49 protein-coding genes, 1 tRNA gene and 1 pseudogene (2 of these 51 cut by a window edge) are annotated in these 56950 nt (G+C 60.4%); 18 read left to right on the top strand and 33 right to left on the bottom strand.

Going from position 1 to position 56950, the window contains the following annotated elements; genetic code table 11:
- Nucleotides 1–945, top strand: partial view of a Gfo/Idh/MocA family protein gene (locus FDG13_RS19945; protein ID WP_180132402.1) — the 3' portion only. The gene continues 48 nt to the left of window position 1, outside the view; 945 of the gene's 993 nt are visible here — the last part of the coding sequence; its start codon lies beyond the left edge, outside the window; it ends in the stop codon at nt 943–945.
- A 35-nt stretch (nt 946–980) separates the two neighbouring features.
- Entirely contained in the window at nt 981–1985 is a 1005-nt protein-coding gene (gene yiaK, locus FDG13_RS19940; protein WP_180132401.1) for a 3-dehydro-L-gulonate 2-dehydrogenase, read from the top strand.
- Between the two features lie 282 nt (nt 1986–2267).
- Here the strand turns inward: yiaK and FDG13_RS19935 are convergent, their stop codons facing one another.
- The 14 genes from FDG13_RS19935 to FDG13_RS19870 all read right to left on the bottom strand — a co-directional run bounded on the left by FDG13_RS19935 (nt 2268) and on the right by FDG13_RS19870 (nt 17131).
- Nucleotides 2268–3548 carry a TRAP transporter large permease subunit gene (locus FDG13_RS19935; RefSeq protein WP_180132400.1) on the bottom strand — a complete coding sequence of 427 codons (1281 nt, stop codon included), beginning with the start codon at nt 3546–3548 and terminating at the stop codon, nt 2268–2270.
- Complete coding sequence (locus FDG13_RS19930; protein WP_255435336.1) at nt 3545–4159, bottom strand: TRAP transporter small permease; 615 nt, start codon at nt 4157–4159, stop codon at nt 3545–3547. The genes FDG13_RS19935 and FDG13_RS19930 overlap by 4 nt, the downstream gene beginning before the upstream one ends.
- 22 nt (nt 4160–4181) lie before the next feature.
- The gene (locus tag FDG13_RS19925) at nt 4182–5204 is read right to left on the bottom strand and encodes a DctP family TRAP transporter solute-binding subunit (RefSeq protein ID WP_180132399.1); all 1023 of its coding nucleotides are present in this window, start codon (nt 5202–5204) and stop codon (nt 4182–4184) included.
- Nucleotides 5205–5414: 210 nt separating this feature from the next.
- Nucleotides 5415–6014 carry a response regulator transcription factor gene (locus tag FDG13_RS19920; RefSeq protein WP_180132398.1) on the bottom strand — a complete coding sequence of 200 codons (600 nt, stop codon included), beginning with the start codon at nt 6012–6014 and terminating at the stop codon, nt 5415–5417.
- Between the two features lie 115 nt (nt 6015–6129).
- Nucleotides 6130–9675 (bottom strand): response regulator, encoded by a 3546-nt coding sequence (locus FDG13_RS19915; protein ID WP_180132397.1) that lies wholly within the window; start codon nt 9673–9675, stop codon nt 6130–6132.
- 102 nt (nt 9676–9777) lie between these two features.
- A tRNA-Lys gene (locus tag FDG13_RS19910) sits at nt 9778–9853 on the bottom strand.
- Nucleotides 9854–9946: 93 nt separating this feature from the next.
- Complete coding sequence (locus FDG13_RS19905) at nt 9947–10924, bottom strand: GMP reductase (protein WP_078364002.1); 978 nt, start codon at nt 10922–10924, stop codon at nt 9947–9949.
- Between the two features lie 130 nt (nt 10925–11054).
- Nucleotides 11055–11795: a hypothetical protein gene (locus FDG13_RS19900; protein WP_255435335.1), complete on the bottom strand. Its 741-nt coding sequence runs from the start codon at nt 11793–11795 to the stop codon at nt 11055–11057.
- Nucleotides 11796–11851: 56 nt separating this feature from the next.
- The gene (locus FDG13_RS19895; RefSeq protein WP_255435334.1) at nt 11852–12631 is read right to left on the bottom strand and encodes an inositol monophosphatase family protein; all 780 of its coding nucleotides are present in this window, start codon (nt 12629–12631) and stop codon (nt 11852–11854) included.
- Nucleotides 12628–13149: a 2'-5' RNA ligase family protein gene (locus FDG13_RS19890; RefSeq protein ID WP_180132396.1), complete on the bottom strand. Its 522-nt coding sequence runs from the start codon at nt 13147–13149 to the stop codon at nt 12628–12630. Before FDG13_RS19890 ends, FDG13_RS19895 begins: the two co-directional genes overlap by 4 nt.
- A gap of 11 nt (nt 13150–13160) precedes the next feature.
- The gene (locus FDG13_RS19885) at nt 13161–13988 is read right to left on the bottom strand and encodes an ABC transporter permease (protein WP_180132395.1); all 828 of its coding nucleotides are present in this window, start codon (nt 13986–13988) and stop codon (nt 13161–13163) included.
- The gene (locus tag FDG13_RS19880) at nt 13985–14830 is read right to left on the bottom strand and encodes an ABC transporter permease (RefSeq protein ID WP_180132394.1); all 846 of its coding nucleotides are present in this window, start codon (nt 14828–14830) and stop codon (nt 13985–13987) included. Before FDG13_RS19880 ends, FDG13_RS19885 begins: the two co-directional genes overlap by 4 nt.
- A gap of 13 nt (nt 14831–14843) precedes the next feature.
- The gene (locus FDG13_RS19875; RefSeq protein ID WP_180132393.1) at nt 14844–15995 is read right to left on the bottom strand and encodes an extracellular solute-binding protein; all 1152 of its coding nucleotides are present in this window, start codon (nt 15993–15995) and stop codon (nt 14844–14846) included.
- Nucleotides 15996–16030: 35 nt separating this feature from the next.
- A complete protein-coding gene (locus FDG13_RS19870; protein ID WP_180132392.1) occupies nt 16031–17131 on the bottom strand; it encodes an ABC transporter ATP-binding protein in 1101 nt (366 codons plus the stop codon).
- 99 nt (nt 17132–17230) lie between these two features.
- Between FDG13_RS19870 and FDG13_RS19865 the strand changes: the two genes are divergently transcribed.
- Nucleotides 17231–19654 (top strand): UvrD-helicase domain-containing protein, encoded by a 2424-nt coding sequence (locus tag FDG13_RS19865; protein WP_180132391.1) that lies wholly within the window; start codon nt 17231–17233, stop codon nt 19652–19654.
- A 61-nt stretch (nt 19655–19715) separates the two neighbouring features.
- Here the strand turns inward: FDG13_RS19865 and FDG13_RS19860 are convergent, their stop codons facing one another.
- The 3 genes from FDG13_RS19860 to FDG13_RS19850 are packed head-to-tail and all read right to left on the bottom strand — an operon-like array spanning nt 19716 to nt 21823.
- On the bottom strand, nt 19716–20504 hold the full coding sequence (locus FDG13_RS19860; protein WP_180132390.1) for a BPSS1780 family membrane protein: 789 nt from the start codon (nt 20502–20504) through the stop codon (nt 19716–19718).
- Nucleotides 20501–21496 (bottom strand): homoserine kinase, encoded by a 996-nt coding sequence (locus tag FDG13_RS19855; RefSeq protein ID WP_180132389.1) that lies wholly within the window; start codon nt 21494–21496, stop codon nt 20501–20503. The genes FDG13_RS19860 and FDG13_RS19855 overlap by 4 nt, the downstream gene beginning before the upstream one ends.
- Nucleotides 21497–21499: 3 nt before the next feature.
- Complete coding sequence (locus tag FDG13_RS19850) at nt 21500–21823, bottom strand: hypothetical protein (RefSeq protein WP_180132388.1); 324 nt, start codon at nt 21821–21823, stop codon at nt 21500–21502.
- A gap of 53 nt (nt 21824–21876) precedes the next feature.
- On the opposite strand from FDG13_RS19850, the gene polA reads away from it, so the two are divergent.
- The 3 genes from polA (at nt 21877) to FDG13_RS19835 (ending at nt 27280) form a co-directional block, all read left to right on the top strand.
- On the top strand, nt 21877–24696 hold the full coding sequence (polA, locus tag FDG13_RS19845) for a DNA polymerase I (RefSeq protein WP_180132387.1): 2820 nt from the start codon (nt 21877–21879) through the stop codon (nt 24694–24696).
- A 26-nt stretch (nt 24697–24722) separates the two neighbouring features.
- Entirely contained in the window at nt 24723–25394 is a 672-nt protein-coding gene (locus tag FDG13_RS19840; protein ID WP_180132386.1) for a hypothetical protein, read from the top strand.
- Nucleotides 25395–25534: 140 nt separating this feature from the next.
- Nucleotides 25535–27280, top strand: coding sequence for a methyl-accepting chemotaxis protein (locus FDG13_RS19835; RefSeq protein WP_180132385.1), 1746 nt, complete (start codon nt 25535–25537; stop codon nt 27278–27280).
- Nucleotides 27281–27301: 21 nt separating this feature from the next.
- Here FDG13_RS19835 and FDG13_RS19830 read toward each other — a convergent pair whose 3' ends face one another.
- The 3 genes from FDG13_RS19830 to FDG13_RS19820 all read right to left on the bottom strand — a co-directional run bounded on the left by FDG13_RS19830 (nt 27302) and on the right by FDG13_RS19820 (nt 30936).
- Nucleotides 27302–28600, bottom strand: a complete 1299-nt coding sequence (locus tag FDG13_RS19830) for a dihydrolipoamide acetyltransferase family protein (protein ID WP_180132384.1) — start codon at nt 28598–28600, stop codon at nt 27302–27304.
- A gap of 3 nt (nt 28601–28603) precedes the next feature.
- A complete protein-coding gene (locus FDG13_RS19825) occupies nt 28604–29608 on the bottom strand; it encodes an alpha-ketoacid dehydrogenase subunit beta (protein WP_218942830.1) in 1005 nt (334 codons plus the stop codon).
- An 86-nt stretch (nt 29609–29694) separates the two neighbouring features.
- Nucleotides 29695–30936: a 3-methyl-2-oxobutanoate dehydrogenase (2-methylpropanoyl-transferring) subunit alpha gene (locus tag FDG13_RS19820; protein ID WP_180132383.1), complete on the bottom strand. Its 1242-nt coding sequence runs from the start codon at nt 30934–30936 to the stop codon at nt 29695–29697.
- A gap of 221 nt (nt 30937–31157) precedes the next feature.
- Between FDG13_RS19820 and FDG13_RS19815 the strand changes: the two genes are divergently transcribed.
- From FDG13_RS19815 to FDG13_RS19805, 3 genes are all read left to right on the top strand, one after another.
- On the top strand, nt 31158–32069 hold the full coding sequence (locus tag FDG13_RS19815) for a dienelactone hydrolase family protein (protein ID WP_180132382.1): 912 nt from the start codon (nt 31158–31160) through the stop codon (nt 32067–32069).
- 175 nt (nt 32070–32244) lie between these two features.
- The gene (locus FDG13_RS19810; RefSeq protein ID WP_180132381.1) at nt 32245–32598 is read left to right on the top strand and encodes a PadR family transcriptional regulator; all 354 of its coding nucleotides are present in this window, start codon (nt 32245–32247) and stop codon (nt 32596–32598) included.
- Nucleotides 32595–33425: a DUF1700 domain-containing protein gene (locus tag FDG13_RS19805; RefSeq protein ID WP_180132380.1), complete on the top strand. Its 831-nt coding sequence runs from the start codon at nt 32595–32597 to the stop codon at nt 33423–33425. Before FDG13_RS19810 ends, FDG13_RS19805 begins: the two co-directional genes overlap by 4 nt.
- A gap of 139 nt (nt 33426–33564) precedes the next feature.
- Here the strand turns inward: FDG13_RS19805 and FDG13_RS19800 are convergent, their stop codons facing one another.
- Nucleotides 33565–33792 carry a high-potential iron-sulfur protein gene (locus tag FDG13_RS19800; protein ID WP_242473388.1) on the bottom strand — a complete coding sequence of 76 codons (228 nt, stop codon included), beginning with the start codon at nt 33790–33792 and terminating at the stop codon, nt 33565–33567.
- 400 nt (nt 33793–34192) lie between these two features.
- Between FDG13_RS19800 and FDG13_RS19795 the strand changes: the two genes are divergently transcribed.
- A complete protein-coding gene (locus FDG13_RS19795; protein WP_180132379.1) occupies nt 34193–35269 on the top strand; it encodes a VCBS repeat-containing protein in 1077 nt (358 codons plus the stop codon).
- A gap of 86 nt (nt 35270–35355) precedes the next feature.
- On the opposite strand, the gene FDG13_RS19790 is transcribed toward FDG13_RS19795, so the two are convergent.
- Together FDG13_RS19790 and FDG13_RS19785 are read right to left on the bottom strand one after the other, a co-directional pair.
- On the bottom strand, nt 35356–36279 hold the full coding sequence (locus FDG13_RS19790) for a LysR family transcriptional regulator (RefSeq protein ID WP_370528261.1): 924 nt from the start codon (nt 36277–36279) through the stop codon (nt 35356–35358).
- 31 nt (nt 36280–36310) lie between these two features.
- A complete protein-coding gene (locus tag FDG13_RS19785; protein WP_180132377.1) occupies nt 36311–37972 on the bottom strand; it encodes a CorA family divalent cation transporter in 1662 nt (553 codons plus the stop codon).
- 109 nt (nt 37973–38081) lie between these two features.
- Between FDG13_RS19785 and lysA the strand changes: the two genes are divergently transcribed.
- From lysA to FDG13_RS19770, 3 genes are all read left to right on the top strand, one after another.
- A complete protein-coding gene (lysA, locus tag FDG13_RS19780) occupies nt 38082–39332 on the top strand; it encodes a diaminopimelate decarboxylase (RefSeq protein WP_180132376.1) in 1251 nt (416 codons plus the stop codon).
- 71 nt (nt 39333–39403) lie between these two features.
- Entirely contained in the window at nt 39404–39673 is a 270-nt protein-coding gene (locus FDG13_RS19775) for an AbrB/MazE/SpoVT family DNA-binding domain-containing protein (RefSeq protein WP_180132375.1), read from the top strand.
- Nucleotides 39673–40068, top strand: a complete 396-nt coding sequence (locus tag FDG13_RS19770) for a type II toxin-antitoxin system VapC family toxin (RefSeq protein ID WP_180132374.1) — start codon at nt 39673–39675, stop codon at nt 40066–40068. Before FDG13_RS19775 ends, FDG13_RS19770 begins: the two co-directional genes overlap by 1 nt.
- A gap of 322 nt (nt 40069–40390) precedes the next feature.
- Here the strand turns inward: FDG13_RS19770 and FDG13_RS19765 are convergent, their stop codons facing one another.
- The 8 genes and pseudogenes from FDG13_RS19765 to FDG13_RS19735 form a co-directional block, all read right to left on the bottom strand.
- Nucleotides 40391–41980, bottom strand: a complete 1590-nt coding sequence (locus tag FDG13_RS19765) for a methyl-accepting chemotaxis protein (protein WP_180132373.1) — start codon at nt 41978–41980, stop codon at nt 40391–40393.
- 101 nt (nt 41981–42081) lie between these two features.
- Nucleotides 42082–42345, bottom strand: a pseudogene (locus tag FDG13_RS21235) (integrase core domain-containing protein); the annotation flags it as partial.
- Nucleotides 42346–42486: 141 nt separating this feature from the next.
- Entirely contained in the window at nt 42487–43071 is a 585-nt protein-coding gene (locus FDG13_RS19760) for a YqiA/YcfP family alpha/beta fold hydrolase (protein WP_180132372.1), read from the bottom strand.
- Nucleotides 43072–43085: 14 nt separating this feature from the next.
- Nucleotides 43086–43943, bottom strand: coding sequence for a sulfurtransferase (locus tag FDG13_RS19755; RefSeq protein ID WP_180132371.1), 858 nt, complete (start codon nt 43941–43943; stop codon nt 43086–43088).
- 57 nt (nt 43944–44000) lie between these two features.
- Complete coding sequence (locus FDG13_RS19750; protein WP_180132370.1) at nt 44001–44888, bottom strand: DMT family transporter; 888 nt, start codon at nt 44886–44888, stop codon at nt 44001–44003.
- Between the two features lie 69 nt (nt 44889–44957).
- Nucleotides 44958–46091, bottom strand: a complete 1134-nt coding sequence (locus FDG13_RS19745; protein WP_180132369.1) for an aromatic ring-hydroxylating dioxygenase subunit alpha — start codon at nt 46089–46091, stop codon at nt 44958–44960.
- Between the two features lie 126 nt (nt 46092–46217).
- On the bottom strand, nt 46218–47936 hold the full coding sequence (locus FDG13_RS19740) for a GGDEF domain-containing protein (RefSeq protein ID WP_180132368.1): 1719 nt from the start codon (nt 47934–47936) through the stop codon (nt 46218–46220).
- Nucleotides 47933–48988, bottom strand: a complete 1056-nt coding sequence (locus tag FDG13_RS19735; RefSeq protein ID WP_370528260.1) for an extracellular solute-binding protein — start codon at nt 48986–48988, stop codon at nt 47933–47935. The genes FDG13_RS19740 and FDG13_RS19735 overlap by 4 nt, the downstream gene beginning before the upstream one ends.
- A 133-nt stretch (nt 48989–49121) precedes the next feature.
- Between FDG13_RS19735 and xseB the strand changes: the two genes are divergently transcribed.
- From xseB to FDG13_RS19715, 4 genes are all read left to right on the top strand, one after another.
- Nucleotides 49122–49364 (top strand): exodeoxyribonuclease VII small subunit, encoded by a 243-nt coding sequence (xseB, locus tag FDG13_RS19730; RefSeq protein WP_180132367.1) that lies wholly within the window; start codon nt 49122–49124, stop codon nt 49362–49364.
- Nucleotides 49361–50362: a polyprenyl synthetase family protein gene (locus tag FDG13_RS19725; protein WP_180132366.1), complete on the top strand. Its 1002-nt coding sequence runs from the start codon at nt 49361–49363 to the stop codon at nt 50360–50362. Before xseB ends, FDG13_RS19725 begins: the two co-directional genes overlap by 4 nt.
- Before the next feature lie 80 nt (nt 50363–50442).
- Nucleotides 50443–52314, top strand: a complete 1872-nt coding sequence (gene dxs / locus FDG13_RS19720; protein ID WP_370528259.1) for a 1-deoxy-D-xylulose-5-phosphate synthase — start codon at nt 50443–50445, stop codon at nt 52312–52314.
- A gap of 139 nt (nt 52315–52453) precedes the next feature.
- On the top strand, nt 52454–53536 hold the full coding sequence (locus FDG13_RS19715; RefSeq protein ID WP_180132365.1) for a TRAP transporter substrate-binding protein: 1083 nt from the start codon (nt 52454–52456) through the stop codon (nt 53534–53536).
- A gap of 100 nt (nt 53537–53636) precedes the next feature.
- On the opposite strand, the gene FDG13_RS19710 is transcribed toward FDG13_RS19715, so the two are convergent.
- Both FDG13_RS19710 and FDG13_RS19705 read right to left on the bottom strand, forming a co-directional pair.
- Nucleotides 53637–55427, bottom strand: coding sequence for a TRAP transporter large permease subunit (locus tag FDG13_RS19710; protein WP_180132364.1), 1791 nt, complete (start codon nt 55425–55427; stop codon nt 53637–53639).
- Between the two features lie 16 nt (nt 55428–55443).
- Nucleotides 55444–56052 (bottom strand): TRAP transporter small permease subunit, encoded by a 609-nt coding sequence (locus FDG13_RS19705; protein ID WP_180132363.1) that lies wholly within the window; start codon nt 56050–56052, stop codon nt 55444–55446.
- A gap of 447 nt (nt 56053–56499) precedes the next feature.
- Here FDG13_RS19705 and FDG13_RS19700 point away from each other — a divergent pair, with 447 nt between their 5' ends.
- Nucleotides 56500–56950, top strand: partial view of a PAS domain S-box protein gene (locus tag FDG13_RS19700; protein ID WP_180132362.1) — the 5' end (the start) only. 4607 nt of this gene lie beyond the right edge of the window; 451 of the gene's 5058 nt are visible here — the first part of the coding sequence; it begins with the start codon at nt 56500–56502; its stop codon lies beyond the right edge, outside the window.

Below are 56950 nucleotides of genomic sequence, written 5' to 3'. Positions count from 1 at the left end.
GTGAAAAGTGGGCCAGGGTTCTACAAGTCTGACAACAGTGCGCTGGTGGCCGTGACCAGCAGACAGCTCAAACATGCGCAGTCCTTCGCCGAACGTCATGGTGTCCCCAAGGTCTACGTCAGCAGTGAAGAGCTGGTCGCCGATCCCGAGATCGACGCGGTCTACATCGCCACCCCACCGTCGTCACACAAAGCGCTGTCGCTGCTGGTCGCCAAGGCGGGCAAACATGTGTACGTCGAGAAACCGATGGCCTTGCGTTTTGAGGAATGCCGCGACATTGTCGAGGCCTGCCAGCAACAGGGCGTCCGCTTGTTCGTCGCGTTTTACCGCCGGGCCATGCCGCGTTTTCTCCAGGTCAAGGCCTGGATCGACAGCGGCGCCATCGGTGCCGTGCGCCTGGTGCGCGCGGTGCAACATCAGCCCCCTGCGCCAGAAGACCTGTCACCGGCCACGCTGCCCTGGCGCCTGCGGCCCGAGGTGGCTGGTGGCGGCAAGTTTCTTGACATGGGTATCCACGAACTGGACCTGTTCGATTTCCTGTTCGGCGCGATCGAGGAAGTGCACGGCATCGCCAGCAACCAGGCGGGTTTGTATGAGGTGGAGGACACCGTCACCGCCACCTGGCGGCATGCCAGCGGTGTGCAGGGCGTGGGCTCGTGGTGCTACGTTGGCACTGCCAACGAAGATGCCATCCAGATCATCGGCTCCAAGGGCAGCATCAGTTTTGAATTCTTTTCTGACAAACCCCTCAAGCTGGTCAATGGTGACGGTGAGCAGCTGTTGGAGATACCCAATCCACCGCATGTGCAGCAGCCCTTCATCCAGAGCATGGTGGACGATCTCAATGGGGTGGCGCCGTGCCCCGGCAGTGTGGACAGCGCGGTTCGCTCCACTTGGGTGGCAGATAAAATATTGGAAAACTACCGCAGGCAAAAGGGTTACTGAATGCCTTTGCCCGCTCAAATCGATTGGAATAGACGATGCCCCGCATTTCCTTTGAAGACCTGAAAGCACAGTTCAAACGCGTTCTGATGAAAAAGGGCTGTGACGAAGCCACCGCCGACCTGTCGGCGCAGTTGATGACCGAATCGAGCTGTGACGGTGTGTATTCGCATGGTGTGAACCGCTTCCCGCGTGTGGTGGAGTACATTGACAAGGGGTACATTGACCTCAAGGCCAAGCCCACCAAAGTCGACGGTATGGGGGCCTTCGAGCGTTGGAACGGTAACCTTGGCCTGGGCAATGTGAATGCCAAAATGGCGATGGATCGGGCCATTGAGCTGGCACGTGCCAACGGCATAGGCTGCGTCGCCATGGCGAACACTAACCACTGGCTGCGCGGTGGCAGTTATGGCTGGCAAGCCGCTGATGCTGGCTGTATTGGCATCTGCTGGACCAATACCCAGCCCAATATGCCAGCGTGGGGCGCGCGTGATCGGCGCATTGGCAACAACCCATTCATCATGGCGGTGCCGCGACAAGGGGGGCATGTGGTGGTGGACATTGCGATGGCGCAGTTTTCCTACGGTCAGATGGAAAACAAGGCCTTGCGCAACGAGTTGTTGCCGGTGCCGGGTGGCTACAACGAGCAGGGCCAATTGTCATGTGATCCCAGCGAGATCTTGACAAGCTGGCGCGTTTTGCCGATTGGTTATTGGAAAGGCTCGGCGCTGTCAATCGTGCTGGATTTGGTCGCCACGGTGCTTTCTGGCGGGCGTTCGGTGACCAGTGTTGGCCAACTCAGCAATGACGAGTATGGTCTGTCGCAGATGTTTATCGCCTTGGATGCCAATAACATTGCTGGTGAAGACTACCTGAAGTCTGCCGTCGAAGAGGTTCTCGACAATTTGCATGCTTCTGAACGTGTCGACCCCAACCAGGCTGTGTTGTATCCCGGTGAAAACTCCCTGGCCATCCGCCATGCCAACTTGGCCAACGGCATCCCTGTTGATGACGGTGTCTGGGCCAAGATCCAATCGCTCTGAGTCACCGACATTGATGTGTCAACAGGCGATTGTGTTCGTCGCTTGTTGACCTGTTCTCGTTTGGCCAAGGGCCTGGGCCCTGAAACGCGGATCGGCCTTGGACTGGGCCAAGCAGCGTCTTGTAAATCACCCCTCGAAAGTTAAAAAAGCCTGCACGGCAGACGGCAGGCTTTTTAATGAATGCGACCAGGTGAAACGTGGCGCAGATTGCACAGGCGCAACGCGGATCCCACAAACCTGGTCAAGGTCTGAGCACTGCGTTGGCCAATGCGCCCGCGCTGTTTAACGCGACAAGAAGGCCAATGGGACCAGAACCAAATCTGGGAAAAGAACGAGCAGGAAGATCACGCTCACTTCTGCCAACAGGAAGGGCCACATACCGACCACAACCTTTCCCACAGGAATTTTTCCCACACCGCAGACGGCGGTCAGCGATGTACCAACTGGCGGCGTAATCAACCCAATGGCATTGGCCATGACAAAAATCACGCCGAAGTAGACGGGATTGATGCCCACCTGTTTGACGACAGGCATCAGCACCGGCGCCAGAATCAGGATGGTTGGTGTCATGTCCATCGAGGTGCCAATGATCAGTGTGACAACGACGATTGCAAACATGAAAAGTTTGGGTGAGTCGAGGACTGGGCCAAGCAGCTCCACCAATTGACCCGGCAAATCAGCAACCGTGATCAGCCATGCCGTCACCATCGCACCACCCACCAGGAACATCACCACCGCTGTCATTTTTCCTGCGCTCAGGAAGAGTTTGTAGAGGTCCTTGAACTTGAGCTCGCGGTAAACAAACATCCCGACAAACAGGGCATAGACTGCTGCGACCACGGCCGCTTCGGTCGGTGTGAAAACACCCATTTTCAGGCCGACGATGATGATCACCGGCAGGAACAGCGCCCAGATGCCTTCAACAAAAGTCTTGCGAATTTCTGCCGCTGGTGGGCGCTTCTGGGTTTTCAGCTTGTCATGGCGCGACACCCACCACCAAGCAAAGATGATCGAGATCCCCATCAAAACACCCGGGACAATGCCCGCCAAAAACAGCTTGGTGATCGAGACCTGTGCAGCAACGCCAAAAATAACGAAGGGAATACTAGGCGGAATGATGGGCGCAATGATGCCGCCGCAGGCGATCAGCCCGGCGCAACGACCTTCGTCGTACTTGGCTTCGCGCATCATTGGCAGCAACAATGCGGCCAGTGCCGTGGTATCCGCCACAGCTGATCCGGAGAGACTGGCCATGATGATTGCCGCGAAGACTGCTACGTAACCCAGGCCACCTTGGATATGCCCGACGAGTGCCAGCGCCATGTTGACGATCCGACGCGACAGGCCACCGGCATTCATGAATTCACCAGCCAGCATGAAAAACGGGGCGGCCAACAAAACGAAGTTGTCAGCCCCGTTGATCAGATTCTGAGCAATCAGCTGCGCGTCAAAGATATCCATGTACCACATCAGTGCGGTACCGGACAACAGCAAAGTGAATGCGATCGGCACACCCAGCAGCATAAAACCGATCAGGCAGCCGAGAAAAATGGCCAAGGTCATTTGTCACTCCCAGCAATGTTTTGGCTATCGCCATGGGTGTTGATCTGATCGAGTGAGCTGTTCCCCATCATCAGGTCCTGCGTGCTGGCCTGACCGATCAGCACAACATAAATATTGCGGACCAAATAAGCGCCGATCCCGACACTGGCGACGATCCCCGCAGCATATTGCACGGCAACAGGCATTCCAGTGGCTGGAAATTCGGTACCCATGTTGATCACTGCCTGCTGCCAGCTGCCAACCAGAATCAAACCGCAGACCCCAAGCACCAGCAGGCTGGTGATAACGACACAGAACTTTTGCGCGTTGGGTGACAAACGTTTCGTCAGGGTGTCGATGCCCAAGTGTGCATGTTCTTTCATGGCCACGACCGCGCCCAGAAAGGTCAACCAGACAAACATGATGCGCGACAGCTCCTCGGAGACTGAAATTCCCGAGTTGAACCCATAACGCAGAACGACGTTGCCAAACACCAAAACCAACATCACCGCCAGAAACGCCACGATCAAACTGTTGAACAGTTTGATCAGGTAAATCTCCAATATTTTCATAATTTTTGCCTTGCCACTTGCCAGCTGATACACAACAGCGCCGGGTTGGTCAATGACCATCCCGGCGCAACTAGTCGTAGGACTACTTCAGGTTCTTGGTTCTATCGAGTTCAGCGTAGAAGGCCTTGACCAGCGCCGGGTCAAGCTGGGCAGCGTACTTGTCGGTGACTGGTTTGACCGCGTCCTTCATGCGCTGCAGCTCGGCTGGCGCAATCTCGTTGAGCAGCATGCCGTGTTCGATCAGCACCTTGCGCGACTTATCGGTCATGGCGCGTGCAGCCTTGCGCTGGACGTTGCGTGCCTCCACCATGGCTTCTTGAAAGATGCTCTTTTCATCAGCCGACAGCGTGTCCCAGAACTTCTTGCTGGCCATGATCATCTGTGGGTTGTAGATGTGGCGATCAGCGCTGAAATACTTCTGCACTTCGTAGAACTTGCTCGAATCGACCGAGGTTTCCGGGTTTTCCTGACCATCGACGGTCTTCATTTCGAGCGCTGTGTAGAGCTCCGGGAAGGGCATCGCCACCGCATTGGCACCCAAGGTATTGAGCATGTCGACGTAAAGCGGGTTGGAGATCGTGCGGATCTTCAGACCTTTGATGTCTTCGAGCTTGTTGATCGGTCGTTTGCTGTTGCTGATGCTGCGGTAGCCTTGTTCCATGAAACCCAGGCCCACCCAACCCTTGGCCGGCATGTAGTCCATCAGTTTCTGACCAAACGGGCCGTCAAGCACCGCATCAGCTTGTGCAACGTTGGCAAACGAGAAGGGGAAGTCGAGAACGACAAACTCCTTGATCGTGCCAACAATCTGTGCGGGTGACATGGCCGACAGCTCGATGGTGCCGCCTTGCATGGCTGATGCGACCTGCTGTTCACCACCGAGCGTGCCGTTCGGGAAAACCTTGATCTTGATCTTGCCGCCGCTCTTTTTGTCGACGACCTCAACAAACTTTTGCACGCCCAAGCCTTGCGGATGGTCGATCGCGTTGACGATCGGAAACTTCAGGCTGCGTTCCTTGATGTCAGCCGCCTGACCGGCACTGGCGGCAAAGACCAGAGCGGTTACCAGGGCGATGGGGCTCAGAATCCTCTTGAATACTTGCATTTGTCTTCCTTGTTGAACTGCGATGATTGAGCGTTTGATCGTTGAAGCAACGCGCTGCTTCATCGATTCAAACGAAGAAATTGTGTTTCACTCAGTAGGTCACGAAAAGAGTAGATCTACTCAGACACCGGTGGTGTGCCAAACGCGTCAGGCATGGCATGGGCGTGTGGCCACCGGATGGCGCAGGCCATCACGGGACCAGGTCACAACTCAGAGAAAAAGTCTGACCAGTTCAATGGCGGAGGTGACGTCGAGCTTCTCCATCAGCCGAGCGCGGTGGTTTTCCACCGTCCGTACACTGATCTGGAGGTCTTCTGCAATCTTCGGGCTCGATCTGCCGGTAATCACCAGTTCAGCGATCTGGCGCTCTTTGGGGGTGAGGGATGACAGCCGTGTTTCCCGCATGGCTCTGAGCTTGTCTTCTTCATACAGCTGACGGCTGCGAGCCAGCGCACTCTGCACCTTCTCGACCAGCAGCGCACCATCAACGGGTTTCTCAAGAAAATCAACAGCACCCTTTTTGATGGCCTCCACCGCGCAGTGAACTTCTGGGTAGCCAGATACAAGGATGATCGGCAAATGGCTGCCTTTTTCCAGCAACTGGCGCTGCACTTCAAGCCCGTCGATCCCAGGCATGCGCAGATCACAAATCAGACATTCGTGGGGGCCCGCGTGATAGGCATCGAGAAAGGTTTGTGCCGACGTGAATGTCCGGATGTCTGCTTCGATGTCGGCCAGAAACTCCCGAAACATCCAGAGTGCAATGTCATCATCATCAATGACATAAACGATTGGGCACACCGTCCGCATCAAGCCACTTCCAAATTGTTCATATCTCTGTCGCTGATACGGATCGCCGATTCACCCACTGTTTTTGGCATTCTAAGTGCTTGTTTATGGCCCACTAGATGGCCGTCTGACCGTGTCAGGCGGAGTGTTGTGTGAGCTCCTTGAGGCGCTGTAACAGTGCCGCAAAATCGGCTGCAAACGCCGAAATATCCGCCCCCAGATGGGGGGTGTCGCTGCTGTCCCCGTTCTCGCTCAGTGCGCTTTGCAGGGCAACAGCGCGCTGTGTCAGGCCCTCAACACCCAGCGCCCCCAGCATCGACTTGGCGTTGTGGATGACACCAAGCATGGTCTCTCGGTCCCCGGCTAGTAGCGCCTGTTCCAAAGTCTGCAACATGCCAGCGCGTTCGGCAACAAAGCGGACAACAAGCTTGGCGTACAGATCGCGCCGCCCCATCATGTGTGACACCGCCTCGGTGACGTTGATGCCCGGAATCAGGGCCACGGCAGCGAGCATGGTCTCAACATCGTTGCCGGGGACGTTCCGCACAGGCGCTGCCTGTTGCGCCAGGACGTGCGTCGGTTTGGGCGGTTGGGGCGCCACAGGCAGGTGGCGCAGAAGGATCGGGAACATCTGGTTGGGGTCAATCGGTTTGGCGATGTAGTCGCTCATGCCCGCCGCCAGACAGCGTTCGCGGTCCCCGCCAAGGGCGTTGGCCGTCAACGCGATGATCGGCAAGTTGGCAAAACGAGGATCTTTTTTGATCAGGTCTGCCGCATCAAAACCGTTCATGACCGGCATATTGATGTCCATCAGCACCAGGTCGAAGGCCTGTTCCTGCAACAGACGTATGCCGTGTGAGCCGTCACGGGCCATGCTGACGCGGGCGCCGACCAGATCCAGAAGGCCGTGCACCACCTCCTGGTTGATCGGGTTGTCTTCCACCAAAAGGATATGGCGTCCGTACAGACCTTCCCAGCGCACGGGCAAGCCAGATACAGGCGCTTTGCTGGCATGTTCGGGATGCACCCGTCTGGTGACAGTATCCAGCAGCTCGGAGGGTGTCACAGGTTTGCTCATCACCGCTGCAAAAAGTGAACGATCAACGTGGTCCGGCAAACCTTGCACGTTGCTGGCCATCAACACCAGGCGCGGCCTGCGTCCACGCAAAGGCAGCTGCTGGATGTCCTCGGCCAGCTGCTGCCCATTGACTTCAGGCATTCGCCAGTCAATGAAAACAATGTCGTAGGGACGATCCTCGGCGTCGACCTTGGCAAGCTGTGTGATGGCTTGCTGGGCCTGGCTGGTCTCGTCGACAAGAATGCCCAGTGAACACAACAGCTTGACCAACTGGCCACGCGCCTGGGTGTTGTCATCCACCACCAGCGCATACCTGCAGCCTTCTACCGATGTGGGGCGGGCCGTCACGCCAAACTGCGCACTCACGGTCAGACAGATCTCCAATGCAAACACGCTGCCGCAGCCGGTCTGTGACCGGACGCTGACCTTGGCGTCCATCAGTTCTGCGAGATTTTTGCTGATCGCCAGGCCCAGCCCCGTGCCCTCGAAACCCTGGCGAGCTGAACCATGGAGTTGCTGGAAAGGCGAAAACAGCAGGGACAGTTGTTCTTCGGTGATCCCGATGCCCGTGTCTTCTACCTCAAAACGCAGGGTGATCTGTGCGCCATTCCGGTTGAGCGCGGCAACACGCAGAACCACATCACCATCCCCAGTGAACTTCACGGCGTTGTTGGCAAAGTTGATCAGGATTTGACCGATGCGCATTGCATCACCCACCAACATGTCGGGCAGGCCAGGCTCGATGGCGATGATCAACTCCAGGCCCTTGGCGTCAGCGCGCTCCCAGACCAGGTCAGCCACATGGGAGAGCAAACCTTCGAGTGAAAACTCGGTGTGGTGAATCGGCAGTTTCCCCGCCTCGAACCTGGAGAGATCCAGAATGTCATTCACGATCGCGAGCAGATGTTGCCCAGATGACCGAATGCGTTCAATGTAATGGGCAACACGCTGTGAGGTATTCACATGCGCAGCGAGATGACTCATGCCCAGAATGGCGTTCAACGGGGTGCGAATCTCGTGGCTCATGTTCGCCAGGAACTCGGCCTTGGCGCGGCCTGCTGCCTCGGCCATGTCGCGGGCAGCGGCCAGTTGTTCGGTGCGCACCACCACCTTGTCCTCCAGCGTGCGTGTCATCTCCTCAAGCTCCCGCTGTGTGCGGATCTGCTCGGTGATGTTCAGCGCCACGGTGCCAACGGCAACCACCGTCTTGTCGTCATCCCCCCGCACGGGGAAACACACCACGCTGTAGGTGGTTTCACCGTCATCCCCGGACGGCCTCGTCTGGTTCAGGCGAAACGCCTGGCCGCTGCGAACCACCTCACGGTGTTCGGCTTCGCGTCTGCGCGCCTCTTCGGGCGGAAACAGTTCGGCATCGGTTTTGCCGAGAACATGGCCGGGCGGGGCGTTGAAGGCCGATTCAAAGACCGGGTTGGCCATCAGGTAGCGGCCTGAAGCACTCTTCATATGGATCTCGGCCGGAATGTTGTCACGGAAGGCTGCCAGCTGTTGCTGACTGCGTGCCAGAGAAAACCGCGAGCGCAAGTCCAGCCACGTCAACGCGGCAATCAGGACAACCCCCAAACCAATCAGCGCCACCAGCGTGTTGAGTGCAAAGTGGTACGAGCGAAAGGCCTCGTCCATCTCCTCCTCAATCACGATGCCCATCTGCGTGTCGGGCAACCAGGAGGCCGCACCCACAACCCGCCGTCCGCGAAAGTCGATGTAGTTCTCGATCAGGCTGGTCTGCAGCGAATCGTGTTCCAGCAAACGTGCCACCACCTGCGTGTAGGCGCTGTTGCTGCCGGGTTGATCGGCAACCTCAGTGTCCTCCTGCATGACGCGTGCAGACAGGCCGAACAAGCTCCAGCCGGGTTCCGCGCCAATGGGCTGGGGCAGACTTTTTTCAAAACGGACCGGCGACAGGATTTGACCGTCATCATCCACAACATAGGCATCACCGGTCAACCCGGAGCGGCCCGCGTGTAACAACCGATAAAGGCGTGGAAAGGGGTTTTCATGCAAACACAGGAAGGCGAGGTTGGTTATGCCCTCGTTGATGCGTGAGCAAGACAGCTGGTAGGCAACATCGTTGGGGTTGTCGATCACCAGGCCTGCAACCGGGTGATGCGCTGAAATAGGCCGCGTCATGGCGGCACCGGTCAACTCGGCCAAGCGCAACGCCTCTTGTGTCGACGGCAGCGTCGATTGGCCAATGTACTGCCGATTTCCTGAGGCAATCACGTGAAGCCCGTCTGCCGAGATCAACTGGTAGTCTTCGAAACCACGGCTCTGATAACGTGGTGTGATCCAGCTTTTAAGTTCATCGTGGGTTACCCGTTCACTGGGGCCACCCAGCAGACGTTTGGTGAGCTCCTTGAAGCGAGGTTCGTCGGCAATCGTTTGTACACGGGCGGCTGAGTCCTGCTGCTGCAAAGCTAGAACCCGCTCCATTGTCTTGAGGTTGCTGATGATGTGGTCAGCGAGGCTGCGCCGGTACTCGTTGCCGATCACGTTGAGTACCGCAGTACCCGCAGCAATCAGCACGACGATGGCAACCAGGGCCTGTAACACCCGGACTCGCAAGTCCTTGCGCGAGGTACTCATGGGACAGGTTCTCTACTCACATGGGGGCCCCAAATGTCGTGTGATTTGCTGCAGGCAATAAAAAAGCACTTAGTTGTGACGCTAAGTGCTTTTCATTGTGTTTGGTGGGAACTGAGAGATTCGAACTCTCGACCTACGGATTAAGAGTCCGCTGCTCTACCAGCTGAGCTAAATTCCCGTTCGGGTTGCGGTTAACACCGCTGTCGAAGCCCTAGATTATATAGGCAAATTTCACGTTTTTTTTCTGCCCGCCGGGGCAGAGCTTGCCTGGCTACATCAGCAGGTGTTCACCCGCGTTGTCGCCACCCAGGGTCACGTAGTTCACCTTGCGGATGTCCATCAGCTTTTTGCCACCGGCGTAGCTGATCGAGCTTTGCACGTCCTGCTCCATCTCGATCAGGGTGTTGGCCAGTTTGCCTTTGATCGGCTCCAGGATGCGTTTGCCTTCCACGTGTTTGTATTCACCCTTGTTGAAGTCGCTGGCCGAGCCGTAATACTCTTTGTAGAGCCTGCCGTCCACTTCCACCGTCTGGCCCGGGCTTTCTTCGTGGCCGGCAAACAGCGAGCCGATCATCACCATGGTGGCGCCAAAACGCACACTCTTGGCAATGTCGCCATGGTCGCGGATGCCGCCGTCGGCAATGATCGGTTTGGTGGCGACACGGGCACACCATTTAAGGGCGCTGAGTTGCCAGCCGCCAGTGCCAAAACCGGTTTTGAGTTTGGTGATGCAGACCTTGCCTGGGCCGATGCCGACCTTGGTGGCGTCGGCGCCCCAGTTTTCCAGGTCAATCACAGCCTCGGGCGTGGCCACGTTACCGGCAATGATGAAGGTGCTCGGGATCTTCTCGCGCAGGTAGGCGATCATGTTCTTCACACTGTCGGCATGGCCGTGGGCGATGTCGATGGTGATGTATTCGGGCGTTAGGCCCTGGGCCACGAGTTGGTCCACGGTGTCATAGTCGGGTTTTTTCACACCGAGCGAGATCGAGGCGTACAGACCACGCGCCTTCATGTCTTTGACAAAAGCGACGTTGTCCAGGTCAAAGCGGTGCATCACATAAAAGTAGCCGTTTTGCGCCAGCCAGATACAAATCGGCTCACTCACCACGGTTTTCATGTTGGCGGGCACCACCGGGATGCGAAAGCGCCGTGGGCCAAAGTCCACCCCGGCGTCGCATTCAGAACGGCTCTCCACCCGGCATTTGCGGGGCAGCAGCAAGATGTTGTCGTAGTCGAAAATTTCCATGGTCAAGCGTCTTTCTCTAAAGGTTGAAAACAAGAGCGCTTGGATTGCGACCGGTTGGTGCTGGCAGCGGCGCGAGGGCCGAGCGGGCACAAAAAACCGGGCTGCAATTGCTTGGGCCCGGTGTCTGATTCTACCGTGTTTGGCCGCCTGGCTCGTTTGTCTCTTCTTTTGGGCAGCGCGAACCGGCCGCTGCCAGTACCTGGCCCTGGGCGTCCTGGACCCAGCCCAGCAGTTGCAACCGTTTCGGCTGGGTGCCCTCGGGCAGGCTCATGGCGCGGAATTCTTCCAAACGGATGTATTCCTGATTTGATAGTGTTTCACCCTTTTCCCATAAGGGCTGGAGTGCATTTCTGACCAGATTCCTTGGCAGCGGTGAACCCTCGGCGCCGCTGGGCAGGTTTTCCACCAGAAGCACCCAGCCCGACAGCGGCCAGGCCAACGTGTTGTTGGCTGGCAGGGTGAGCGTCACCGACATACCCACATAGTTGTTGACCGCAGGCCCATGCGCCAAACGCAGTGTGATCCCCGGCCAGTTGGCAACTGATGTGGTGTGTTGGCTTTGGGTGGCGGGGCGGGGCTGTTGTTGTGAGGCCAGCCGTGCCTGGGCATCGCTGCTGGCCGCTGCGGCCAGTGCGGCGTCTTCACCCTGGCTGCCGGGCACGATCCAGTCCAGCACCAGGGCCTTGGGCGGGGCCGCGGGTGTGCTGGGGTCGCGCCAGCAAGTGTCGCAGTCGGCGTTGATAAAACGCTCGAACAAGGTGGTGGGCGCGGGCTGGTCGTCGCTGCTGCAGGCCGACTGGCCATGGGCCAAGGTTGCAGCCAGCAGCAGGGGCAGGATCGGCGCCGCAAAGCGCCATACGTTTTGGGTCATGCCCCTTTGTACATGGGGCGGCAAAGCTGTGCGGGGTTGACGGGTTTTGTGGGGGCTCAGGCCAGCGAAATCTGGGTGAGGGCGCTGAAGCTGTCTGCCAGCAGCGCATTGCTGGCGAGCACCGCATTGCCCTGGCGCAGACCGTCATTGGCCCAGAACGGGTTGATGCGGCCACCGGCCTCGGTCACCAGCAGCAGGCCTGCTGCCACGTCCCAGGCGTTGATGTGTTGTTCGGCATAACACTCGATGCGGCCTGCACTGACATAGGCCAACCCCAGCGCACCCGAGCCCGCCCGACGCACCGCGCAGCCGGTGTGCATCGTTCGGCTCACCAGGTTGAGGTAAGCGTCCACCGGTTTGCGGCTGGACCAGCCGATCTCAGCACTGGCCATGTTCAGTGCTGAGATGTTGCTGACCTGCAGGCGTCGGCCATTGAGCCAAGCGCCCTGGCCGCGTCCGGCCAGAAACAGTTCGTCACGCATCGGGTCGTAGATGGCACCCGCCTCTAGCTGACCTTGCACCATCACCCCCAGAGAAATACAAAAATGCGCGATGTTGCGGGCAAAGTTGGCGGTGCCGTCAATCGGGTCAACAATCCACAGGCGCTCGACGTCGGTCAAGCCGCCGCCTTCTTCACCCAGCACACCGTCCTGTGGAAAACGTTGTGTGATCTGTTCACGCACAAACTGCTCAACTGCGAGATCGGTTTCGGTCAGGTAATCCTGCTGGCCCTTGAGGCTGTAGGCGGGTCGGTCGGGCTCCAGAAAAGCGTCACGTATCAGCGGGCCTGCGGACAGGGCCAGCTCTTTCACTGCTTGCATCAAGGGGGTGGTCATGCGGGGCTCAAAGAGTGGCTCTCAAGAATACACCACTGGTCGATGGGCACATTTTTGGACGAACGGCACAGCGCCAGTTGGTCAAACACCAGCTCTTGCCCCTCAAACTGCTCTGCTAGCGGCTCCAACAAGCCTGCGATCTGCGGCTGCGGCTCGCCATACGCCAGGCTCACATGCGGAAATGGTGATAGCCCCGATGCTGTGCGGGTGATGGCCTGCGTGGCCTGCTGCATCAGGCCAAAAGCCGGGCTCAGTGCCAGGCGCAGGTAGAGGCAGCGGAAAAAATGTTCGCTGCTCTCCACCCCATCCACACGCCAGCGCAGCGGCGCCTGGCATGCCGCCAGCCGCTCCAGCAGGTGGCTCAGGGGCGCCAGATCGGTGCTGATGTCACCCTGGATCGTGACGTGGGGTGCAAACACCGGGCCGCCCAGGTGACCTGACAACAGCGCTATGCTGTTATGGAGCCGCGCAGTGTCGGCAGTGCTTGGCAACAGCCAGATGGAGTACTCATTTGTCATGGCAACACCTACTATTTACCCACGCTGGCCAACACATCGGCTTTGAGGAAACGCTCCACAAACAACATGAACAGGGTGGGCGGAATCAGCAACAACAGCGCGGTGATCGAGGCGATCTGGTAATTGCCTTCCATCGCGGCATTGAGCATGGTCAGCGGCAGGGTCTGGATGTTGGGCACCCCGACAAAAAAGGTGCCTGAAAACTCGTCGAGTGAAATCAGGAACACAAATATCGCACTGGCCATCAGCCCCGGTGCCGCCAGTGGCAGCGACACGGTCAAAAAGGCGCGCAGGGGTGAGGCCCCCAGATTGCGCGCGGCCTCCACCTGCTCCTGGCCAATCGCGGCAAAGGCGGCGGACGCAATCCAGATCGCCAGCACCAGCCCCTGGATCGCATGCACCAGCATCACGCCCCAAATCGTGCCGGTGAGCCCGAGGCCGTAAAACATGCGCGCAATGTTCAGGTGCACCGCCACGGTCGGGAAGGCCTGCGGCAACAGAAAAAACAGCAAGAACAGACTGCGCAGCGGCAAGTGGCGTTTGGACAGGGCGTAGCCCGCCGGAATGGCCACAGCCAGGCTGAGCACCACCGTCAGCAGCGCGATGACCAGGCTGGTGGACAGGGCGCGCATGGCCCCCGCCTCGGGTCGAAACACCTTGTCCCAGAAGGCGAAACCCCAGCGCACCGGCAACTTGGCCGGGTAGTACCAGGCCTCGGTCACGGTCCAGATTAGCATGTTGAGCAACGGCCCAAAAATGGCGACAGCCAGCAGGCCAATCAACAGGCCGCGCAGCAAGGTGCCCAGAAAGGTAGGAAAACGGAAGTGGGTCAAAGTCATTTGGGTGGCCTGCCGTCGCGCAGCCCTTGGCGCAGGTAAAACCAGGCGGCGACACCGCTCATGGCAAAAGAAACAAACCCCAGCGCGTTGGCCACGCCGTAGTCACCATAGGAGTTGACGCGCCAGGCCATGTCCACCGTCAACATCGTGGGCGAACCCGCAATCACCATCATCGGCACCGACAGTGCCGACAACATGGTGACAAACGACAGGATCAACGCCACCCAGACCGTGGCCTGCACCTGTGGCAACACAATCTCGAACAGCGCCCGCAGCCGCCCGGCGCCCAGACCCCGGGCCGATTCGATCATCGAGCGGTCCATCGCGGCCATGGCGCCACCAATCAGCAGCGTGGCAAACGGCAGCTGTTTCCAGACAAAGGTGATCACCACACCGCGCCAGTCCAGCAGGCTCACCGCGTTCAGCGGGTCCACCAGGCCAAGCGACATCAATGTGTTGTTGAGCATGCCGTTTTTGGCCAGAAAGGTGCGCATCAATTGCGCTGCCACCACAAACGGGATGAACAGCGGCCAGCGGTAGATCCAGCCCAAGACCGCCACCGCACGCGGGTTCTCACCCAGCGTCAGGTAACCGGCAATGGCAATCGACAGGATGCCCACCAGCGCGGTGGACAACACGGTGACACCCGCCGTCAGGACAATATCACCGCCATACAGGGCAAAAGCCTTGCTGAAGTTGCCCAGGTCCCAGCCGCCGGTGAGCTCGTTGTGGAAAGCGTAGGTCAGCGACATCCCGAGCGGGTAAACAAACAGCAGGCCCACCATCAGCACGGCCGGTGCCAAAAGAGCCAGCATGGCCAGTGAGGAGGCGGGGCGCTGCATACGGGGCATCACCTCAGTTTTGAACCTGGACTTCGTACTGCTCTCGCATATCTTTGAAGAACGGTGCCAGCGGGAACGGTTTGCTGAACTTGGCCAGATCGCTCGGGGTCACGTCGACAAACAGCTGGTTCCAGGTTTTGGCATCCAGCGAGGACTTGACCACATTGGCGTCGATGCCCGGGTACCAGTTGAAGCGTTTCACAATGCCCTCGGCCTGCACAGCCGGGCTGGTGGCCAGGGCGATGAACTTCTTCGCCAGTTCCACATTTTTGGCCTTGGCCGGAATGGCGTAGTAGTAAGGCTGGCCAGGCATGCCGGGTGAGAGCAGTTTGAGCTTCAGGTTGGGCGCCAGGCGGCCTTCGGCTTGCCAGGTGTGGAACATGTCAACCCAGACCGGGCCCATGGCGATTTCGCCGCGGTTGAGCATGTCCAGCGTGCCGGCGTTGCCGGGGGTGAACACCACCTGCTGGTTAAAGGCTTTCAGGTCGGCAAAGGCCTTTTTCCAGCCAGCCTGGGCTTTGGCGTCGTAGGGGCCTTGTTGCACCACATCGGGGTTGCCACCGTAGGCATACATCCAGCCCACCACAAACGCTACACCCGACATGCCGCCTTTGAGGCCGTTGTAACCAAAACTCTTGGGGCTCTTGGCCACAAAGGCCCGCAGCTCGTCGTAAGAGGCGGGCGGGTTCTTGATCAGGTCGGGGTTGTAGGCCAGGGCGGTCTGGCTCTCGAACATCGGCATCACGTAGCCGTCCACATTCACGCCCAGCGCCTGTTTGGCGCTTTGGCTCACGGCGTATTTGCCGGTGCTGATGCTGTCACGGTATTTCAGCAGCAGGCCGGCTTGCACCATTTCACCGGTTTTTTGCTGGTTCGGCACGATCACGTCGGTGTCCCAGGTGGCCAGACCGGCGGCCTTTTGTGCCTGCAGTTTTTCGAGCATCTTTTGTGAACCGGCGTCATCCGGGCCGGTGCCGACCACGCTGACCTTGACCCCAGGGTTCTGCTTTTCAAACAGCGGGCCGAGGTAGTCGGTGACGTAATCCACCATGTTTTGTGAGCCACCACTGATCACGTTGAGGGTGACCTGGGCCTGTGCCGACAGACTCAGCGAGCCCAGGGCGAGGGTGATGGACAAAGAAAGGGCGCGTTTGAATGGCTTCATAAAAGTCCTGATGAGTTGCAAAAAAGGAGAGGGGTTCAGTGCTGTGCCAGCGGCTGGCGAGAAGATTCGCGCGGGTACACATGCAGGGCGTCAGCGGGCACATGCACCGCCACCGTTTGGTTGTGGGCCACACTCTGGTGGTGGTCGATGAAAAACGGCCCGCAGTGTGTCTGGATCTCGCATCGGTAGCCGCCGCCCAGGTAACTCACCTGGGTTACCCGGCCGGGCAGTTGCAGGCTGTCCTGCGCAGGTTCACCTGGCATCTGCAGGCGGGCGGCCTCACTGCGAAAGTGCACCTGAGCCGGGCCGCTGCTCGGCAGCGCTGCCTGGCAGCGGATGTTGGCGCCGGGCAGGCCGGGCACACTCAGATGCACCCCCGCGTGCGAGACCTCGGCCTCACAGTGGATGATGTTTTCTGCCCCCATGAACGAGGCCACGTAAGGTGTTTTGGGGTGCTGAAAGACCTCTTCGGGTGTGCCAATCTGGGCAATCTGACCCTGGTCCAGGATCACCACCTGATCCGCCATCACCATGGCTTCTTCGCGGTCGTGGGTCACCAGCACGGCGGTGACGCCCAGCTGGCGCTGGATCGCGCGGATTTCGTGGCGCATTTGCAGCCGAATGCGTGCGTCCAGGTTGGACAGCGGTTCGTCCAGCAGCAAAATCTGCGGCTCCACCGCCAGTGCCCGCCCCAGAGCCACGCGCTGGCGCTGGCCGCCGGAGAGTTCGGTCACCGGGCGCTCGGCATACCCTTGCAGGCCCAGCATGTCGAGCAGGCTGCTGATGCGGCGCGCGATGTCGGCACGCGGCATCTTGCGCAGCTTCAGTCCGTAACCCATGTTCTGGGCCACGTTCATGTGCGACCACAGCGCGTAAGACTGGAACACCATCGCCATGTCGCGCCGCTCGGGCGGTTCGTGGGCGATGTCGCGGCCGTTGACACTGATGCTGCCCGCACTGGACGGTGTAAAACCCGACAGCGTGCGCAGCAGGGTGGTTTTGCCACAACCTGACGGCCCCAGCAGCGCCACAAAGCTGCCCCGGGTGATCGACAGGTCAATGCCTTTGAGCACCTCGTTGGCGCCATAGGCCACACGTAGCCCGTGCACGGAGATATGGGGTTCGGACAATGACATGGAATTTTTGTAAATGTTTTGGCTGACACAACGACAGCCGACAACTATCGCTGGGCAATATGAAAAAACGGTGACAGCCGCGCTTCCTACAATCGGGCCATGTTTGCTTCCCCACCTTCTGAGCCCGTTTCCACCTCGTCCCTGTTGCACAACCTGAACCCGGAACAGCTGGCCGCCGTCACCCTGCCGGCCGAGCACGCGCTGATCCTGGCCGGGGCCGGTTCCGGCAAAACCCGGGTGCTGACCACCCGCATTGCCTGGCTGTTGCAAACCGGCCAGGTGTCACCCGGCGGCATTCTGGCGGTGACCTTCACCAACAAGGCCGCCAAGGAAATGATGACGCGCCTGGGCGCGATGCTGCCTGTCAATGTGCGCGGCATGTGGATAGGCACCTTTCACGGCCTGTGCAACCGGTTTTTGCGTGCGCATTACAAACTGGCCAACCTGCCGCAGGCGTTTCAGATCCTGGACACCCAAGACCAGTTGTCGAGCATCAAGCGCCTGTACAAACAGTTCAACATCGATGACGAGCGTTTTCCGGCCAAACAGATGCAGTGGTTCATCGGTGGCTGCAAGGAAGATGGCCTGCGCCCCAGTGCCGTGGTGGCGCGTGACGATGAAACCCGCAAAAAGATCGAGATCTACCAGCTCTACGAAGACCAATGCCAGCGTGAAGGGGTGGTTGATTTTGGTGAGCTGATGCTGCGCTCTTATGAGCTGCTGCGCGACAACGATCCGATTCGCGAGCATTACCAGCGGCGTTTCCGTCACATCCTGATCGACGAGTTTCAGGACACCAACAAGCTGCAATACGCCTGGGTCAAGATGCTGGCCGGCACCGGTGCCCACAGCAGTGTCGACGGCGCTTTTCAGCCGACCGGCTGTGTGCTGGCGGTGGGTGATGATGACCAGAGCATCTACGCCTTTCGCGGCGCACGGGTCGGCAACATGGCCGACTTCGTGCGCGAATTTGGTGTGCAGCACCAGATCAAGTTGGAGGAAAACTACCGCAGCGGCAGCAACATCCTCGATAGCGCCAACGCCCTGATCAGCCACAACAGCAAACGCCTGGGCAAAAACCTGCGCACCGCGCAAGGTCCGGGTGAACCGGTGCGGGTGTATGAGGCCACCAGCGACTTTGCCGAAGCGCAGTGGATGGTCGACGAGATGAAGCAACTGGTGCGCGAGGACCATGAGCGCAAAGAGATTGCGGTGCTGTACCGCTCCAATGCCCAGAGCCGAGTGATTGAGACCGCGCTGTTCAACGCCGGTATGCCCTACAAGGTTTATGGCGGCCTGCGCTTTTTTGAGCGGGCCGAAATCAAAAACGCGTTGGCTTACCTGCGCCTGTTGGAAAACCCGCGCGACGACACCAGCTTCATGCGCGCGGTGAACTTCCCGCCGCGTGGCATTGGCGCCCGCAGTTTGGAGCAACTGCAAGACCTGGCCCGCGCCAGTGGCTGCGCCCTGAGCGACGCCGTCAGCGGCCTGGGCGGCAAGGCTGGCACCAACATCGGTGCGTTTCTGGCCGGTATCGACGTGTTGCGGGAACAAACCCAGGGCACCAGCCTGCGCGAAACCATCGTCGCCACGCTGGAGCACAGTGGCCTGCTGACCCACTACAAGGCCGACCGCGAAGGCGCTGACCGGCTGGAGAATCTGGCCGAACTGGTCAACGCCGCTGAGAGTTTTGTCAGCATCGAAGGTTTTGGCCGTGACGCCGTCGCTTTGCCGGTGGATGAACTCGGCCAGGCCTTGACCCAGTCCCCCGCCTCGCAAGGCCTGGACCTGAACCAGCCGCTGCTCGACATGCCCGCGCCTGATGCGGAAACCGGCGAAACCCTGTCACCGCTGGCCGCCTTTCTGACCCACGCCGCGCTGGAAGCCGGTGACAACCAGGCGCAGGCTGGGCAAGATGCTATTCAATTGATGACGGTGCACGCCAGCAAAGGCCTCGAATTTGACGCGGTGTTCATCACCGGCATGGAAGAGGGCCTGTTTCCACACGAAAACTCAATGAACGACCGCGACGGCCTGGAGGAAGAGCGCCGCCTGATGTATGTGGCCATCACCCGCGCGCGCAAACGCCTGTACCTGAGCCATTCCCAGACCCGCATGCTGCATGGCCAGACGCGATACAACCTCAAGAGCCGATTTTTTGAGGAACTGCCCGAAGAAGCCCTGAAATGGATCACGCCCAAACAATCCGGCTTTGCTGGGGGCGGCAGCGGTTTTGGTGGGGGTGCTTCATATTCAGGAGCTGCTAGCCCTTATTCTGAGAGGGCTAGAGGCCAATTTGGCAATGACTACTCCAAATACAGCGCACCTGTGCCGCCGCAGCGCCCGGAGGCTTCCGGCCACAGTTTCAAGGTTGGCCAGAAACTGTTTCACGCCAAGTTTGGTGAAGGCACGGTGACCGCGCTCGAAGGCAGCGGTGACGACGCCCGCGCCCAGATCAACTTCCCGCGCCACGGTGTGAAATGGCTGGCACTCAGTGTGGCCAAGCTGACGCCGTTGCCGTGAGCATGAAAAAACCGACTGCATTCTTGCGAATGTCAGTCGGTTTTGAAGTTGAGCCAGCTGCTCACTCTTGGTTGGGTGGCGCCTCGGTCGGTGCCTCAAAACTGTCCTGGTAGGTGAAAAACAGCGAGGTGAAAAACATCGCGGCCACCAGCAGCAGGCCGGGGAACAACATCACATTGGCCAGGCCGGGGCTGTTGAAGAGGTTGGCGCTGGTGATCAGCAGCAGCACCACACCCACCATCACCGCCATCCACAGCAGCGCAAACACCGTCAGCGCCCAGAAGTTGCGCAGACAGGCGACGATGCTGAAAAACATGGCTTTCAAAACGGGCAAACCCTGCCAGTACACCAGGGCCGGGGCATGCCAGAACAGCAGGGATAGCGGCAGGTGCAGGCCGATGAAGGTCCACATCGCAGCCTGAAAAGTCCCGCTGCCCATCATCTCGGCCGTGGGTGCTTGCCCACCCAGGTACATGCGGGCAAAACCGCCGCCGTCCACCAGGTAAGAGGCGCCGATGGCGCACAAGAAGCCGCCCGCGTAGATGGCGCCCAGTGTCAGCATGGCGCGCAATTTGACCGGTCCGCTGCGAAAGCCGATGAGCAAAATCAGCGGCATCGGGAACTTGCCCAGGGTGGCTTCGCTGGTGGCGGCCATCAGCCCGAGTGTGATCGCGGGCAACAGGGTCATGGCCAGCGGCAGGCCAATCAGCGGCACCATGGTGGCCACCGACATCAGGGCCAGAAACATGAAAAACAGCCCGGCCAGCGCCAGCGGCTGTTTAAAAAAGGTGCGCATACCCAGCTTGACCCAGGCGGCACCCTGGCGGGCGGGGACCAGTTGTAACTTCATGCCAGGCCTGCCAGTTGTTCAAACGTCATCGCGTGCTGGCAGCGTGCCTGCAGCACCCGCTCAAAATGGCTCGGGTCGTGGGCTTGTAACAGGCTGGCCGCGCGCGGCAGGTAAAAGTCCCACAGGCGCGACACCCAGAAACGCAGCGCACCGGCGCGCAACATCGCGGGCAGCAGCTCGCGTTCGGCCGCCTGCAAGGGGCGCACGGCGCTGTAGGCTGATATCAAGGCTTGAGCGCGCGGGGCATGGTGGGCGCCGGTTGGCAGGTCAACACACCAGTCATTGAGGCACACCGCCAGGTCAAACACCCAGCTGTCGATGCCCGCAAAATAGAAGTCGAAAAAGCCGCTGAGCTGTGGTTGGCCACTCACCGTGTCAAACATCACGTTGTCGCGGAACAGGTCGGCGTGGATGGGCCCGCGTGGCAGCGCGGCGTAACTGGCGCTGGCCGCCACCGTGTTCTGGTAGGCCAGCTCGGACTGCAACAGGTTTTGCTGGCTGCCCTGGATGTAAGGCAGCACCACCGGCACCACCTCGTTCCACCAGGCCAGGCCGCGCAGGTTGGGCTGGGTCAGCTCAAAGTCAGACCCGGCCAGATGCAGGCGCGCCAGCGTGGCGCCGACCTGGGCGCAGTGGGCCTCGGTGGGGGCCAGTTCACTTTTGCCGTGTAACTTGTCCACCACCGCAGCGGGTTTGCCTTTGACATCAAACACCAGCTCACCCTGTGCATTGGCATGGGGCTCGGGCACCAGGATGCCGCGCTGCGCCAGGTGTTTCATCAGCCGCAGGTAAAACGGCAGTTGCTCAAAACTCAGGCGCTCAAACAGCGTGAGCACATAGTCGTGCACCTGGCCTGCGCGTTCGGTGGAGGCGAAATAGTTGGTGTTTTCAATGCCGCCTGAACAGGCTTTCAGGCTGTTGAGTTCCCCCAAGCCCAGTGTACGCAGCAGCTCGCGTGCCTCGTGCTCAGAGACTTCCGTGTAAACCGCCATGTTTTAAAACCCCAGGACTTTCCAGGTGCGCTCGCCGCTCTTGGGCTCCACCTGGTAGGCCGGCATGCCATTTTTGGGCTGCACGTCGATGCTCTTGGTCTCGCTGCCGATGCGCACCTCGTCGATGCGGGTGGCGGTGTCTTCTACCACGATGTGCTGGGTGGTCTGCTCGGTGGGCTCTTTGGCCGCAACGGGTGCCGGGCTGGCCTGGGGTGTGGACGGGCTGGCCGCTGTTTGCGCCTGGCTCGCACCGGCAAGCAGGAACAGGGGCAGAGCGCAGGCCAGGGCGCGGGCAGAAAACAGGCTGAAGGAGGGTGTTGCGTGCATCATTTGATTGTAGTTGTGCCGTTATACCCCGGTGTCGCAGGCAAAATGCCGCCATGAACACTGCTCCCCCTCAAACTTTGCTGCTGGTTGACGGCTCCAGCTACATCTATCGTGCTTTTTTTGCGGGCGGGGAGGCCATGAGCGTGACCCTGCCCGACGGCAGCGTCCAGAAGACCGGGGCGATCCGCATCATGATCAACATGCTGCAAAGCCTGCGCAAAGAGGTGCCCGCCGCCTACGCCGCCTGTATTTTTGACGCCAAAGGCCCCACTTTCCGTGATGAGTTGTACCCGCAGTACAAGGCCAACCGTTCGCCCATGCCCGATGACCTGCGCAGCCAGATTGAGCCGATCCACGAGGTGGTGCGCCTGATGGGCTGGAAAGTGCTGGCGGTGCCCGGTGTTGAGGCCGATGACGTGATTGGCACACTCGCCGCTGCCGCCTCCGCCCAGGGTATGGAAGTCATCGTCAGCAGTGGAGACAAAGACCTGGCGCAACTGGTCAACGAACACATCACCATCATCGACACCATGAATGGCCGGCGCCGTGATGTGGCCGGAGTCACCGCCGAATTTGGTGTGCCGCCGCACCTGATGCGCGACTACCAGACCCTGGTGGGTGACACCGTGGACAACGTGCCCGGTGTGCCCAAGGTCGGCCCCAAAACCGCTGCCAAATGGCTCAACGAATATGGCTCACTGGAGGCCATTGTGGCCAATGCCGACAACATCAAAGGTGCGGTGGGTGAGAACCTGAAGAAGTCGCTGGATTGGTTACCCACCGGGCGCCAACTCGTCACGATCAAAACCGACTGCGACCTGAACGGCTGGCTGCCTGGCTTACCTGCTATGGATGAAATAGCTACTGGCTCAATGGATACGGGGGCTCTGGCCATTTTTTATGAAAAATTCGGGTTCAAAGGCCTGGCCCGGTCGCTGGGCGCAAGCAGCGAGGCACCGGCCCAGTCGGGCGCGACTGCCGAAGCAGGCCCGGCCACCCAACCGGGCCGCGAGCGGGATCTGTTTGACGAGCCCGATGCCGAATCCGCTCCGACTGTGGCAAAAACCGGCAGCCTGCGTTGCGACACCATCCTCACCTGGGCGGCTTTTGACACCTGGCTAGCCCGATTGCAGGCAGCTGAGCTGGTCGCCATCGACACCGAAACCACCTCGCTTGACGAGATGCGTGCGCGCATTGTGGGCATCAGTCTCAGCATCACCCCAGGTGAGGCGGCTTACATCCCGTTGGCCCATGTCTACCCGGACGCCCCAGCCCAGCTGCCGCTCGATGAGGTGCTGGCCAAACTGAAACCCTGGCTCGAAGATGCCAGCCGGGCCAAGCTGGGCCAGCACATCAAATACGACCGTCATGTGTTTGCCAACCACGGCATCGAGGTGCGGGGTTATGCACACGACACCATGCTGCAAAGTTATGTGCTCGAAGTCCACAAGCCTCATGGCCTGAGCAGCCTGGCCGAACGCCATCTGGGCCGCCAGGGCATCAGTTTTGAAGACCTGTGTGGCAAAGGTGCCAACCAGATCTGTTTTGACCAGGTGGACGTGGCCAAAGCCGCCGAGTATTCATGTGAAGACGCCGACATGACGCTGGAAGTGCATCAGGTGTTGTGGCCGCAGTTGGCGCGCGATGAGAAACTGCGTTTTATCTACGAGCTGGAGATCAAAAGCAGCGAGGCGCTTTACCGCATCGAGCGCAACGGTGTGTTGATTGACGCGCCCACGCTGGCGGCGCAAAGCCACGAGTTGGGTCAGCGCATTGTGCAGTTGGAAGCCGAGGCCTATGAGATTGCAGGCCAGCCCTTCAACTTGTCCAGCCCCAAGCAGTTGGGCGAAATCTTCTTTGACAAGCTGGGCATGCCGGTGGTGAAAAAAACCGCGACCGGCGCGCGCAGCACCGACGAAGAGGTGCTCGAAAAACTGGCCGAAGACTACCCGCTGCCCGCCAAGCTGCTGGAGCACCGGGGCCTGGCCAAACTCAAAGGCACCTACACCGACAAACTGGCCCAACTGGCGCTGCCCAGTGATGGCCGGGTGCACACCCATTACGCACAAGCCGTGGCGGTCACCGGGCGCCTGTCCAGCAACGACCCGAATCTGCAAAACATCCCGATCCGCACCCCGGAAGGTCGCCGTGTGCGTGAGGCCTTTGTGGCGCCTGCTGGCAGCTTGATTGCCAGCGCCGATTACAGCCAGATCGAGTTGCGCATCATGGCCCACCTGAGCGGTGACGCGGCGCTGTTGCTGGCCTTTCATGACGGCATGGACGTGCACCGCGCTACCGCCGCAGAAATTTTTAACATCGACACCGCCCAGGTCAGCAGTGAACAACGGCGTTATGCCAAGGTGATCAACTTCGGCCTGATCTACGGCATGAGCGCCTACGGCCTGGCCAAGGCCCTGAGCATTGACAACACTGCCGCCAAGAACTACATCGCGCGTTATTTTGAGCGTTACCCCGGTGTGAAGCTTTACATGGACCAGACCCGAGAACTGGCCAAACGCCAGGGTTATGTGGAGACCGTGTTTGGCCGCAGGTTGCAGCTCTCAGGGATTCAAACCGCCAAAGGTGCCTTGCTGGCGGGTCTGGAGCGTGCCGCCATCAACGCGCCGATGCAGGGCACCGCCGCCGACTTGATCAAACTCAGCATGATCAAGGTACAAGAGGTCATTGATGCGCAGAAACTTCGTACCAAGATGATCATGCAGGTGCATGATGAACTGGTGTTTGAGGTGCCCGAGGCCGAGGTCGACTGGGTGCGCCATGAGGTGCCCAAACTCATGGCCGGTGTGGCGCAGCTCAAGGTGCCGCTGCTGGCCGAGGTGGGTGTCGGGTTGAATTGGGACAAGGCGCATTGACGTGGTGAAGCTAGGAATCTGACCTCATGGAACCGATAACAATTTTTGTGCTTGCAGCGGGGATTCTGAGCACCTTGCTGGTGTACGTGGCCATGAAGGTGAGCCATTTTGGTGAAAGCAAGGTGCTTGGTGATGAGCTGCTGAAGGTCAAGACCGACGCCGAGAACAACAAAAAGAAGCTGGCGGGTTATACCCAGTATGCAGAGCATCTGGAGGCCGCACGCCAGAGCGCCGCAGACCGTCTCAAGGCCTCGCCTGTGCGTGTGCTGCGTGAGTACAGCCATGTGGCGGCCTTGTCCAAGTCCAAACACAACCTGAAGTCTGAGGCCACCGTCATTGTTAAATACGCGGTAGAGTTTTCTCTGGGTTTGGACACCGGTCCCAATGGTCTTGTGGTGGCGCCTGCATCCAACGGGGTCAGTGTGACCCTCAAACCCCCGAGCCCGGTGGGTGACCCCAAGATCACAACGATGTCGCACCAAGTGATCAGCGCCCACGAGTTGCCCGATCGGCAATTGGCGCTGGCCGACATCCAGTCGCAGTTTCTGCCGCTGGCTTACGGCCATGCGCAATCTCTGTGTGCCGAAGAGGCGGTGCGCGCCTTGTGCACCTTAAAAGCCGAAGTCGCCTTGCGTGATGCGCTGGGCCAGCAGCCCGGTGTGCGCCATCTGCCGGCCTTTTTCTGCAGCTACAAATAAGCGGCTTGTCTCAGCCTGGCAACGCCCAGGCTTTACCTGTGTGTGGTCGCCAGCGCACAATCACCAGACGAAATGCAGTGGCTGGGCCAGACTTGGGCGCTTGATCACCTTCTGCGACTGGTTTCACAACAGGAGACAACATGGGTGCCTTTTTGAACAACATGCCAGTTGGAAAACGCCTGGCAGCGGCTTTTGCGCTGGTGTTGGCGCTGTCGGTGGTCATCATCCTGGTCAGTTTGTCGCGGCTCAATGCGGTGGCTGAGGCCACCCAGCAAATGCTGGCCAACCCGATCAAAACCGAACGCATCGTGAGTGATTGGTACCGCAACATCCACACCGGTATTCGCCGAACCTCGGCCATTGCCTACAGCAGTGAACCAAGCATGGCGGAGTTTTTCGCCGAAGACCAGGCCCAGTCCTCCAAGAGTTCTGGGGTGCTCCAGAAAGCCTTGGATGAGCTGATGGACACGGACAAGGAAAAAGCGCTTTACGCCGCCATTCGCGCGCAGCGCCAAGTTTATGTTGACGCACGCGACGCCATTCTCAGCTTGAAGAAGGAAGGGAAAACGGAAGAATCCAAGCAGGTGCTGAATGACACCTTCGTCCCGGCCGGCAAAGGTTACCAGGCCAAGATCGAGGAAATGCTGGCTTTGCAGCGCCAGGAGATTGATGCGCTGGGCCAAGCCATCCAAGACAATTACATTGCCAGCCGCAACCTGATGGTGGCGCTGGAACTGATCAGTGTGTTGCTCAGCGTCATCGTGGTCTGGTTGCTGTCGGGCAGCATCACGCGGCCTTTGTTGCAGGCCAACACCATCGCACGCCAGGTGGCCGGGGGTGATCTCAGCACCCGCATCGACAGCCAGCGCCGTGATGAGCTGGGGCAGCTGCTGGGCAGTTTGCGCGACATGCAGGCCAGCCTGGTGAAGGTCGTCACCAATGTGCGCCAGGGCTCCGAATCGGTGGCTACCGCCAGCTCCGAGATCGCCCAGGGCAACCACGATCTCTCCAGCCGCACCGAGTCCCAAGCCAGTGCTTTGGAAGAAACAGCAGCGTCTATGGAAGAACTGTCCTCCACCGTCAAACAAAACGCAGACAACGCGCGCCAGGCCAACCAGTTGGCCCTGAGTGCCTCGACAGTCGCGGTGCAAGGCGGTGAGGTGGTTGCCCAGGTGGTTGACACCATGAAAGGCATCAACGAAGCCTCAAGAAAGATCAGCGACATCATCTCGGTGATTGACGGTATCGCCTTCCAGACCAATATCCTCGCTTTGAACGCTGCTGTCGAAGCCGCCCGCGCTGGTGAACAAGGCCGTGGTTTTGCGGTGGTGGCCAGTGAAGTGCGTAGCCTGGCAGGCCGTTCAGCCGAAGCCGCCAAGGAGATCAAAACCTTGATCAACAACAGCGTCGAGCGGGTTGAACAAGGCACTGCCCTGGTCGATCAAGCGGGCACCACGATGACCGAGGTGGTCAACTCCATCAAACGCGTGACTGACATCATGGGTGAGATCAGCGCCGCCAGCAACGAACAAAGCCAGGGTGTCAGCCAAGTCGGTGAGGCCGTCACACAGATGGACCAGGCCACCCAGCAAAACGCGGCACTGGTGGAAGAAATGGCCGCCGCCGCGTCCAGCCTCAAGTCACAAGCACAAGACTTGGTGCAGGTGGTGGCGGTGTTCAAATTGGGCGCCGAAGACCACGGTGTGTTGTCGGCACCCGCGCAGGTGCGCGCCAGCAGCCCCAGCCCGACGCCCTTCAAAAGGCCGGAGCGCCGCCAGGCGGGTGTCTCCAAGGGGGCAGCAGCCAGGGCGCCGGTACCCGCCAAACCCCCAGCCCCCAAGGCAGCCAGCAGCAGCGGTGGCGAAGGCGACTGGGAAAGTTTCTGACCCAGCGCCCCTGGCCTGTTGTCAATCGACAAACAGCGTCGCCGGGCACTCCAGAAAGCTGCGCACCCGCTGGATAAAGCGGGCGGCATTCATGCCGTCCACCACCCGGTGGTCGAATGAGCTCGACAGATTCATCATCTTGCGCGCCACCACCGCGCCGCCCAGAATCATCGGCCGCTCAACGATGCGGTTGGTGCCCACAATCGCCACCTCGGGGTGGTTGATGATCGGTGTGCTGACAATGCCGCCCAGTGCGCCCAGACTGGTGAGCGTCAGGGTCGAGCCGGTTAACTCCTCACGTGTGGCTTTGCCACTGCGGGCCGCTTGCGCCAGACGGCTGATCTCGGCGGCACAAGCCCACAGGTCCAGCGCCTCGGCATGCTGAATCACCGGCACCATCAAGCCGCCATCACTTTGCGTCGCCAGCCCCAGATGCAGGGCTGCGTATTGGGTGAGGATCCCAGCGTCATCGTCATACCTTGCATTCACCTCGGGAAACTCACGCACAGCCAGCACCAGGGCACGCACCAGCAAGGGCAGCAGCGTCAGGTGGCCACGGGTGGCGGCGTGTTGCTGGTTGAGTTGTGCGCGCAGGTGCTCCAGCTCGGTCACGTCGATTTCTTCGACATAGGTGAAGTGCGGAATGCGGCGTTTGGCCTCTTGCATCTTTTGTGCGATTTTGCGTCGCAGGCCAATGACGGGGATGGTTTTGATGGCCTCTAGAGGCGTGTAGCCCTTATTCTGTCTGGGTGGATCACTACTTTTGTTGGAGCATGTGGCCGGTTGCTCCAGGTCCGCATGGGTGATGCGCCCGGCGTCGTGGCTGGGCTTGATCTGCGCCAGGTCCAGCCCCAGCTCAACCGCCCGGCGCCGCACGGCCGGTGCGGCCAGCGGGCGGGAGGCGGTGGGGTTGCCCTCAGCCCGGCCCTCTCCCTGAGGGAGAGGGGGCGACTCTGGCTGGGTGTTACTCCCTCTCCCTGTGGGAGAGGGTTGGGGCGAGGGATCGGCGGTGGTCGGATTCTTTGTGGCGCTGCTTGCTTCAATAGGCATAGCTACCTGCCCTTGATCTACCTGGGTTGCAGCCGATTTGATATGAATAATGGGCGTGCCCACCGCCACCACCTGACCCACCTCGGCGTCAAGCGAGATGACGGTGCCATGCACATGCGAGGGGATCTCCACCGTGGCTTTGTCGGTCATCACGTCGGCCAGGATCTGGTCCTCGGTCACTTGGTCACCCACGGCCACGCGCCAGGCCACCAGTTCCACCTCGGCAATGCCTTCGCCGATGTCGGGCATCTTGATGTTTTGAATCGTCATGGCTTAGGCCTCCATCACACGTTGGAAGGCCGCCGCCAGACGCGCCGGGCCAGGAAAGTAGGCCCACTCCTGAGCATGCGGGTAGGGGGTGTCCCAGCCGGTGACACGCTCGATGGGCGCCTCCAGGTGGTAGAAACAATGCTCCTGGATCAGGGCGGAGAGTTCGGCGCCCAGGCCGTTGGTGCGGGTGGCTTCGTGCACGATGACACAGCGGCCGGTTTTTTTGACCGATGCCACCAGGGTGTCCAGATCGAGCGGCCACAGGCTGCGCAGGTCGATGATTTCGGCATCCACACCGCTTTCACGTGCGGCGGCTTCCGCTACATAGACCATAGTGCCATAAGCAATCACGGTGAGGGCTAAACCCGGTTTATACACAGAAGCGCTGTCCAGCGGCACGGTGTAATAACCGTCGGGCACCTGGCCCAGCGGGTGTTTGCTCCAGGGCACCACGGGCTGGTCGTGGTGGCCATCGAACGGGCCGTTGTACAGGCGTTTGGGCTCCAGAAAAATGACCGGGTCGTCGTTTTCAATCGCCGCAATCAGCAGGCCTTTGGCGTCATACGGGTTGGACGGCATCACCGTGCGCAGGCCACACACCTGGGTGAACATCGCCTCGGGGCTTTGGCTGTGGGTCTGGCCGCCGTAGATGCCACCGCCACAGGGCATACGGATGGTGATGGGGCAGCTGAAGTCACCCGCCGAGCGGTAACGCAGCCGCGCCGCCTCCGACACAATCTGGTCGATGGCCGGATAGACATAGTCGGCAAACTGGATCTCGACCACCGGGCGCAGGCCGTAGGCGCCCATGCCCACCGCCGTGCCCACAATGCCGCCCTCGGAGATCGGTGAATCAAACACGCGCTGTTTGCCGTGTTTCTGCTGCAGGCCTTCGGTGCAGCGGAACACGCCACCAAAGTAGCCGACATCCTGGCCGTAGATCACCACTTTCGGGTCGCGGGTGAGCATCACGTCCATGGCCGAACGCAGCGCCTGGATCATGGTCATTTGGGAGATACTGCCATTTTCCGAAGCTGAGTTCAGAGTCGGTTGGCCGCTGTGTGCCGTTGCCATGGGGAGGGTGTTGTTGTCACTCATTTCGAGGCTCCCAGTTCAGCGCGCTGACGGATCAGGTGGGCGGGCATGTCCTTGTAGACATCCTCAAACATGCTGGCCAGATCCAGCGCCTGGCTGTTGGCCAGGGTGCCGAATTGCTCGGCTTCTTTCTGCGCGGCCAGCACCTCGGCCTCCACCTCTTTTTTCAGCATCTCGTGATCGGCATCACTCCAGATGCCTAGCTGGATCAGGTGTTGTTTCAGGCGGGTGATCGGGTCGCCGAGTGGAAAACGCGCCACATCGTTGGCGGGCCGGTATTTGCTGGGGTCGTCGCTGGTGGAGTGGGGCCCGGCGCGGTAGGTCACCCACTCGATCAGGGTTGGCCCGAGGTTGCTGCGGGCGCGCTCCAGCGCCCAGCGTGATGCCGCATAACAGGCCAAAAAATCGTTGCCATCAACCCGGAGTGAGGCAATGCCACAGCCCGCACCACGTGCGGCAAAGGTGGTGCCTTCACCACCCGCAATCGCCTGAAAGGTTGAAATCGCCCACTGGTTGTTGACCACATTGATGATCACCGGCGCGTGGTAGACATGCGCAAAAGTCAGTGCGGTGTGGAAGTCGGCCTCGGCGGTGGCGCCGTCGCCAATCCAGGCGCTGGCCACCTTGTCATCGCCCTGAATGGCGCTGGCCATGGCCCAACCCACCGCCTGGATCACCTGGGTCGCGAGGTTGCCGGAGATCGAGAAAAAGCCCTGCTTCTTGCTCGAGTACATCACCGGCAGCTGGCGCCCTTTCATCGGGTCGCGGCTGTTGCTGTAGAGCTGGCAGATCATCTCGACCATGTTGTTGTCTTCGCGCGCCAGCAGCAGACCCTGCTGGCGGTAGGTCGGGAAACACATGTCACCCGCACCCAGGGCCAGCGCATGGGCGCAGGCAATGGCTTCTTCACCCAGGCACTGCATATAGAACGACATCTTTTTCTGCCGCTGGGCAATCAGCATGCGTGCGTCAAAAGCGCGTGTGAGCAACATGGCGCGCAGGCCGCGTTTGAGTAGAGCCGGGTCCATCTGCGGTGCCCAGGGGCCCACGGCTTGGCTCGCATCGTCAAGCACCCGGATCAGCGCAAACGCCAGGTCATTGGTCTGCGCGGCGGCCACGTCCACGGGTGGGCGGCGTTTGGCACCGGCTTTAGATAAGGGGAGGTAAGAGAAATCCGTGTCACAACCAGGGCGCCCGGTGGGCTCTGGCACGTGCAGGTGAAGCGGCTGGCGCTGGGGCATGTTTTTGTCTCCTTGCAAGTTTTTGTCTTGCTTCAGAATGAATCAACCGGCGCAGCAGCAGGCGGGTAGCCCATGTTTTGCCGGACCATGCAGCCAGTAGCGCGGGGTCACCGTCGGTCTGGCTGGCGTGGCAAGCATAGCGGATTTCGCCAGAAATTACCCCACACACCGGTGGGTTGACCACTGCCGCTAAGCTGCCATTTTTTTACAAGGAGACCACCGTGCTCAACCAGGATCAGACCCAGGACTTTTCTTCCCTGCTGCCAGGCCAGACGACGGATGCCGGCGCCAGCCGCCGCACCGCGCTCAAAGTCGCGCTGGGTGTGGGCTACGCCGCCGCGGCCATGCCGATCATGGCGCAGACCGCGATCAAGACTCCGGCTGAGGGCCTGCGCACCGGCGAAAGTGTCTACGACGTGGAGGGTTTCACGGTGCCGTTTTATTACGCGGCTCCTGAGGGCAAAACCAATCTGCCGGTGGTGCTGGTGGTGCATGAAATTTTTGGGGTGCACGAGTACATTGCCGACACCTGCCGCCGTTTTGCCAAGGCCGGTTACCTGGCGATTGCGCCTGATCTGTTCGCCCGCCAGGGTGATGCCAGCAGTTACACCCAGATGCCTAAACTGATGGCCGAGGTGGTCTCCAAAGTGCCTGACGCCCAGGTGTTTGCTGACCTGGACGGTGCCGTGGCCTGGGCCGGTGCCAACGGTGGCAACACCAAAAAAGTGGGCATCACCGGCTTTTGCTGGGGCGGGCGCATGACCTGGTTGTACGCAGAACACAGCAAAAACGTCAAAGCCGGTGTGGCCTGGTATGGCCGCCTGGTCGGCGCCGCATCAGACCTCACGCCCAAACACCCGCTGGACCTGGCGGCGGATTTAAAAGCCCCGGTGCTGGGTTTGTATGGCCGGCAGGACGGTGGCATACCGCTCACCACCATCAACCAGATGAAAGACGCGCTGGCCGAGGCGGGCGCCCGTGGCAACGCCGCCGCCAAAGCCAGCGAGTTTGTGGTCTACAAAGACGCACCACACGCCTTCCACGCCGACTACCGTCCCAGCTACCGCAAGGACGAGGCGGCCGACGGTTTTGCGCGGGCGCTGGCCTGGTTCAAGGCACACGGCGTGGCCTGAGCTGTTCACAGACCCGGGGCGCTGGCGCCTCAACAAAAAAGGGAGGCTTGGGCCTCCCTTTTTCATGGTGGGAAAAAATTCTGCGACTACCTTGTAATGCACAGTAGATGTGTTTATGATTCAGCTACCTTGCATTGCATAGTACATAAAACACCTTGTTACTCCCATCCAGACCATGAACTTGGCATTAAAAACCCAGCTACGCAAAGGCGCGATCGAGATGTGTGTGCTGGCCATCCTCCAACGGGCTGACAGCTACACCTATGAGCTGGTGCAGCAGCTCAGCGCCCACATGGCCATCAGCGAAGGTACGGTGTACCCCCTGATGCGCCGACTGCAGGACGAAGGCTGGGTGCAAACCTACCTGCAGGAGTCAGCAACTGGCCCGGCCCGCAAGTACTACCGGCTCAGCGCCAGTGGCGTCGAAGCCTTGGCCATGATGAGCCAGGAATGGCAAGAGTTTGTTGCCGAAATCAACAGCGTGTTACAGCCGCGCCCCACCAACCCCACCCAGAAAGGTGCTCTATGAACCGCGAAACCTTCCTTCAAGCCTTGTCCGAGGCGCTCTCAACCCTCAGCGCCGCCGAGCGCGACGAGATCCTGCAAGACTACGCCAGCTACTTTGCCGATGCCCTGGCCGACGGCCAGAGTGAGACCGATGTGGCGACCAAACTCGGTGACCCGGTCAAGCTGGCGCGTGAGCTGATTGCGCAGCGCCGCCTGGGTGCCTGGGAGTCGCGCCGCTCCCCCAAAAACCTGTGGGCCTTGTGCGCCGCCACCGCCGCGCTGGGCTTCATGAACCTGGCGCTGGCTGTGCCCTTTCTCTTCTATTTGGCGGTGTTGACGGTGTTGTCTGTCCTTGGTGGCAGCCTGGCGCTGGCGGGTCTGGTGTTGTTGGTGGTGGCCACCAGCCAGGGCCTGTTTGGCTGGCCGCCTGCCAACCAGTTTGTCCTCAACACCAGCGGCATCGGCCCGGTGGTGATCGACGCCAGTGTCAACCGCCACATACCCGGCATTCGCATCCAGGGCGCCGGTGCCGATGAACATGTGCGTGTGGAACATGGCGCCGACGGCGGGGTGACGATCCAGGCCAGCGAGGGCAACAAAACCTTCAGCCTGGAGAAAGGCGCCGATGGCTCGATCAAAAAGCTCGACATCCGCGACGGTGACCAGCAAGTCGAGTTGTCCCACCTGGGTCATTCGGGCCCTGGGACACATGCGGTGGTGGGGTTGGTGTTGTTGACCCTAGGTGGTCTGCTGCTGTGGTTGTGCCGCAGCTGGTTTGGCAAGTCGCTGCGCTGGCTGCGCAGCCACCTGGGTCAGCAGCTGCAGCACATCCAGAGCCTGGCGGCCTGAGGCCGCTGCAGCAGGTGAGGGTGCTTCAGCAGGCACCCGCCTGCAACCACCAGCGTCTTTGTTCAGACGCTGATTTGCTGCTTAAAAAGTAGCTGCTAGCCCTTGATTCATAAGGGCTAGAGCCTGATTTCTCATCAAACTAAGCCTTCTTGGCCCAGGCGCTGCACCAGCCTTTGGCGGCCACATGTTTGCCGGGGAACAGCGGACAGCCGCCCTCGGTGTCACTGGCCTGGCCCTGGAACAAGGCGCAGTTGGCGCAGTGGCTACCCGCCACAAAGTTTTTGTACTTGGCCTTGTCGGCCTGGGCCGCATCACTGACATAACCCAGGGCCAGGGCTTGTGGGTCTTTGGCATCCACCAGGGGCATCTTGGCCGAGGTAGCGGGCGCTGCTGGTGCTGCGGCCGGTGCCGGTTCTGCCATGGGTGCAGCGTCGGGCGCTGGCGCCGAGGCGGGTTCTGGTGCAGGCGGTGGTGGGGCCACCGGTGCGGGTTCGGGAGTGGGTGCCGGTTTGTCCGAGCAGGCTGCGATCAGGGTGAAACCTGCCAGCGAGAAATATTGGACGAAATGGCGGCGGTTGGCGGTTTTTTGCATGCTGGGCTCCTCAGATTGGAAAACCATGCCGGTTTGGCAAAGGGCAGCATACTGCCAAGTGCCGCCCAAAGTGTGTGCGTTTGTTCACACAGGCACCCGCGTCTGCGGATGGGGTGTTGAAAAATAAAGTGAAAAAAGAGGGTGAATTCCAGTTCATTTCTGCCGATGAGCGTTTATGAAGATCACCGAATCCGCCGTCGCCCTGCAAAGCCAGCACAGCAGCCTGTCCTGGCGCAGCACGCAGACCCGCTTGCGCGCCTGGGTTGGCCAAGCACCTTCGCCGCGCTCACTTGAGCGTGACGTGCAGCACACCCCGGCGGTGCGTGTGACGCTCTCGGACGGCGCGCGTCAGAAGCTGTTGCAACAAGCGCAAGCTCAGGCTGTCCCAGCGGGTGAGGCGGTATCCGACGGCGACATTCAGTCGCTGGCGCCGCGCCTGCGGGTGCTGATGGACATGGTCAAAGCCATCACCGGGCGCGAGGTGAAGGTGTTTGACGCACGTGATCTGCAAGCCCAAACCAGCGCCGAGGTGCTGTCACCGCCCGCAGCAGCCAGCAGCACCCAGGCGGCAACGGCACCGCAAGCGGCTGGCTGGGGCCTGGAGATCAATGCCAGTGAACACATTGTCGAGGCCGAATCCACCCAGGTCAGCGCCCAGGGTGTGGTCAAAACGAGTGACGGCCAGACGATCCAGTTCAGCCTGCAATTGGCCATGAGCCGCAGCTTTGTGCAAGACAGCAGCCTGTCGATTCGCGCGGGTGACGCGGTGCGCCAGGACCCGCTGGTGATCAACTTCGATGGCACTGGCGCCCAGCTGAGCGACGCGCAGTTTGCTTTTGACCTCAATGCCGACGGCCAGACCGAGAACATCGCGTTTGTGGCCGGTGGCAGCGGCTTCCTGGTGCTGGACAAAAACAAAGACGGCCAAGTGAACAACGGCACCGAGCTGTTTGGCCCCAGCAGCGGCGACGGGTTTGCCGACCTGGCCCAGTACGACCTGGACGGCAATTTGTGGATCGACGAGAACGACGCGGTGTACAGCCAGTTACAAGTCTGGCAAAAAAACGCCGATGGTCAGGACAGCTTGACCAGCTTGGCCCAGAACGGTGTCGGCGCCTTGTACCTGGGCCGGGTGGCCAGCCCGTTCTCCGTCAACACGGCCAGCAACCAGACCCTGGGCCAGGTGCGCAGCACCGGTGTGTTTTTGTACGAATCGGGGGCCGCTGGCACGCTGCAGCAGGTGGATTTGTAGCCGTAGGCTTTGAGGTCTGCTCAGGCCTTTGGCCTGTCGTTCAGCATCTTTTTGGCCGCTAGCCCTTATATATCAAAGGTCAACAGCTATTTATTCTGAAGTGCCAGTGTTCGCTGCATCTCTTCGGCAGTTGTTTCCATGGCCGTGACCAACGCATCCCGCAAGGGGTGCGGCGCCGCCAGCTCGGGCAGCAGCAGACTCACCTGAAAGGCGATGGCCACACTGAGCGGCCGTACCAGCAGCTCCGGGCCAGCCAGTGCCAATGCGGTCAGCGGGTTGACGATGGCCACCCCCAGCCCCTGGCGCACCATCGCGCACACGGCGGCGGCGCTGGCGGTCTCCAGCACCATCGTGCGGCTCACACCGGCCTGGGCAAACATGTGATCAATCGCTTGGCGGTAACTGTCATCGACGGCCAGACTGATAAAACGCTGCCCCTCAAAGTGTTGGGGTGTCAGCACGTCAAACCGGGCCAGCGCATGGCCCCGTGGCAAAACCGCCACCTCGTTCACCTGCAACAGCGGCTTCAGCGTCACGCCAGTGGGCGCCTGTTGCGTTTCACTCAGGCCCAGATCAAACCGCTGCTCACTCATGGCCTGCTCCAGCCAGGGTGACTCTTCCGGGAAGATGCTCACCGCCGCCTGTGGCAGCGCTTGCGTAAACGCCCCCAGCGCACTCGGCACAAAGGCCTGGGCCAGCGCAGGCAGGCAAGCCAGGCGCAGTCGCCCGGTGGACATGGTTCGCAACTCCTGCGCTCGTGCGGCAATCTGATCGAGCCCCACAAACGAGCGCTCCACCTCCTGCATCAGCGCCAGTGCCCGCACCGTGGGGCGCAAGCGGCCCCGCACCCGGTCAAACAAATCAAAACCCAGCAGGTACTCCAGCCGCGCCAGTTCGCGGCTCAGGGTCGGCTGGCTGGAGGTGGTCACCTCAGCGGCGCGGCTCAGGTTGCCGTGTTGCATGATGGCGCGAAAAATCGCCAATTGGCGGTGGGTAAGGGCAGGGGGCACAGCCCCTTGTGATGCAGGACACATGCGTGAATCAGGGCTTGCGCTTGCCAAACACCTTCCAAAAGGCGCTGAGTTTCCCGCCGAAGGACAGCCGTTCGTTGGACATGGCCTCCAGAAAAGCGGACAGACGTTGGGACCGGGACACGGCGTACAACACCAGCGCCACAAACACCGCTGTCGCCACCAGACCGTGTAACACGCGCTCAGATACCGGAGCGTCGCCAAAGGCGATGATGTTCATGCCGAAGTAGCCGGTGGTCACCGTGGCAATCAGACCCAAAATGGTGATCACCGTCAGGCGGACCACCGTGTTGGACTGGCGCCGCTGCGAGTCACTGTCGAGGTACTGGCTCATCTCCCGGATTTCGTCGCGCACCTCCTCATACAGGGCGTCGTTGCGCAAATGGTTGGAACACATCCGGAAGGTGGCTTGTACATGGGGACGCTCAGAGAGTTCGTGAAACCAGTAGCGGTGCGTGAAACGCAAAAAGGTCTCGAAATTGGCGCGAATCCGGCGTTTGAACAGGCGCACCGAATCGTCGTCGCGGATATTGAGGGCGTTGACCGCACCAATCAGCACATCTGAAAAAACCAGCAGCGACGCACGGTGCAAATGGGCAATCAGGAATATCAGGAAATACTGGTGCCGAAACTGCGCCAGCACACCGCGTTCACCATCCACAAAAAAAGGCAGGTTGGCATCCCCCACCACGGTCAAAGAGTTGCCGGTGCAGATAAAACGGGTGTGGGGGCCAGAGCGCAGGCCGGTCCAGAACCGGTCCTGGCAGTAACGCTGGTCAAACTCCTTGACACTTGGGTCGTTGACCGGTACCGCCTCCTCGGGGTGCAACTGCGAAGCCAGTCCGAGCCGGACCCAGTCGTCCGCGGTCAGCGAGGTGGGGCGCTCAAGCGCCAGATAAGCCATTACGGGCATGCGGTGGTATTCAATCAGCCGAAAGCGCAGCTCGCCGGGCTCCTCCGAGTGCGCCAGCACCAGAGGACGCAGCAAGCGGGCCCAATGTTCAGAAATGCAGGGGCTGCGATGCTGGCAGACATAACTCAGATATTTCTCACGCCGCTGGGTGTCGGAGCGTGCCACCACCTGACCATCGGGGCCCAGCCACTCGGCTAAGTGGGCGTTGTGCAGCCCGTCGCCACCTTCTTCCCAACCCGATGGGTAGGCGCGGCCAAACCGGAACAGGACGTCGCGGGCCGTGTCCAGCGGCAGATCGTGTGCATTGACCTCCAGGTTCAACTGAACCAGATCCAGGTCGTCAAAAAAATAGAGGTCGATGTGAACAATGTGCAGCTCAATCGGTGTCTGACCCTCGTGCAAGGTCAGACGCAGACCCGTGATGTCGTTGCGCCGGAAAATGTGCATCGGTGACCGACCCACCTGTGGGTCTGCCGAGCCCTGGGCGCTGCGCGCCTCACCATACAAAAAGCGTTGCACATAAGGCAGAAACGACACAAATTCGCGGTAATGCCGCTCATGGAAACCGCTGGGGTCGTCTGTGAACTCGTCATCGATCCGGCGCCAGGCCCGTGCCTGTTCACTGCGTTCGAAGGCCTCCCAATGGCGGCCGCGAGACCGGGTGTCTGGCAGGGGTTCAATTTGCAAAGGCCAGACCAGGCTGGCATGAAACAAACGCACCAGTTTGTCAGCGACCGTGTGTTCTTGTGGCGACAGCATGCAGCTCATTTCCCGTCAAGGTTTGTTGGGATTAAATCATATCCGTATTGAATGGTATGAGAACAAAATTGGCATTGATTGAATAGCTTAGGGTGGGCATCATGCCCCCATGAACCCATTTACCCCCGACACCCTGGCCAGTTTGGCCCACACCCACGGCACACCGCTGTGGGTCTATGACGCTGCCACCATCGAACGACAAGTGGCCGCACTGCGCTCCTTTGACGTGATCCGCTTCGCCCAGAAGGCCAATTCCAACACCCACATCCTGCGCCTCATGAAGCGCTGTGGTGTGAGTGTGGATTCGGTCTCTCTCGGTGAGATTGAACGTGCCCTGGCCGCAGGCTTCACACCCGGTGTGCATAACGGCCATGCCGAGATCGTCTTCACCGCCGACCTGCTGGACCGCACCACGCTGGCCCGCGTGGCCGAACTCGGTGTGCCGGTGAACTGCGGCTCCATCGACATGCAGGACCAGCTGGGCGCGGTCAGCCCCGGCCACCCGGTGTGGTTGCGCATCAACCCCGGTTTTGGCCACGGCCACAGCAACAAAACCAACACCGGCGGTGAACACAGCAAACACGGCATCTGGCACGGTGATTTGCCCCAGGCGCTCGACAAAGTGCGCGCCAACGGCCTCAAGCTGGTGGGCCTGCACATGCACATTGGCTCGGGCGTGGATTACAGCCATTTGCAGGAGGTGTGTGGTGCGATGGTGGCGCTGGTGCGCACCGTCAAGGCGCAGGGTCTGGACCTGCAGGCCATTTCGTCCGGCGGCGGCTTGTCGATCCCGTACCAGGCTGGTGAGCCGCAGATTGACACGGCGCACTACTTCAGCCTGTGGGACGCAGCCCGCCAGCAGATTGCCGCCCTGCTGGGCCACCCGGTGGCGTTGGAGATAGAGCCGGGCCGTTACCTGGTGGCCGAATCCGGCGTGCTGGTGGCCGAGGTGCGCGCCGTCAAAGACCAGGGCAGCGCCCGTTTTGTCTTGGTGGATGCCGGTTTCAGCGACCTGATGCGCCCGGCCATGTACGGTAGTTATCACGGCATGGAGCTGATTCACGCCGACGGCACAGCCGCTGCCGGCCCGACGTATGAGACGGTGGTCGGCGGCCCGCTGTGTGAGTCGGGCGATGTGTTCACACAAGGCGAGGGTGGTGTGGTGTTAACCCGCGTGCTGCCGCAGGCCCAGGTGGGTGACCTGCTGGTGATCCACGACACCGGCGCGTATGGCGCGTCGATGTCCTCCAACTACAACACCCGGCCTTTGATCCCCGAGGTGCTTGTTGAAAATGGCCAGCCTCGGCTCATTCGGCGCAGACAGACGGTGGCGGAGTTGTTGGCGTTGGAGGCGGTTTAAGCCGCATGGGTTGGTAGATTTGGGAAGGCAAGGTAAGATTCAAATCTTACTTTTCCACGAAAGGGCATCCCATGCAACTGACCTTGTTGTCCAGCAAAGGGCAAGTCATCATCCCCAAAGCACTGCGCGATGCACACGATTGGCAGGTTGGCACGCGGCTTGAAGTGATTGACACGGTTGAAGGCGTGTTGCTCAAACCGGTAGTGGCCCGCCAGACCACGGCTTTGCCAGAGGGTCTGGCCGCCATCCGCAGTCGGGTGGCTTACAAAGGCCCGGCGGTCAGCCTGAAAGACATGAACGCCGCTGTGTTGCAAGAAGCCAAGAACCGAAACCAGAACTGATGGCTGCGCTTGACACCAACGTGGTGATTCGCCTGCTGGTAGGCGACGATGACGCGCAAGCCACTGCCGCCGAGAAGCTGGTGGCTGCCGAGCCCTGCACGGTGGCCATGTCCGTCCTAATGGAATGTGAATGGGTGTTGCGCGCCTGTTATGCGCTGAAGGCGCCAGTGATTGAAGCCAGTTTTCGTGACTTTTTAAACCTGGAAAACATCAGCGCTGCCGATCCGGTATTGGCACAGCGTGTGCTGGATGCTTATGCCAAGGGGCTGGATTTTGCCGACGCACTGCATGCCGCGCAGTGCGCCGAGGGCCAGAAGTTCGTCACCTTTGACAAAAACTTCGTTCAGCGCTCGGGCAAAGCCGGGCTGCGGGGGGTGACTTTGTTGAAGGTGTGAGGCGGGACACTGGCGTTTGCGGCGCGGCGATGTCCTCATCCGGTCGCTGATCCAGAAGTTGCTTGCGTTGGAGGCCGTTTAGGCTTTTGTTGAAGCCCTTCGTGGGTGTGGTCCGGGGCGCGGGCTGGCCGAAAGCCGAGGCCTCATGACGCTTCGCTTTTTAAAATCGGCCTCAACTTCCGCCCAGCCCACACCCCTGGGTTGGTTGGCGTACCCGGTGTGCTGTGCTACTACAAGTTGGGGGCAAGATGCAGGGCATTTGATGTCCGGGCCAGAGGCAGCCAAAACATTGGTCAGTTAGAAATCCTGCGGTGTTAACCGTTCAACTCAACCTTGGTAAGGCCAGTGGCTGTTGGGCAATGCCTGCATCAAACCGGCTGATGGCTTGCAACATTGAGGCAGCTTGGACTTTCAGGCTGTCTGCCGCCGCCGAGGATTCCTCCACCAAAGCCGCATTCTGCTGGGTCATTTGTTCCAGTTCGTTGATTGCTTGATTGATTCGCAAAACTTCATGGCGTTCGCTCTCGGATGACTGGGCAATTTCAGCAATTATGTCGCTCACGCGGGAAACCGACACCACCAAATCCTGAATGGTTGCACCTGCAGTGGCGACCATTTCCGAACCTGTTTCGACATTGTTCACAGATGCATTGATCAGCTGCTTGATTTCCTTGGCCGCCTCGGCCGAACGTTGTGCCAGGCTGCGCACTTCACTCGCCACGACCGCAAATCCACGGCCTTGATCGCCTGCCCGGGCCGCTTCCACAGCGGCATTCAATGCGAGGATATTGGTCTGAAAGGCAATGCCATCAATGACTCCGATGATGTCTGATATCTTGCGTGAGCTCTCGGTAATGGTTTGCATGTTTTGTACAACATCCGCAACGACCTGACCACCGCGCTGGGCAATGGCAGAGGCTGTGCCGGCCAGCTCATTGGCACTGCGGGCAGATTCTGACGACTGAGTGATAGTTTCCTGCAGGTGCTGAATGGCCGCATTGGTGCGTTGTAGGCTGATGGCGCTTTCTTCTGTTCGGCTGGACAAGTCCAGGTTGCCTGCAGCAATTTCGCCACTGACACTGCTCACATTGCGTGCGCTGTCTTGGACTTGGCCAATCAACTGCCGCAAGGCGTGCGTCATGTTGATCAGGCTGCGTTGCAGCACACCGATCTCATCCTGACGGTCTTGGGTCACTTGCATCGTCAAGTTGCCATGACCCACTTTCTCCATCACATGACCAACCATTTGCAGCGGGCGAGTGATGCTGCGGGTGATGACGATGGCCAGCACGATGCCCAAGACAGTGGTCAAGGCAATGAGCGCTGTGCAGAGTTGAATCGCTGTGCTGTAAATGGCTGCTGCGGTTTGTTCAGCAGCCAAAGCACCTTCCTGGTTGTATTTGATCAAGCTTGTCAGTGCCTGTTCCGCACTGCCCATGACTTTTGCGAGCGCTTCATTCAGAGCATATAACTGGGCTTCATCTCGGACCTCATTGGCTTTCATGAAGTTCAGCAGATTGGCAGACCCTGTGGCGATATCCGCGACCCGAAGCTGCAGAGTGGAAAACAGTTCTTTCTCATCTGCAGGCATGGCACGCTGCGCATAGGTGGCCAGGATTTTTTCTATGTTTCCAGCGTGTCGTTGAATATCTTTTTCACGGGTGGCGACTTCTTCGATTTTGCTGGTTGGGAGCAGGCGCAGCTGCGCGCGGCGTGTGCTGTGCACAAAATGGCGGACTTCATTCGTCTCTTTGATCCCCGCGAGCCAGCGCTGAGTCAGAGTCTGCGTGCCACCATAAACCGTGCGCAATTGATACAGACTGAAGAGTGATGTGCTGATCGAAAGCAACAAAATGACCAGAAAGGCGATCCCGAGTTTTGTGCCTATGGAGGCTGTTGATCCGAATTTCATGTTTGTCCCCTTCTTTTTAAACTTTCGAATGACTTCATAGTTGTGCGAGAACGCACAGTTACGCCGTTGGTGAATCGCCCGGTTTCGTGGAGGCTGGATAGTTAAAGTGAAACTGGAGTTTCGGCCTTCTCGGCGAGCTGCCGGTAGAAGGTGACCTCGGCCTTGGCAGGTGGAATATACCCAATAGATCCAGGTCGATGGTGGTTGAACTAGTACATCCACTCAAAGGTGGTCACAGCCAGGGATATCTTGGCTTTCCACGGGGCACGGTGGTGAGTCAACTCGGCCTTGTACCGACCATTGATCGTCTCTGCTAAGGCGTTGTCATAAGAATCGCCCTCGTTGCTCACTGAGGGCTCTATGCCTCAAAGACGTCAACCACAAACACCACATGGCGTCGATACCCGGACGGGGCAATCTGCATGACCTTGCAGATCGGCTTGACCCCGTAGGTGTGGTGGTGCTGGTCAACGATCGCTCTCAAGTTCGGGGCATCACCCACCCGATCAAACCAAATTCAAAAAATCCAGCGCCTCATCCAGATGCTGGTCAAAGTCACTCAGCGCGTGGTCGCCGCCGGGTAGCAGTTTGATGGCGGCGCCAGGGTAGTGGGCCAGCATTTCGCGCCAGTCCAGCACCTCGTCACCCTTGGCGATCACCGCAAAGTAGCGCTCGGGCTGGCTGATGTGGGGGATTTCCTGGGCGATGAGTTCGTCCACGTGGGACTGGTCAAACGTGAAGTGTTGCTCGGGGTCGTGCCACAGGCTGTGTTCACCAATTTGTGCAGCCAGGTCGCGTGCGGGTTGGATGGCGGGGTTGAGCAAGACCGCTTTGCAGCCCAGGCGCTCGGCCAGCCAGGTGGCATAAAAGCCGCCGAGGGACGAGCCCATGACGGCCATCGAATCTGTCGGCCAATCGTTGATGGCTTGTAACACCTGGTCCATCGCCTGTTGGGGGGAGGGCGGCAGCGCCGGGCACAGCCAGGTCACGCCGGGGTGGCGCCGCGCCACCGCAGCGGCGGTGAGGCGCGCCTTGGTGGATGACGGTGAGGAACGAAAGCCGTGTAAATACAGCAGGTGGGTGGTGGGCATGGTGGCGGGTGGGTTCAACCTTGGGCCGTGGGGCGGCTGGGGTTGCTACACCAGTCGCTCCAGCTGCCAGCGTACAAAGCGGCGCGGCCCAGGCCGGCGACTTCCATCGCGATGATGTTGGGCACGGCGCTGACACCGCTGCCGCAATGGTGCACCACAGTGGCCGGGTCGCGTCCGGCCAACAAGGCCTCAAACTCAGCGCGCAACTCGGCGGCGGGTTTGAAGAAACCCTTGGCGTCGAAGTTGTTGGGAAACGGGCGGTTGAGCGCGCCGGGAATGTGGCCGGCCACTGGGTCCAGCGGCTCCACCTCGCCGCGAAAGCGCGGTGCGCCACGGGCGTCGATCACGGTCTGGCTGGGTTTGCCGAGTTGTTTAACTATCGAATCTGCAGCTACCAGTCCAGCTTTTTCGGGGGCTAGAGGGTAATTGGATGTTTGAGGTGTGGGGCCAGGGCCGGTTTCTAACGGAGCACCGGCGGCGGTCCAGGCGGGCAGGCCACCGTCGAGCACTGCCACCGCTTCGTGGCCCAGCCACTTGAGCATCCACCACAGGCGGCCCGCGTAGTTGACGCCTTGGCGGTCATACACCACCACCTGCCGCTCGGGTGTCAGGCCCATGCTGCCCAGCCAGGTGGCGAAGGTCGCGCGTGAGGGCAGCGGGTGGCGGCCACCGCTGGCGGCGTCGGGGGCGCCTTTGGCGCTCAAATGCCGGTCCAGGTCGGCACGCAAGGCGCCGGGAATGTGGTTGTCCAGGTACTGCGCGTCGCCCGCGGTGGGCTGCATCAGCTCGAAGCTGCAGTCAAAAACAAGGGGCGGCTGGCTGCTGGCCAGCAGGGTTTGCAGTTGGGCTACGGAGATCAGGGTGGTGTACATCGGGTGGTTCCTGCGTGGTGTCTTCAGACGGGCATTTTAGGAAGCCGGGCCGCGTGTTTAATGCTCGTCGGCGGGGGCGTTGGGCAGTGCGCGGGTCCGCAGCACGGTGGCGGTGACCCCGCTGACCAGGATCATCGCGATACCTGCCCAGCCCACGGCGGTGATCTGTTCACCAAACAGCAGCAGGCCATAGCCGCCCGAAAACACGATGCCCAGGTAGGCCAGGTTGGCCACCAGCAGGGTGGAACCACGGCTGTAGGCGCGGGTCATGGTCCATTGGCCCAGGGTGGCCAGCACCCCAATCGGCAGCAGCCAGGCCAGCGCCTGCCAGCGCACGCTGCTCCAGGGCGTGAAGCCCGTCCACAAGGAGCCTGCCAGACCGACCAGCAGGGTGCCAATCGAGAAGTAAAACACCACCCGGCCTTCGGGCTCACCAATACGGCCCAGCGAAGCCACTTGCAGCAGGGCCATGGCCGCGCCCAGACCCGAGAGCAGGCCAATCAGCCCGGCAAACAGTTGGTTTTCTGCCAGCGAGGGTTGCAGCAGCAGAATCACCCCGGTAAAACTCACCAGCACCGTGGCCATCAGCATGCCCTGGTTGCCGGGTTTGCCGTACAACACCGCGCCGCCAATCACAAAAGCGGCCATCCAGACACCACTCATGTAGTTGAGGGTCATCGCGGTGGCCAGCGGCAGGTGGGCGATGGCATAAAACCAGCAGACCATCGAAAACACCCCGATCATCGAGCGCCAGGCGTGCATGAACGGGTACTTGGTGGCAATCGACACACCGCGCGAGCGCAGCACCATCCCCATGAACACCACACTGATCACACCCCGGTAGAACACCAGCTCAAACGCGTTGAAGTCCGCTCCGGCCATCTTGACGCCGACGGCCATGGTGGCAAATAAAAAGGCCGCCAGGACCATCCACAGGGCTTGCATGGTTTTATAAGTAAAAAGTGCCTCTAGCCCTTATGTAATAAGGGTCAGGTGCTATTGAAGTTATGGGAATCACAAGGCCATCTGGCGGCGATACCACGCGTGAAAGTGTTGCATGCCGTCTTCCATCGGGCTCTGGTAGGGGCCGACCTCGTTGTCGCCGCGCATCAGCAGCGCCTTGCGGCCAGCGTCCATGCGTTCACCGATTTCATCGTCCTCGATGCAGGTTTCCATGTAGGCGGCCTGCTGGGCTTCGACAAATTCGCGCTCAAACGCCTGGATGTCCTCGGGGTAATAAAACTCGACCATGTTGAGGGTCTTGTCAGGCCCCATCGGGTGCAGGGTCGATACCGTCAACACATGCGGGTACCACTCGACCATGATGTGTGGGTAGTAGGTGAGCCAGATCGCGCCCTGCTGCGGCGCTTGGCCACCACGGTAGGCCAGCAGCGCCTCTTTCCAGCGTTTGTAGACGGCCGAACCCGGCCGCTCAAACGCGCTGGACACCCCCACGGTCTGCACCGAGTAGTGTTCCTTGAATTCCCAGCGCAGGTCGTCACAGGTGACAAAACTGCCCAGCCCCGGGTGGAACGGGCCCACGTGGTAGTCCTCCAGATAGACCTCGATGAAGGTTTTCCAGTTGTAGTTGCAGGTGTGCAACTCCACCTTGTCGAGCACAAAACCCGAGAAGTCGAGCTGCGCGCGGGTGTCCATGTCGGCCAAGTCTGCCGCCACGTCACGCGCGCCGGGGCCTGCCTCGAACAGCAGGCCGTTCCATTCCTGCAGCGGGTAGTTGGTCAGGTTCAGGCACGGGTCTTGGGCAAAGTGCGGCGCACCAATCAGCGTGCCTGCGGGCGTCTGACCATTGGCCGCGTAGGTCCAGCGGTGGATTGGGCAGACCACGTTGTTGGCGGAGCCGTCGGCGTTGAGCGAGCCACGGCCCTTGAGCATGACCGCCTGGCGGTGGCGGCAGACGTTGGAGACCAGCTCAATGCCTTTGTCCGTGTGGATCAGCGCGCGGCCTTCGTTTTCTTGTGGCAGGGCGTAATAGTCGCCCACGTTGGGCACACTGGAGGCATGGCCCACATAACGTGGTCCCCGCTGGAAAAGGGTTTGCAACTCGCGCTGGTACAGCGCGTTTTCAAAATAAGCTGAAACTGGTAGTTGGCCGGTGGCCTGCTGCAGTTGAAGACTTAAATCAGACATGGGTGACCTGACCTAAAGACTCCCCACAGGGAGATGCACAAGCAAAGTGCAGAGTGAAAAAAACCAGCCGAAGCTGGCGCGAAAGCGGGCCGATTGTAGCTGGGGTGCTTGAAACACCTGGGTTTGTCAGCCTTCTGGCGCAAAACCGAAGTTGTTGCGGCTGGCAGATTTGACGCGGTACATCGCGTTGTCCGCGCTGCTCAGCAGGGCGTCGGCGCTGTCGCCGTTTTGCGGGTACAGGCTGATGCCCATGCTGAGCTGGATTTGGCACAGGTGGCCGTCAAAAAACCAGGGCTCGCGCATGCTGTCGATCAGCTTTTGCGCCACCCCGGCCAGCTGCTCGGCTTGCACCTGGTTATCCAGCAGCACCACAAACTCATCCCCGCCGAGCCGCGCCACGGTGTCGGTCTGGCGGGTGTGCTCCAGCAGGCGCTGCGCCACCCATTGCAGCGCCGCGTCCCCGGCCTCGTGGCCCCACCGGTCATTGATGGCCTTGAAATGGTCCATGTCGATGAACATCACCGCGAGCTGGCTCTGGGTGCGTTTGGCACGCGCCACCGCGTTGTCGAGCCGCTCAATGAACAGGCGCCGGTTGGGCAGGCCGGTGAGGGGGTCGTGGCGCGCCAGGTGTTCGAGCTCCTGCCGATTGGCCTGCAACTCGGTGAACTGCTGGTGGATTTGTTGTTGCATGCCATCAAAACTGCGTGCCAACTGGCCAATTTCGTCCTGGCGTGTGAGGGGCAGGCCCAGGATGGGTTGCCCGATGGAAAAACGCGCCACCGCGGTGCTCATGGTATTGAGCGGGCGGGTGACCCAGCGCGCCAGCAGCAAGGCCAGCGCAAAACCGACCAGCCCCAGCGCGCTGGCAATCTGCAGGATGGTCAGGCCCAGCGCGTGGGAGCGTTGCAACACACTGCTGCGGGGTTGTGCCAAGCCCAGAAAGCCTGTGTTGTCAACCCCGGGCACCTTGAATTTGTTGGCGGTGAAGGCGGCCACCACCGGCACCTGCGCATGTTGGCCACTGTCGGCTTCGAGCACCACTTGGTCGACCCGACCGGCCACCAGGTCCTGGGTGGCCGGGAACTCGTCTTGCAGCAAAACCCGGCGCCCGGTATCAAAACCAAAGGTGCGGGTGTTGTCCGGGTGGATCAGGAAGTCGCCCTCGCGGTTGGCCAGAAACAGCTGGAACTCAGCGGGCAAATCAGCCGCCAGCCGGGAAAACGCGCCTTTGAGGTCAATGTTGATCACGATCACACCAAGCGCCTGGCCCTGGGCATTGACCACCGGTGAAGCCAGCAGCACGGTGGGCTGGCCCAGCCCGGCATGGGCACCACGTTCGTGGTTGATCACGGTGCGCGACTGGTAGTTGCTGCCAGCGGGCATCTGCAAGGTGTCGGACACGTAGGGGTAGTGGCCTTTCTCCTGCAGGTCATCCCCCTCAATGCGCAGCAGGTGCTGGCCGTCGCGGTCCACCCGCACACGCTCCAGGCCTGAGTCGCTGGCGGAAATCAGCCGGATCTGGAAGTAGCCGGGGTTGGCCGCCATGATCAGCTCGAACAGCGTGGCCAGCTGGTCGGCCTGGGCCGCCTGCTGGTGCGGCGGGTTCTGTAACAGCGCCATGCTGGCCGGGTGTTTGGTCAGCACCTGCAGGTCTCGTGAGGTGTCGAGCCGGATGTCTTTGACGCGCCGCCCCACCACCTGGGTGGCGGTCATCAGCTCGTCCTTGGTGGCCTGCACCAGCAGGTTACGCGCCACCTGGAAGGCGTACAGGCCGGTCATGCCCGCCATCAGCAGGCTGACCAAGGCCAACACACTGCCCAACCGGGTCGCCAGCCCCCACTTCATGGGCCCAGCACCCTGGCGGCGCGGTCACCCGAATAAATGCGTTCCCACAGCTGCTGGCGCCGTTCGCTGTTTTCCACCGGCTCCAGCCAGACCAGGCGGTCCTGGGGCTGCAGGTGGGCGGGTTCGGACATGGTGTTGGCCAGGCCTTGGCGCATTTCCAGGGCCTGGCTCGGGGCCGGTTCGAGCAGGTAGTTGATCCAGGCATGTGCCAGCGCCGATTTTTGGGTCGGGCGCAGGATGGCCCAGGTGTCGAGCCAGGCCAGCGCCCCTTCTTTGGGGATGGTGTAGCCCACGTCGGCACCGGCGCGCCTGAGCAATTGCAACTGTTGTGAACCGTAGTTGGCCAGCATCAGGGCGGCTTTTTTGTCGCGGAACAGCTCCACCGATTCGTCAGGCTGGGTGTAGAAGCCCAGCACATTGCGGCGCAGGGCAATCAGCTGGTTCACCGTGTTTGTCCATTGGTTGCCAGCCAGCTGGAAGGGTTTGGGGTTGCCCAGTGACTGGGCTGCCAGGGTGAAGTTGTGGCTGCTGCTGTTGTACACCAGCACCTTGCCACGGTAGCTGGGGTCCCACAAGGCGGTCAGCGAGCTGGGCGGGGTCTTGATTTGCTGGCGGTCATAAATCAGGCCCATCTCGGCGTAGGTGTAGGGCACACCAAACACCTGGCCTTGGTGCACCAGGCCCTTGATGCGCTCCAGCTCGCGAAACCGTGGCAATTGGCGGCGGGTGTTGGGAATCCTGGCGAGGCTGATGGGGGAGACCAGCCCGGCCTGGATGTAGCGCTGCAGCTCGGCGGTGTTGACGGCAAACACGTCAAAGTCCTGCCCCTTGTTTTGCTGCACCCGCTGCCACAGGGCTTCGTCCGAGTCGATGAAAGTGACATTGACCTTGTGCCCGGTGCGGGCTTCAAAGGCCTTGACCAGGTCGGCGTCGGCATACCCGGGCCAGCTCAACACCCGCAAGATCTCGGCACCGCCGAGCGTGGGTAACAACAGGGCCAGTAGCAGGCCCAGCCAACGCCACAGTTGCAGGGGTGTTTTGAAGCAATTCACAGAGACGTTTTTAATAGTTTGATTTTTATCAACGTTTTGCCAAGGCGTGATGATCGTACCTGCTTTTGGTGTCAGCTTGGATGAACCTGCCAGCGCCTAAAATGCGCCACTTTGCACTTAGGAATATTCGCCGATGGCTACAGCTTCCAAACACGGCCCTGCGGCGCCTGCCAGCTACGAAGCGGCTTTGCAGGAGCTTGAGCAGTTGGTCGCCCGACTCGAGTCGGGTGACATGCCGCTGGAGCAGTTGCTGACCCAGTACCAGCGTGGTGCCGAGTTGCTGGCCTTCTGCCGCGACCGGCTCGAGGCGGTGCAAGCCCAGGTCAAGGTGCTGGACCAAGGTGTGTTGACAACCTGGACCTCTGACGAACAATGAGCCCTACTGCCGCTTTTCCCCTGGACCTGGCTGACTGGATTGGCCACCAACTCGCTGCTGTCGAACAGGCGCTGGACCAATGGGTGTCGGTGGATGCCTCGGCCGATCTGGAGCACCAGGCCCCGGTTGAACTGATGGCTGCCATGCGTTATGCGGTGCTCGATGGTGGCAAGCGCCTGCGCCCGCTGCTGGTGCTGGCCGCGTTTGAGGCGGTGCAGTCGGGTCTGTTGTCCCAGGTGGCCAGCGCCAGTGAGGAAGCGGTCACCGTGCCTGGCGCCTTGGAGCAGGCCACTGGCCCCTACCAGGCTGCGCTGCGGGCCGCCTGTGCGGTGGAACTGATCCACGCTTATTCCCTGGTGCATGACGACATGCCGTGTATGGACAACGATGTGCTGCGCCGTGGCAAACCCACAGTCCACGTCAAGTTTGGTGAAGCCAGCGCCTTGCTGGCGGGTGATGCCCTGCAGGCGCTGGCGTTTGAGCTGCTGACACCCGATGACGACTTGCCTGCTGCCCAACAGGCTCACCTGTGCCGCCTGCTGGCGCGCGCCGCGGGTTGCACCGGCATGGCGGGTGGCCAGGCGATTGACCTGGCCAGTGTCGGCCTGCGCCTCACCGAGAGCCAGCTGCAGGAGATGCACCGCCTGAAAACCGGTGCCCTGCTCAAGGCCAGCGTGATGATGGGGGCTGCATGTGGTCACACCAGCGCCACCACCTGGCGCGCCTTGCAGGAGTTTGGCGCCGCCATCGGGCTGGCATTCCAGGTGGTGGACGATGTGCTTGACGTGACCGCCGACTCGGCCACCCTGGGCAAGACGGCGGGCAAAGATGCCAACAGCGACAAACCGACCTATGTCTCCCTGATGGGCCTGGACGAAGCCAGAGCCTTTGCCCAGAACCTCAAGACGCAGGCACTGCAGGCGCTCCAGCGCAGTGGTCTGGCCGATGTGCGGGCCTTGCAAGGCTTGGCCGAGATGGTGGTGGATCGGACCCACTGAGTGCCTCAAATTCATAAGAAAAGTGCCTCTAGCCCTTATGTAAAGAGCGTGAGTAGCTATTTAAATCAGAGCATCTATTCATGAAAAACATGTACCCCCTGCTGCAGACCATTGACACGCCAGACGATTTGCGGCGGCTCAACCGCTCGCAGCTGGAGCCGCTGGCACACGAGTTGCGCGCTTTTTTGCTCGACAGCGTGGCCAAAACCGGTGGGCACCTGAGCTCCAACCTGGGTACGGTGGAACTCACGGTGGCGCTGCACTACGTGCTCAACACGCCGTATGACCGCATCGTCTGGGACGTGGGCCACCAGACTTACCCGCACAAGATCCTGACCGGGCGGCGTGACCGTATGCCCAGCCTGCGCCAGCTCGGCGGCCTGAGTGGTTTCCCACGGCGTGACGAGAGTGAGTTCGACACCTTTGGCACGGCACACTCCAGCACCTCGATCTCGGCGGCGCTGGGCATGGCCCTGGCCAGCCGCCTCAAGGGCGAAGACCGCCACGCGGTTGCGGTGATTGGTGATGGCGCCATGACCGCCGGCATGGCGTTTGAGGCGCTCAACAACGCCGGTGTGGCCGACTGCAACCTGCTGGTGATCCTCAACGACAACGACATGTCGATCAGCCCGCCGGTGGGCGCGCTCAACCGCCACTTGGCCAAGCTGCTCAGCGGCCAGTTTTATGCGGCTGCCAAAAATGCCAGCAAAACCGTGCTCAAAGGCGCGCCGCCCCTGTGGGAGCTGGCCAAACGCTTTGAAGAGTCGGCCAAGGGCATGGTCAAGCCGATCACCTTGTTCGAGAAGTTTGGCTTCAACTACGTCGGCCCGATCGACGGCCACGATGTGGACACGCTGGTGAGTGTGCTGGAGAACATCAAGCAGCTCAAGGGACCGCAGTTTTTGCATGTGGTCACCAAAAAAGGCCAAGGTTACAAAATGGCCGAGGCCGACCCGGTGGCCTACCACGGCCCGGGCAAGTTTGACCCGGCGGTGGGGCTGGCCAAAGCCAGTGGCCAGGCAAAGATCACCTTCACCGAGGTGTTTGGCAACTGGTTGTGTGACATGGCGGCCACCGACAGCCGATTGGTGGGCATCACCCCGGCCATGCGCGAAGGCTCGGGCATGGTCGAGTTTGAAAAGTTGTTCCCCAAGCGGTTCTTTGATGTGGGCATTGCCGAGCAGCACGCGGTGACCTTTGCTGCAGGTCTGGCCTGCGAAGGCCTGAAGCCGGTCGTGGCGATCTATTCCACCTTCTTGCAGCGGGGCTATGACCAGTTGGTGCACGACGTGGCCCTGCAGAACCTGCCGGTGGTGTTTGCGCTGGACCGCGCCGGGTTGGTGGGTGCCGACGGTGCCACCCATGCGGGTGCGTATGACATCCCGTTCATGCGCTGTATTCCCAACATGAGTGTGGCCTGCCCGTCGGACGAAAACGAATGCCGCCAGCTGCTCAGCACCGCTTACGCCCAGGAAGGGCCGGTGGCGGTGCGTTACCCACGTGGCGTGGGGGCCGGAGTGGTGGTGTCGCGTGCGCTCGAGACCCTGCCGGTGGGCAAGGGTGAGATCCGTCGCACCGGCAAAAAAGTGGCGCTGCTGGCCTTTGGCACGCTGTTACACCCGGCCTTGCAAGTGGCGGAGGTGCTGGACGCCACGGTGGTCAACATGCGTTGGGCCAAACCGCTGGACACCGAGCTGTTGCTGCAGATCGCTGCCGAGCACGAGGCCCTGGTGACGCTGGAAGATGGCTGCATCATGGGTGGCGCAGGCAGCGCGGTGCTTGAAGCGCTGGCGCAGGCCGGGCTGGCCAAACCGGTGTTGCAGCTTGGTTTGCCCGACCGGTTCATCGAACACGGTGACCCGCTCAAACTGATGGCCATGCTGGGCCTGGACGCGGTGGGCATCGAGGCCTCGGTGCGCGCTCGCTTTAGCGCCATTTACCCCGCAAACTGAGGTGTTCAGACGACAAGGCACGGGAAAACCCGGGCCTTGTCGCTGGGGTCCGCTCCCTAGAATGACTGGCGAACTTGCCCAGCGCGTGCTGTGTTGGCAAGGCAAGTGTTACCCAGTTCACAACTAGAGGAGTTCATCGATGGATCGTCGTTCAATCATCAAAAACGCGGGTATCGCCGGCGTTTTGGCCGCAGGGGCCGCACCTGCTGTGCATGCGCAGGCCGCAGTGCGCTGGCGCCTGGCCTCCAGTTTCCCCAAATCACTGGACACGATTTATGGCGCAGCCGAAGTGATGTCCAAGGCGGTCCGGGCCATGTCGGGTGGCAAGTTCGAGATTTCCGTGCATGCCGGTGGTGAGCTGATGCCCCCCTTTGGTGTGGTGGACGGTGTGCAAAACGGCACGGTGGAGATGACCCACACCGTGCCTTATTACTTTTACGGCAAGAACCCGGCGTTTGCCCTGGGCTCGGCCATTCCGTTTGGCCTGAATGCGCGCCAGATGACGGCCTGGATGATGCATGGCAATGGCCGCAAGCTCATGAACGAGTTGTACGCCACCTACGGCATGGTCAGCTACGCAGGCGGCAATACCGGCGTGCAGATGGGCGGCTGGTACCGAAAGCAAATCAAGTCGATTGCCGATTTCAAGGGCATGAAGATGCGCCTGGGTGGGGGGCTGGTGGGTGAGGTGATGCAAGGCATTGGTGCGGTGCCGCAAAGCATTCCTGGCGGTGAGATTTACCAGGCGCTTGAAAAAGGCACGATTGACGCGGCCGAATGGGTGGGCCCTTATGACGACCAGAAGCTCGGCTTCAACAAGGTGGCGCCGTTTTATTACTACCCCGGCTGGTGGGAAGGTGGCCCGGAAGTGGACTTTTATGCCAACCAGAAAGCGGTGGACAGCTTGTCGGCAGAAAACAAGGCCATCCTGGAGACCGCCTGTGCCATGGCCTCGACCGACATGTTGGCCAAGTACGACGCCTTCAATCCCACCGCCTTGAAGCAGCTGGTAGCGGCCAAAACCAAGGTGCTGCCTTTCCCGCAAGACGTGCTGGAAGGCTCTTTCAAGGCCGCGATGGCGGTGTTTGAGGCCAACAATGCCAAGAGCCCCGAGTGGAAGAAAATTTACGCCGACCTGCGCAATTTCCAGCGTGACCAGGTCTTATGGTTCCGTTTTGCTGAAGCCAAGTTCGACTCGTTCATGGCCACCCGCAAGCTCTGAGCAAGCGCTTTTTCCCCACAACAAAAAACCCGCTTGATGCGGGTTTTTTTTATGGAGAAGACCTGTGCGCTGGGCAACAGGTCGCATGCGACAGCTCGACTTATTGGTTGGTTTTCATGGACTCTTCCATGGCTTTCATGGGGTCGTCCGCAGCGGGGGCGCCCGGCGCCGGTTCGGGTTGGGGTTCGGTGCTCTCGGTCGGGTCCACGTCCGCATCCGGCAAAGGTGCCTCTGGCTCGGCGTCCGGCATGTTGGCCATCATTTCTGCGGCCACCTTGTCCAGATCTACCGCCTCTTTTTTGTCCAGGCCACTCGAGACAATACCCGGGAAAGCAATGATGAGGCCCACCATGATGATCTGGATGATCACAAACGGCACCGCACCCCAATAGATCTGCATCGTGGTCACCGGCTGGATCAGCTTCTTGGTGAGCCGGTCGGTGTAGGCCTTGCCGGGGGCCACGCTGCGCAGGTAAAACAGCGCAAAGCCAAACGGTGGGTGCATGAACGAGGTCTGCATGTTGACCCCCAGCAGCACACCAAACCAGATCAGGTCAATACCCATCTTCTCGGCCACCGGCGCCAGCAAGGGCACCACAATGAACGCCAGCTCGAAGAAGTCCAGGAAAAACGCCAGGAAGAAGATCAGCACATTCACCACAATCAAAAAGCCCAGCTGGCCACCGGGCACCGAGCTCAGCAGATGCTCCACCCACTTGGAGCCATCCACCCCCTGGAACACCAGGCTGAACACGGTCGAGCCCACCAGGATGAACACCACAAAACTCGACAGCTTGGTGGTGGAGGTGAGCGCCTGCTTGAGCAAGGGCATGCTCAGGCGTTTGCGGCTGGCGGCCATCAGCAGTGCACCCATGGCGCCCATGGCGCCGCCTTCGGTGGGTGTGGCAACTCCTAAAAAGATAGTGCCAAGCACAAGAAAAATAAGGAGCAGCGGCGGGATCAACACAAAGGTGACGCGTTCGGCCATGCGTGACAGCAGCCCGGCGCGGGTGACCTTGTTGAGCACCGCTATCAAAAAGGCCAGCACCACACCGGCACACAAAGACACCACAATGGTTTCATCCTTGGCCACCATCAGCACTTCTTCACCCTTGAGGTAGCTCAGCACGTCGGCGTAATGTTGGCCCAGGTAGATCGCCACACCGGCACTCAGCACCGTCAAGATGCCCAGCGAGGGCAGGCCACTGTTGCCGTTGTCTTCGCGGATGGTGCGCGCCTCGGCTGGCAGGGCAGGCACCCAGCTGGGGCGAAACAGGGTGACCAAGACCACGTAACCGAAATACATGCCGGTGAGCAAAAAGCCTGGCAGAAATGCGCCCTTGTACATCTCACCGACACTGCGGCCCAGCTGGTCGGCCAGGATGATCAGCACCAGCGAGGGCGGAATGATCTGCGCCAGCGTGCCCGAGGCGGCAATCACCCCGGTGGCGATGCGCCGGTCATAACCGTAACGCAGCATGATCGGCAGGGAAATCAAGCCCATCGAGATCACCGACGCGGCCACAACACCGGTGGTGGCTGCCAGCAGCGCGCCGACAAAAATCACCGCAAAGGCCAGTCCGCCGCGCAAGGGGCCAAACAGTTGGCCGATGGTGTCGAGCAAGTCCTCGGCCATGCCGCTGCGCTCCAGGATCAGGCCCATCAGCGTGAAAAACGGGATCGCCAGCAGCGTGTCGTTTTGCATGATGCCAAAAATGCGCAGCGGCAGCGCCTGCATCAGGGCTTCGGGCAGCAGCCCAAGCTCCACCCCGACAAAACCAAAAAACAGGCCACAGGCACCCAGGCTGAACGCCACCGGGAAACCCAGCAGCAGGAAGACGATCAGCCCCATGAACATGATCGGGGCGATGTTGTTTGCAATGAATTCCATGAGTGTTCCCCTGGCCTCAGGCCGCTTTGGCTTGTGCGGCTTTTTCTTCAGCCAGTTTCTGGATGGCGGCGGCCAGTTCTTCCTCGGCGGATTTGCTCAGCAGCTTTTCGGTCGGGTCGTCAATCAGCCCCATCAGGAACGCCAGCCGTTTGATCAGCTCCGACAGGCCTTGCAACCACAGCAGGGCAAAACCGAGTGGCATCATGGCGTACACCGGCCAGCGGATCAGGCCACCTGCGTTGCCCGACATCTCACCACTGTGAAAACCTCTCAGGAAAAACGGCAGGCTGAACCAGATGATTGCGCTGCAAAACGGCAGCAGGAAACAGGTGAAACCAAACACGTCGACCCAGGTCTGGGTGCGCTTGGTCAGGCGCCCGTAAAACACATCAATCTTGACGTGTTCACCATTGAGCAGCGTGTAGGCCGAGGCCAGCAGAAAGGCCGCCGCAAACAGATACCACTGCACTTCGAGAAAAGCGTTGGAACTGATGTTGAAGGTTTTGCGCACCACCGCATTGAGGGCGCTGATCACGGTCGAGGCCAGAATGAGCCAGATCACATACTTGCCAATCCAACGGTTGAGCCCGTCAATGGCATTCGATAACTTTAAAAACGCCTGCATGTTGTCTCCAGCTTTGGGAATAGCGAGGGTGTTGCTCACCCTCAATTTGTTGTTGCGAATGCAGCATAAAGTTTAGCGGGAATGCCTGGTTTCAGCGTGAGGGTTGAACCCGGGTGGCTCACGCACAGCCGACCCAGGGCCAGAGTCCGCCAGCAGCCCCCCAGGTGCTTGTGCAAACGGTGCCAGACCATGGCTTTTTCCCAACGTCTGCGATTCGTCTGATTTAATGCGATTTCGGGTTGTAGCCCATGTTCTATAAGGGCTACTCGCTTTTAAAAACATAGTGAATGGTAGAAAGGCACACACTCGGGTCTTGCCATGGTGCAGAATGCCTGTCATGCGCCTGCTTTGCCTTGCCCGGACCCCCATGGTCGCCGCTTTGCTGGCGCAGATGGGGACTGTTTTTGGTCTCTGCCGGGTCAGCCGGGTGGGCGGGGGGAGTCTGGTGTGAGGCCTGCTCAAGCGCGACCCAAACCTCTCTCCGGTGGCCATCGGATGCGCGGGCGTGGTTCCTGGTATTGGCTGCTGTTTGTGCTGCCGATGTTGGCGGTCATTGTGGCGGCCGGGGGCATTGTGTATGCCATCGTGCACAACCTGCGTGAGGAGTACCGCGTGGTGGCCCTGGCGCAAGCACAGGACACCGCCCAACTGGCGGTAGCCAACCGACTCAACCAGGATGTTGCCGCGATCCAGAAACTGGTGGCCGACACGCTGGACCTGGCGGTGCGGGGCCAGGCTGATACGGGCAATGTGGCTCGGGTGCACACCACGGTGGTGAATTGGCTGACCAGCCTGGAGCCCCGGCTGCTGGAGCTGGAGGACTCACCTACCGCGGTGGTGACCACCCAACAGGTGCGCCAGGACTTTGACAACTACCGCCAGCTGATTGTTCAGGCCA

Origin of the sequence: Rhodoferax sp. BLA1 (assembly GCF_013416775.1) — a bacterium.
GTDB lineage: Bacteria > Pseudomonadota > Gammaproteobacteria > Burkholderiales > Burkholderiaceae_C > Rhodoferax.
Note: the sequence above shows the minus strand (reverse complement) of the source record. Positions and strands in the feature narration are given on the sequence as shown.

Bases quoted from the DNA above. Each gene is read 5' to 3' on its own strand.
- FDG13_RS19880 (WP_180132394.1), bottom strand. From the start codon at position 14,830: ATGCAGCGCCCCGCCTCCTCACTGGCCATGCTGGCTCTTTTGGCACCG.
- FDG13_RS19850 (WP_180132388.1), bottom strand. From the start codon at position 21,823: ATGCACGCAACACCCTCCTTCAGCCTGTTTTCTGCCCGCGCCCTGGCC.
- FDG13_RS19865 (WP_180132391.1), top strand. From the start codon at position 17,231: ATGTTTGCTTCCCCACCTTCTGAGCCCGTTTCCACCTCGTCCCTGTTG.
- FDG13_RS19705 (WP_180132363.1), bottom strand. From the start codon at position 56,052: ATGCAGGCGTTTTTAAAGTTATCGAATGCCATTGACGGGCTCAACCGT.
- xseB (WP_180132367.1), top strand. From the start codon at position 49,122: ATGGCTACAGCTTCCAAACACGGCCCTGCGGCGCCTGCCAGCTACGAA.
- FDG13_RS19855 (WP_180132389.1), bottom strand. From the start codon at position 21,496: ATGGCGGTTTACACGGAAGTCTCTGAGCACGAGGCACGCGAGCTGCTG.
- FDG13_RS19710 (WP_180132364.1), bottom strand. From the start codon at position 55,427: ATGGAATTCATTGCAAACAACATCGCCCCGATCATGTTCATGGGGCTG.
- polA (WP_180132387.1), top strand. From the start codon at position 21,877: ATGAACACTGCTCCCCCTCAAACTTTGCTGCTGGTTGACGGCTCCAGC.
- FDG13_RS19795 (WP_180132379.1), top strand. From the start codon at position 34,193: ATGAAGATCACCGAATCCGCCGTCGCCCTGCAAAGCCAGCACAGCAGC.
- FDG13_RS19715 (WP_180132365.1), top strand. From the start codon at position 52,454: ATGGATCGTCGTTCAATCATCAAAAACGCGGGTATCGCCGGCGTTTTG.
- FDG13_RS19820 (WP_180132383.1), bottom strand. From the start codon at position 30,936: ATGCCCCAGCGCCAGCCGCTTCACCTGCACGTGCCAGAGCCCACCGGG.
- FDG13_RS19775 (WP_180132375.1), top strand. From the start codon at position 39,404: ATGCAACTGACCTTGTTGTCCAGCAAAGGGCAAGTCATCATCCCCAAA.
- FDG13_RS19765 (WP_180132373.1), bottom strand. From the start codon at position 41,980: ATGAAATTCGGATCAACAGCCTCCATAGGCACAAAACTCGGGATCGCC.
- FDG13_RS19805 (WP_180132380.1), top strand. From the start codon at position 32,595: ATGAACCGCGAAACCTTCCTTCAAGCCTTGTCCGAGGCGCTCTCAACC.
- FDG13_RS19740 (WP_180132368.1), bottom strand. From the start codon at position 47,936: ATGAAGTGGGGGCTGGCGACCCGGTTGGGCAGTGTGTTGGCCTTGGTC.
- FDG13_RS19875 (WP_180132393.1), bottom strand. From the start codon at position 15,995: ATGAAGCCATTCAAACGCGCCCTTTCTTTGTCCATCACCCTCGCCCTG.
- FDG13_RS19870 (WP_180132392.1), bottom strand. From the start codon at position 17,131: ATGTCATTGTCCGAACCCCATATCTCCGTGCACGGGCTACGTGTGGCC.
- FDG13_RS19890 (WP_180132396.1), bottom strand. From the start codon at position 13,149: ATGACAAATGAGTACTCCATCTGGCTGTTGCCAAGCACTGCCGACACT.
- FDG13_RS19840 (WP_180132386.1), top strand. From the start codon at position 24,723: ATGGAACCGATAACAATTTTTGTGCTTGCAGCGGGGATTCTGAGCACC.
- FDG13_RS19935 (WP_180132400.1), bottom strand. From the start codon at position 3,548: ATGACCTTGGCCATTTTTCTCGGCTGCCTGATCGGTTTTATGCTGCTG.
- FDG13_RS19900 (WP_255435335.1), bottom strand. From the start codon at position 11,795: ATGACCCAAAACGTATGGCGCTTTGCGGCGCCGATCCTGCCCCTGCTG.
- FDG13_RS19835 (WP_180132385.1), top strand. From the start codon at position 25,535: ATGGGTGCCTTTTTGAACAACATGCCAGTTGGAAAACGCCTGGCAGCG.
- FDG13_RS19825 (WP_218942830.1), bottom strand. From the start codon at position 29,608: ATGACCATGATCCAGGCGCTGCGTTCGGCCATGGACGTGATGCTCACC.
- FDG13_RS19915 (WP_180132397.1), bottom strand. From the start codon at position 9,675: ATGAGTACCTCGCGCAAGGACTTGCGAGTCCGGGTGTTACAGGCCCTG.
- FDG13_RS19785 (WP_180132377.1), bottom strand. From the start codon at position 37,972: ATGCTGTCGCCACAAGAACACACGGTCGCTGACAAACTGGTGCGTTTG.
- FDG13_RS19750 (WP_180132370.1), bottom strand. From the start codon at position 44,888: ATGCAAGCCCTGTGGATGGTCCTGGCGGCCTTTTTATTTGCCACCATG.
- FDG13_RS19830 (WP_180132384.1), bottom strand. From the start codon at position 28,600: ATGACGATTCAAAACATCAAGATGCCCGACATCGGCGAAGGCATTGCC.
- FDG13_RS19860 (WP_180132390.1), bottom strand. From the start codon at position 20,504: ATGAAGTTACAACTGGTCCCCGCCCGCCAGGGTGCCGCCTGGGTCAAG.
- FDG13_RS19885 (WP_180132395.1), bottom strand. From the start codon at position 13,988: ATGACTTTGACCCACTTCCGTTTTCCTACCTTTCTGGGCACCTTGCTG.
- lysA (WP_180132376.1), top strand. From the start codon at position 38,082: ATGAACCCATTTACCCCCGACACCCTGGCCAGTTTGGCCCACACCCAC.
- yiaK (WP_180132401.1), top strand. From the start codon at position 981: ATGCCCCGCATTTCCTTTGAAGACCTGAAAGCACAGTTCAAACGCGTT.
- FDG13_RS19925 (WP_180132399.1), bottom strand. From the start codon at position 5,204: ATGCAAGTATTCAAGAGGATTCTGAGCCCCATCGCCCTGGTAACCGCT.
- FDG13_RS19810 (WP_180132381.1), top strand. From the start codon at position 32,245: ATGAACTTGGCATTAAAAACCCAGCTACGCAAAGGCGCGATCGAGATG.
- FDG13_RS19755 (WP_180132371.1), bottom strand. From the start codon at position 43,943: ATGTACACCACCCTGATCTCCGTAGCCCAACTGCAAACCCTGCTGGCC.
- FDG13_RS19760 (WP_180132372.1), bottom strand. From the start codon at position 43,071: ATGCCCACCACCCACCTGCTGTATTTACACGGCTTTCGTTCCTCACCG.
- dxs (WP_370528259.1), top strand. From the start codon at position 50,443: ATGAAAAACATGTACCCCCTGCTGCAGACCATTGACACGCCAGACGAT.
- FDG13_RS19905 (WP_078364002.1), bottom strand. From the start codon at position 10,924: ATGGAAATTTTCGACTACGACAACATCTTGCTGCTGCCCCGCAAATGC.
- FDG13_RS19800 (WP_242473388.1), bottom strand. From the start codon at position 33,792: ATGCCCCTGGTGGATGCCAAAGACCCACAAGCCCTGGCCCTGGGTTAT.
- FDG13_RS19930 (WP_255435336.1), bottom strand. From the start codon at position 4,159: ATGGTCATTGACCAACCCGGCGCTGTTGTGTATCAGCTGGCAAGTGGC.
- FDG13_RS19920 (WP_180132398.1), bottom strand. From the start codon at position 6,014: ATGCGGACGGTGTGCCCAATCGTTTATGTCATTGATGATGATGACATT.
- FDG13_RS19745 (WP_180132369.1), bottom strand. From the start codon at position 46,091: ATGTCTGATTTAAGTCTTCAACTGCAGCAGGCCACCGGCCAACTACCA.
- FDG13_RS19770 (WP_180132374.1), top strand. From the start codon at position 39,673: ATGGCTGCGCTTGACACCAACGTGGTGATTCGCCTGCTGGTAGGCGAC.
- FDG13_RS19895 (WP_255435334.1), bottom strand. From the start codon at position 12,631: ATGACCACCCCCTTGATGCAAGCAGTGAAAGAGCTGGCCCTGTCCGCA.
- FDG13_RS19725 (WP_180132366.1), top strand. From the start codon at position 49,361: ATGAGCCCTACTGCCGCTTTTCCCCTGGACCTGGCTGACTGGATTGGC.